General features: G+C 40.4%; 57 protein-coding genes, 3 pseudogenes and 1 riboswitch (1 of these 61 cut by a window edge). Of the genes and pseudogenes, 37 read left to right on the top strand and 23 right to left on the bottom strand.

Annotated features, from left to right (window positions below):
• Together NCCP133_RS14405 and NCCP133_RS14410 are read left to right on the top strand one after the other, a co-directional pair.
• Positions 1–41: the 3' portion of a DUF3231 family protein gene (locus NCCP133_RS14405; protein ID WP_264805736.1), read on the top strand. The gene continues 151 nt to the left of window position 1, outside the view; the window shows 41 of its 192 coding nt (coding positions 152–192); the start codon falls outside the window, past its left edge; the stop codon is at positions 39–41.
• A 179-nt stretch (positions 42–220) separates the two neighbouring features.
• On the top strand, positions 221–640 hold the full coding sequence (locus tag NCCP133_RS14410) for a hypothetical protein (protein ID WP_264805737.1): 420 nt from the start codon (positions 221–223) through the stop codon (positions 638–640).
• A gap of 397 nt (positions 641–1,037) precedes the next feature.
• Here NCCP133_RS14410 and NCCP133_RS14415 read toward each other — a convergent pair whose 3' ends face one another.
• On the bottom strand, positions 1,038–1,421 hold the full coding sequence (locus NCCP133_RS14415) for a globin domain-containing protein (RefSeq protein WP_264805738.1): 384 nt from the start codon (positions 1,419–1,421) through the stop codon (positions 1,038–1,040).
• Between the two features lie 134 nt (positions 1,422–1,555).
• Between NCCP133_RS14415 and NCCP133_RS14420 the strand changes: the two are divergent.
• A pseudogene (locus tag NCCP133_RS14420) lies at positions 1,556–1,762 on the top strand (zinc ribbon domain-containing protein).
• Positions 1,763–1,830: 68 nt separating this feature from the next.
• Positions 1,831–1,930: pseudogene (locus NCCP133_RS14425) on the top strand (aldo/keto reductase); the annotation flags it as partial.
• A gap of 61 nt (positions 1,931–1,991) precedes the next feature.
• Here NCCP133_RS14425 and NCCP133_RS14430 read toward each other — a convergent pair.
• The gene (locus NCCP133_RS14430; protein ID WP_264805739.1) at positions 1,992–2,192 is read right to left on the bottom strand and encodes a hypothetical protein; all 201 of its coding nucleotides are present in this window, start codon (positions 2,190–2,192) and stop codon (positions 1,992–1,994) included.
• 240 nt (positions 2,193–2,432) lie between these two features.
• On the opposite strand from NCCP133_RS14430, the gene NCCP133_RS14435 reads away from it, so the two are divergent.
• Positions 2,433–3,005 (top strand): hypothetical protein, encoded by a 573-nt coding sequence (locus NCCP133_RS14435; protein ID WP_264805741.1) that lies wholly within the window; start codon positions 2,433–2,435, stop codon positions 3,003–3,005.
• 30 nt (positions 3,006–3,035) lie between these two features.
• On the opposite strand, the gene NCCP133_RS14440 is transcribed toward NCCP133_RS14435, so the two are convergent.
• The gene (locus NCCP133_RS14440; protein WP_264805742.1) at positions 3,036–3,347 is read right to left on the bottom strand and encodes a hypothetical protein; all 312 of its coding nucleotides are present in this window, start codon (positions 3,345–3,347) and stop codon (positions 3,036–3,038) included.
• Positions 3,348–3,753: 406 nt separating this feature from the next.
• Here NCCP133_RS14440 and NCCP133_RS14445 point away from each other — a divergent pair, with 406 nt between their 5' ends.
• Both NCCP133_RS14445 and NCCP133_RS14450 read left to right on the top strand, forming a co-directional pair.
• The gene (locus tag NCCP133_RS14445; protein ID WP_264805743.1) at positions 3,754–3,891 is read left to right on the top strand and encodes a hypothetical protein; all 138 of its coding nucleotides are present in this window, start codon (positions 3,754–3,756) and stop codon (positions 3,889–3,891) included.
• A gap of 17 nt (positions 3,892–3,908) precedes the next feature.
• Entirely contained in the window at positions 3,909–4,244 is a 336-nt protein-coding gene (locus tag NCCP133_RS14450) for a YqzG/YhdC family protein (RefSeq protein ID WP_264805745.1), read from the top strand.
• Between the two features lie 449 nt (positions 4,245–4,693).
• Here the strand turns inward: NCCP133_RS14450 and metH are convergent, their stop codons facing one another.
• The 5 genes from metH to NCCP133_RS14475 all read right to left on the bottom strand — a co-directional run bounded on the left by metH (position 4,694) and on the right by NCCP133_RS14475 (position 12,782).
• Complete coding sequence (metH, locus tag NCCP133_RS14455; protein ID WP_264805746.1) at positions 4,694–8,140, bottom strand: methionine synthase; 3,447 nt, start codon at positions 8,138–8,140, stop codon at positions 4,694–4,696.
• Positions 8,133–9,983: a bifunctional homocysteine S-methyltransferase/methylenetetrahydrofolate reductase gene (locus tag NCCP133_RS14460; protein WP_264805747.1), complete on the bottom strand. Its 1,851-nt coding sequence runs from the start codon at positions 9,981–9,983 to the stop codon at positions 8,133–8,135. The genes metH and NCCP133_RS14460 overlap by 8 nt, the downstream gene beginning before the upstream one ends.
• 4 nt (positions 9,984–9,987) lie before the next feature.
• Positions 9,988–11,172 (bottom strand): cystathionine beta-lyase, encoded by a 1,185-nt coding sequence (metC, locus tag NCCP133_RS14465; RefSeq protein ID WP_264805748.1) that lies wholly within the window; start codon positions 11,170–11,172, stop codon positions 9,988–9,990.
• Positions 11,169–12,281: a methionine biosynthesis PLP-dependent protein gene (locus tag NCCP133_RS14470; RefSeq protein WP_264805749.1), complete on the bottom strand. Its 1,113-nt coding sequence runs from the start codon at positions 12,279–12,281 to the stop codon at positions 11,169–11,171. The genes metC and NCCP133_RS14470 overlap by 4 nt, the downstream gene beginning before the upstream one ends.
• 72 nt (positions 12,282–12,353) lie before the next feature.
• Positions 12,354–12,467, bottom strand: a riboswitch (SAM riboswitch).
• Positions 12,468–12,602: 135 nt separating this feature from the next.
• Positions 12,603–12,782 carry an H-type small acid-soluble spore protein gene (locus NCCP133_RS14475; RefSeq protein ID WP_264805750.1) on the bottom strand — a complete coding sequence of 60 codons (180 nt, stop codon included), beginning with the start codon at positions 12,780–12,782 and terminating at the stop codon, positions 12,603–12,605.
• A gap of 170 nt (positions 12,783–12,952) precedes the next feature.
• On the opposite strand from NCCP133_RS14475, the gene NCCP133_RS14480 reads away from it, so the two are divergent.
• From NCCP133_RS14480 to odhB, 3 genes are all read left to right on the top strand, one after another.
• Complete coding sequence (locus NCCP133_RS14480; RefSeq protein ID WP_264805751.1) at positions 12,953–13,192, top strand: hypothetical protein; 240 nt, start codon at positions 12,953–12,955, stop codon at positions 13,190–13,192.
• Positions 13,193–13,527: 335 nt separating this feature from the next.
• Positions 13,528–16,371 carry a 2-oxoglutarate dehydrogenase E1 component gene (locus tag NCCP133_RS14485; RefSeq protein ID WP_264805752.1) on the top strand — a complete coding sequence of 948 codons (2,844 nt, stop codon included), beginning with the start codon at positions 13,528–13,530 and terminating at the stop codon, positions 16,369–16,371.
• 1 nt (position 16,372) lies between these two features.
• The gene (gene odhB / locus NCCP133_RS14490) at positions 16,373–17,641 is read left to right on the top strand and encodes a 2-oxoglutarate dehydrogenase complex dihydrolipoyllysine-residue succinyltransferase (RefSeq protein ID WP_264805753.1); all 1,269 of its coding nucleotides are present in this window, start codon (positions 16,373–16,375) and stop codon (positions 17,639–17,641) included.
• 323 nt (positions 17,642–17,964) lie between these two features.
• Here odhB and sda read toward each other — a convergent pair whose 3' ends face one another.
• Positions 17,965–18,096: a sporulation histidine kinase inhibitor Sda gene (gene sda / locus NCCP133_RS14495; protein WP_264805754.1), complete on the bottom strand. Its 132-nt coding sequence runs from the start codon at positions 18,094–18,096 to the stop codon at positions 17,965–17,967.
• 221 nt (positions 18,097–18,317) lie between these two features.
• On the opposite strand from sda, the gene NCCP133_RS14500 reads away from it, so the two are divergent.
• The 5 genes from NCCP133_RS14500 to NCCP133_RS14520 all read left to right on the top strand — a co-directional run bounded on the left by NCCP133_RS14500 (position 18,318) and on the right by NCCP133_RS14520 (position 23,122).
• Positions 18,318–19,112 carry a VOC family protein gene (locus NCCP133_RS14500; RefSeq protein WP_264805755.1) on the top strand — a complete coding sequence of 265 codons (795 nt, stop codon included), beginning with the start codon at positions 18,318–18,320 and terminating at the stop codon, positions 19,110–19,112.
• A 196-nt stretch (positions 19,113–19,308) separates the two neighbouring features.
• On the top strand, positions 19,309–20,952 hold the full coding sequence (locus NCCP133_RS14505) for an AMP-binding protein (RefSeq protein WP_264805826.1): 1,644 nt from the start codon (positions 19,309–19,311) through the stop codon (positions 20,950–20,952).
• Between the two features lie 465 nt (positions 20,953–21,417).
• The gene (locus NCCP133_RS14510) at positions 21,418–22,290 is read left to right on the top strand and encodes a gamma-glutamylcyclotransferase (RefSeq protein WP_264805756.1); all 873 of its coding nucleotides are present in this window, start codon (positions 21,418–21,420) and stop codon (positions 22,288–22,290) included.
• 332 nt (positions 22,291–22,622) lie between these two features.
• The gene (locus NCCP133_RS14515) at positions 22,623–22,865 is read left to right on the top strand and encodes a hypothetical protein (RefSeq protein ID WP_264805757.1); all 243 of its coding nucleotides are present in this window, start codon (positions 22,623–22,625) and stop codon (positions 22,863–22,865) included.
• A gap of 53 nt (positions 22,866–22,918) precedes the next feature.
• Positions 22,919–23,122, top strand: coding sequence for a DUF6501 family protein (locus tag NCCP133_RS14520; RefSeq protein WP_264805759.1), 204 nt, complete (start codon positions 22,919–22,921; stop codon positions 23,120–23,122).
• 48 nt (positions 23,123–23,170) lie between these two features.
• On the opposite strand, the gene NCCP133_RS14525 is transcribed toward NCCP133_RS14520, so the two are convergent.
• Positions 23,171–23,725: a YhcN/YlaJ family sporulation lipoprotein gene (locus NCCP133_RS14525; protein ID WP_264805760.1), complete on the bottom strand. Its 555-nt coding sequence runs from the start codon at positions 23,723–23,725 to the stop codon at positions 23,171–23,173.
• A gap of 458 nt (positions 23,726–24,183) precedes the next feature.
• Between NCCP133_RS14525 and NCCP133_RS14530 the strand changes: the two genes are divergently transcribed.
• Positions 24,184–25,119, top strand: coding sequence for a lysylphosphatidylglycerol synthase domain-containing protein (locus tag NCCP133_RS14530; RefSeq protein WP_264805762.1), 936 nt, complete (start codon positions 24,184–24,186; stop codon positions 25,117–25,119).
• A gap of 111 nt (positions 25,120–25,230) precedes the next feature.
• On the opposite strand, the gene NCCP133_RS14535 is transcribed toward NCCP133_RS14530, so the two are convergent.
• Entirely contained in the window at positions 25,231–25,731 is a 501-nt protein-coding gene (locus tag NCCP133_RS14535) for a glycoside hydrolase domain-containing protein (RefSeq protein WP_264805763.1), read from the bottom strand.
• A gap of 41 nt (positions 25,732–25,772) precedes the next feature.
• Complete coding sequence (locus NCCP133_RS14540; protein WP_264805764.1) at positions 25,773–26,306, bottom strand: hypothetical protein; 534 nt, start codon at positions 26,304–26,306, stop codon at positions 25,773–25,775.
• Positions 26,307–26,718: 412 nt separating this feature from the next.
• Here NCCP133_RS14540 and NCCP133_RS14545 point away from each other — a divergent pair, with 412 nt between their 5' ends.
• From NCCP133_RS14545 to safA, 4 genes are all read left to right on the top strand, one after another.
• Positions 26,719–27,261, top strand: a complete 543-nt coding sequence (locus NCCP133_RS14545) for a cysteine hydrolase family protein (protein WP_264805765.1) — start codon at positions 26,719–26,721, stop codon at positions 27,259–27,261.
• A 30-nt stretch (positions 27,262–27,291) separates the two neighbouring features.
• A complete protein-coding gene (locus NCCP133_RS14550) occupies positions 27,292–28,758 on the top strand; it encodes a nicotinate phosphoribosyltransferase (protein WP_264805766.1) in 1,467 nt (488 codons plus the stop codon).
• 17 nt (positions 28,759–28,775) lie between these two features.
• Entirely contained in the window at positions 28,776–29,597 is an 822-nt protein-coding gene (gene nadE, locus NCCP133_RS14555; protein ID WP_264805767.1) for an ammonia-dependent NAD(+) synthetase, read from the top strand.
• Positions 29,598–29,919: 322 nt separating this feature from the next.
• The gene (safA, locus tag NCCP133_RS14560) at positions 29,920–30,546 is read left to right on the top strand and encodes a SafA/ExsA family spore coat assembly protein (protein ID WP_264805768.1); all 627 of its coding nucleotides are present in this window, start codon (positions 29,920–29,922) and stop codon (positions 30,544–30,546) included.
• Positions 30,547–30,586: 40 nt separating this feature from the next.
• Here safA and NCCP133_RS14565 read toward each other — a convergent pair whose 3' ends face one another.
• Positions 30,587–31,039: a hypothetical protein gene (locus NCCP133_RS14565; RefSeq protein WP_264805769.1), complete on the bottom strand. Its 453-nt coding sequence runs from the start codon at positions 31,037–31,039 to the stop codon at positions 30,587–30,589.
• A 145-nt stretch (positions 31,040–31,184) separates the two neighbouring features.
• On the opposite strand from NCCP133_RS14565, the gene NCCP133_RS14570 reads away from it, so the two are divergent.
• From NCCP133_RS14570 to NCCP133_RS14605, 8 genes are all read left to right on the top strand, one after another.
• The gene (locus NCCP133_RS14570; RefSeq protein WP_264805771.1) at positions 31,185–32,669 is read left to right on the top strand and encodes an AraC family transcriptional regulator; all 1,485 of its coding nucleotides are present in this window, start codon (positions 31,185–31,187) and stop codon (positions 32,667–32,669) included.
• 171 nt (positions 32,670–32,840) lie between these two features.
• Entirely contained in the window at positions 32,841–34,502 is a 1,662-nt protein-coding gene (gene hutU, locus NCCP133_RS14575; protein WP_264805772.1) for a urocanate hydratase, read from the top strand.
• Between the two features lie 242 nt (positions 34,503–34,744).
• A complete protein-coding gene (gene hutI, locus NCCP133_RS14580; RefSeq protein WP_264805773.1) occupies positions 34,745–36,031 on the top strand; it encodes an imidazolonepropionase in 1,287 nt (428 codons plus the stop codon).
• Entirely contained in the window at positions 36,016–36,993 is a 978-nt protein-coding gene (locus NCCP133_RS14585) for an agmatinase family protein (protein ID WP_264805774.1), read from the top strand. The genes hutI and NCCP133_RS14585 overlap by 16 nt, the downstream gene beginning before the upstream one ends.
• 49 nt (positions 36,994–37,042) lie before the next feature.
• Positions 37,043–38,389, top strand: coding sequence for a YjiH family protein (locus NCCP133_RS14590; protein ID WP_264805775.1), 1,347 nt, complete (start codon positions 37,043–37,045; stop codon positions 38,387–38,389).
• Between the two features lie 118 nt (positions 38,390–38,507).
• Entirely contained in the window at positions 38,508–39,698 is a 1,191-nt protein-coding gene (locus NCCP133_RS14595; RefSeq protein ID WP_264805776.1) for a DHH family phosphoesterase, read from the top strand.
• Between the two features lie 283 nt (positions 39,699–39,981).
• Entirely contained in the window at positions 39,982–40,932 is a 951-nt protein-coding gene (locus NCCP133_RS14600) for a hypothetical protein (RefSeq protein WP_264805778.1), read from the top strand.
• A gap of 218 nt (positions 40,933–41,150) precedes the next feature.
• A complete protein-coding gene (locus NCCP133_RS14605) occupies positions 41,151–42,320 on the top strand; it encodes a D-alanyl-D-alanine carboxypeptidase family protein (RefSeq protein ID WP_264805779.1) in 1,170 nt (389 codons plus the stop codon).
• Positions 42,321–42,598: 278 nt separating this feature from the next.
• On the opposite strand, the gene NCCP133_RS14610 is transcribed toward NCCP133_RS14605, so the two are convergent.
• Positions 42,599–42,844 (bottom strand): YkuS family protein, encoded by a 246-nt coding sequence (locus tag NCCP133_RS14610; RefSeq protein WP_264805780.1) that lies wholly within the window; start codon positions 42,842–42,844, stop codon positions 42,599–42,601.
• Positions 42,845–42,946: 102 nt separating this feature from the next.
• On the opposite strand from NCCP133_RS14610, the gene NCCP133_RS14615 reads away from it, so the two are divergent.
• On the top strand, positions 42,947–43,084 hold the full coding sequence (locus tag NCCP133_RS14615; protein ID WP_264805781.1) for a YuzL family protein: 138 nt from the start codon (positions 42,947–42,949) through the stop codon (positions 43,082–43,084).
• Between the two features lie 209 nt (positions 43,085–43,293).
• On the opposite strand, the gene NCCP133_RS14620 is transcribed toward NCCP133_RS14615, so the two are convergent.
• Complete coding sequence (locus tag NCCP133_RS14620) at positions 43,294–44,913, bottom strand: ABC-F family ATP-binding cassette domain-containing protein (protein WP_264805782.1); 1,620 nt, start codon at positions 44,911–44,913, stop codon at positions 43,294–43,296.
• A 201-nt stretch (positions 44,914–45,114) separates the two neighbouring features.
• Between NCCP133_RS14620 and NCCP133_RS14625 the strand changes: the two genes are divergently transcribed.
• The 3 genes from NCCP133_RS14625 to NCCP133_RS14635 all read left to right on the top strand — a co-directional run bounded on the left by NCCP133_RS14625 (position 45,115) and on the right by NCCP133_RS14635 (position 46,753).
• Positions 45,115–45,564 (top strand): MaoC family dehydratase N-terminal domain-containing protein, encoded by a 450-nt coding sequence (locus tag NCCP133_RS14625; RefSeq protein ID WP_264805783.1) that lies wholly within the window; start codon positions 45,115–45,117, stop codon positions 45,562–45,564.
• On the top strand, positions 45,561–45,944 hold the full coding sequence (locus tag NCCP133_RS14630; RefSeq protein ID WP_264805784.1) for a MaoC/PaaZ C-terminal domain-containing protein: 384 nt from the start codon (positions 45,561–45,563) through the stop codon (positions 45,942–45,944). The genes NCCP133_RS14625 and NCCP133_RS14630 overlap by 4 nt, the downstream gene beginning before the upstream one ends.
• A 674-nt stretch (positions 45,945–46,618) precedes the next feature.
• Entirely contained in the window at positions 46,619–46,753 is a 135-nt protein-coding gene (locus NCCP133_RS14635; RefSeq protein ID WP_258309113.1) for a hypothetical protein, read from the top strand.
• A 40-nt stretch (positions 46,754–46,793) separates the two neighbouring features.
• Here the strand turns inward: NCCP133_RS14635 and NCCP133_RS14640 are convergent, their stop codons facing one another.
• The 3 genes from NCCP133_RS14640 to NCCP133_RS14650 all read right to left on the bottom strand — a co-directional run bounded on the left by NCCP133_RS14640 (position 46,794) and on the right by NCCP133_RS14650 (position 50,714).
• On the bottom strand, positions 46,794–47,393 hold the full coding sequence (locus NCCP133_RS14640) for an SCO family protein (RefSeq protein WP_264805786.1): 600 nt from the start codon (positions 47,391–47,393) through the stop codon (positions 46,794–46,796).
• Positions 47,394–47,696: 303 nt separating this feature from the next.
• Positions 47,697–49,181 carry an aldehyde dehydrogenase family protein gene (locus NCCP133_RS14645; protein WP_264805787.1) on the bottom strand — a complete coding sequence of 495 codons (1,485 nt, stop codon included), beginning with the start codon at positions 49,179–49,181 and terminating at the stop codon, positions 47,697–47,699.
• A gap of 315 nt (positions 49,182–49,496) precedes the next feature.
• Positions 49,497–50,714 (bottom strand): NupC/NupG family nucleoside CNT transporter, encoded by a 1,218-nt coding sequence (locus NCCP133_RS14650; protein ID WP_264805788.1) that lies wholly within the window; start codon positions 50,712–50,714, stop codon positions 49,497–49,499.
• 587 nt (positions 50,715–51,301) lie between these two features.
• Here NCCP133_RS14650 and NCCP133_RS14655 point away from each other — a divergent pair.
• The 3 genes from NCCP133_RS14655 to NCCP133_RS14665 all read left to right on the top strand — a co-directional run bounded on the left by NCCP133_RS14655 (position 51,302) and on the right by NCCP133_RS14665 (position 52,737).
• Positions 51,302–51,511 carry a YozQ family protein gene (locus NCCP133_RS14655; protein WP_264805789.1) on the top strand — a complete coding sequence of 70 codons (210 nt, stop codon included), beginning with the start codon at positions 51,302–51,304 and terminating at the stop codon, positions 51,509–51,511.
• 23 nt (positions 51,512–51,534) lie between these two features.
• Entirely contained in the window at positions 51,535–51,696 is a 162-nt protein-coding gene (locus NCCP133_RS14660) for a hypothetical protein (protein WP_264805790.1), read from the top strand.
• 489 nt (positions 51,697–52,185) lie between these two features.
• A complete protein-coding gene (locus NCCP133_RS14665; RefSeq protein WP_309298073.1) occupies positions 52,186–52,737 on the top strand; it encodes a YqjF family protein in 552 nt (183 codons plus the stop codon).
• 221 nt (positions 52,738–52,958) lie between these two features.
• On the opposite strand, the gene NCCP133_RS14670 is transcribed toward NCCP133_RS14665, so the two are convergent.
• Complete coding sequence (locus NCCP133_RS14670) at positions 52,959–53,099, bottom strand: hypothetical protein (protein WP_264805791.1); 141 nt, start codon at positions 53,097–53,099, stop codon at positions 52,959–52,961.
• 105 nt (positions 53,100–53,204) lie between these two features.
• Between NCCP133_RS14670 and NCCP133_RS14675 the strand changes: the two genes are divergently transcribed.
• Entirely contained in the window at positions 53,205–53,387 is a 183-nt protein-coding gene (locus tag NCCP133_RS14675; RefSeq protein ID WP_264805827.1) for a cold-shock protein, read from the top strand.
• 105 nt (positions 53,388–53,492) lie between these two features.
• Here the strand turns inward: NCCP133_RS14675 and NCCP133_RS14680 are convergent, their stop codons facing one another.
• From NCCP133_RS14680 to yhfH, 4 genes and pseudogenes are all read right to left on the bottom strand, one after another.
• Entirely contained in the window at positions 53,493–53,735 is a 243-nt protein-coding gene (locus NCCP133_RS14680) for a transcriptional regulator SplA domain-containing protein (RefSeq protein WP_264805792.1), read from the bottom strand.
• A gap of 28 nt (positions 53,736–53,763) precedes the next feature.
• On the bottom strand, positions 53,764–53,952 hold the full coding sequence (locus NCCP133_RS14685; protein ID WP_264805793.1) for a hypothetical protein: 189 nt from the start codon (positions 53,950–53,952) through the stop codon (positions 53,764–53,766).
• 236 nt (positions 53,953–54,188) lie between these two features.
• Positions 54,189–54,717, bottom strand: a pseudogene (locus tag NCCP133_RS14690) (M3 family metallopeptidase); the annotation flags it as partial.
• Between the two features lie 96 nt (positions 54,718–54,813).
• The gene (gene yhfH / locus NCCP133_RS14695; RefSeq protein ID WP_264805794.1) at positions 54,814–54,948 is read right to left on the bottom strand and encodes a protein YhfH; all 135 of its coding nucleotides are present in this window, start codon (positions 54,946–54,948) and stop codon (positions 54,814–54,816) included.
• A gap of 288 nt (positions 54,949–55,236) precedes the next feature.
• Between yhfH and NCCP133_RS14700 the strand changes: the two genes are divergently transcribed.
• Positions 55,237–57,396: a PAS domain-containing protein gene (locus NCCP133_RS14700; protein ID WP_264805796.1), complete on the top strand. Its 2,160-nt coding sequence runs from the start codon at positions 55,237–55,239 to the stop codon at positions 57,394–57,396.
• The last annotated feature ends 15 nt before the right edge of the window (positions 57,397–57,411 follow it).

The raw sequence follows: 57,411 nt of genomic DNA on the forward strand, positions 1-57,411 counted from the left end.
CGCCTCAATCATTAGACAGAGAAGAACTAAGAAAGAAATAAGCGTAAGCACCGATTTTGCAGGGTGCTTACGCTTATTTCTTTCTTAATATGACGTTCATTGAAGCCCCTCATTAGCTAAACATCACATCACATTTATAAACAAAAAAATTTCATATGAATGCAGCAAAAAAAATGGGGTAATAGATTATTAGACAATTAAAAAAGGGAGATGAATATGAATGCGTAAACTTATTTATGCCTTATCAACTCTAATAGCCCTTACAGGCTGCGGAGCAGAGGAAGAAGCAAATAACCCTTCAAAAGAAGATGTAGAAGTAGAAGAAACAGGCATTGATGAAAACAACACAATGGAAGGACAAAAAGGGGCGGAAGAGCCTTTATCAGTTGCAGAATTAGATGATCGGATAAATGAGGGCATGAACTTGGATACTTACTCTTCAGAGATACAGGCATGGGCTGAAAAGGGACAAGTGGAGATGGAAGAGACTGTGAAAATAGAAAAAGAGGATACGATCTCGGCAGATATACTTCAGCTTGCTGATGGCTTTCTTGGTGTTGCCTATGATGCAAAAGAAGTGACAGAAGTAAAGATGTTCCAGTCAGTGGAGGAAGCAAAAGAGTATTTTGAATCCCTTTAATGCTGAAGGATGACCTTCCTATGGAAGGTCTTTTCTTATGATATCAGAATTTATATCCTTTGAACATAGAAAACTGTCTAGCTTAAGGCGGCTACCCCCTCGAGGTCATAAGCTTCTCTTGTTGAGACTCCTAGGGACTCGAGGTCATAAGCCGATCCTTCCAGAAGGTAAGAACATCTTCTTACATGGCTTCTCTTATGCCTGAGGCCCGCAGGACAAGGAAGGCTTCGTCAGCAAATCTTTTGGCACGAAGAAAAAGCGGCAGCTTTTTTTGAAGATAACCATCGCACGACCGAAACCGGCAGCTTTTGGGAGGATGCGGGTCATGCAGACGCTGCCACAGAACGTGGCGCTCTTAGTCTGCGTTCCTTCGTGGGCAAGTCGCCTTGCGCTTTTCTTATTCCTTGCTGTTAACCATAATAGCAGCCACCTGCATCAATCGATCATAGAATAGTGCTGAGGCCGGATTTTGTTCTAATCCCGTTTCTTTGAAGGCTTCCTTCATGCAGCCAAGCCAGCGTTCCGCTCTTTTCGGCGTAATTTCAAATGGCATGTGCCGCTGTTTCATTGCCGGGGGGCCGAATTCCTGGCTATAGAGGGGTTGGCCACCAAGAAATTGAGTAAGGAACATCCGTTGTTTTCTCTTGATTTCCTCCATGTCCCCTTCAAAGAGAGGACTCAAGATTGGATCGGCATAAACTCGGGGATAAAAAGCATCCACTAGTTTTTCAATTGTTTCAGAACCGCCTATTTCCTCAAAAAGCGTTTTAAACTCCTGCAAATTTTTTCACCCTGCTTCATGAACATTATTTTATTGTCATTATATAGCAACTATTTTAGCTTAAGCGTGATATATATCACAATTCAAACATTTTTGAAAGTATGGTAGGAAAGAGAATGGAAAGGGTGGGAAACATGGAGAAAAAAGACTGTCTCAAGTGAGGGAGCCGGGACGCAGAAAAAAAAGAAGCGGCCATGACAGGTACTGGAATTTCTAAAATTCTTGACCTTCAGCATAGCCGATTTCTCGTCGTTTACTGCAATAACTGCGGCTACTCAGAATTCTATAAAAAGAACTCATCTGCTGCAGGCAATGTCCTCAATTTTTTCTTTGGAGGATGAATTCCTCCATACAAAAGTACTATCTCTATTTGTTGAAGCATTGCAAGTCATATGGCCGTGCTTTTCCACTTTTTAACTTTGAATTTGACTGTTGAGGACATGAACAAAATCAACGGCTTAAATGAAAATCGCCGTGTAGGTCCAGATCCTGATAACTTTGATTTTTAAATTAAACGAACAAACCGGCTGGCAATAAACTCAGCCGGTTTTCTTTATGTTGATTTTATTTTTATTTCTCAAAATAATCCCGAAATTCTTCTGTATCCGATTCTGCTTTGTTTTGGTAATAAGGATTGTCATCAGTTGAATCCTCTGGATCTAAATTTGTCTTGATAACAAGTGTTGGTCCTGTGGTGTGCTTTGCAATCATTCGATCATCAAGCTCGTCAAAATCCGGCAGCTTTTTGCTTCCTGGTTTTAATGGATCCATGTTGCACCTCCCAATTCATAGGGTGTAATAAGAAACACGAGAATATGCACGATTTGGAATATACAGGCCAAAAAAGGTTTGCAAATAGACAAAAAAGGTAAATAGGAAAGAAAACAAACATTTGCAACCACCAAAAAGAACGAAAATGCGTTATCTGGTACAGGATGAAAAATATTTTTTTACACCCTTTTATATCAGAACTTAATGTGACGGTACCCAAGTGTTATGGAGGAAAAGACTATGAGTATTTTTGAAAACATATTGGATATTTTGGAGAAGAAAGGCCCCTTATCGATACCCTCTTTGCTCGATGAGATGAATCGGCTTAGCCGTTTTCAAAATACAAACCGTACACCCATTGAACTTTCACATGTTAAATCGGTAATAAGCAGGAAGAGAGAGCTTTTTACAATAAAAAATAATAGGGTTACCATTGATCCTGATAAAGATCCGGTTCAGTTAAGTCTAAACCTCGGAGGTTATCCAGGACCCTGGTATAAAATTGAAATTGATTTTATCAATGAGCGTTTTGTTTACTTCGAATGGCATTTAAGTTCTTTTTCTCCAAGGAATGAACTGCCTAAAGTATCAGGCAGCATCGAAGATTTCAAAAAGGAGCTATATCGTCTGAAAATCTGGAAATGGCAGTCTGAATACAACCATCCAGGCATCATTTTAGATAGTATAGCCTGGTCCGTTAAGCTGATTACGAAAGGAAACATTTATGAGTGCAATGGAGTACAATCCTTTCCAAATGGCTGGGAAAGGTTTTGCAAGGCACTTGCCAAGCTTACAGGCAAATATATATGTTAAAAGCTGCAGCTGAAAGATTGCTGCCGCTTTTTATTCATTAGAATAAATCATTTTTAAAACAAAACACTTATTTTCTTCGTCAATGAACAGGCAATATTCTTCTTCTTCTGTAATATTCAGAAGTAATTGCAGTTCCTTGGGAATATGAATGGAGCCATTTTCAGAAACTAGCCTTTTATTATGGGTGGACTCCAGATTAGCTTTTTTAATAATAATCTGGTCTTGGTCGAAGCGAAGGTCTGCCAGCCTGCCTGGAAAAAGTCCAAATTGGACGCGCCACTTGCCGGGCAGCAGAATTTTGCCAGTTTTATTAAAGGTTTTGCATTTATATATTGTTAACATGCTGTTCAGCTCCTTCTATGATTGTTAATCTATTACACATTTTAGAACCTTCAAAACACTTTTCCGCAAAAAATTCCCATTATCCTTAGTTAGGCCTATAGATAGAATGAATAATTCTCCCCATTAAAACAAAACCTTTAAAAAAAGGGGTACGATGAATATAAAGGGTATCTCGATCATGATCTTACTTCTATCCTGGCTGACTATTCCTTTCATAGGCAGAAGGATTTTAATCGCTTCTATCCCGCTGCAATCCTTATGGGAGTGTATATCCTCGGAGAAGGGGCTATCGCAGTAAAAGCAAATGGTGGATTATAAAGACAAAATTCCATCCTAAACTTAAGCTTTTCAATATATTTGGCCTAAAGAATATAACAAATTTTAATGATCAGGAGGAGAGAGCATAATGGAGAAAAGAAAAGACATTCCATGCACGGATGAAAAAGATATTTTGCACCATCTTATGGAAGAACAAATTGCTTATATTTGTGTCAATGAAGAAGAAGAGCGTATGAGAGAAGAGAGCCAAAACCAACAAGAATAAGTGAAAAGAGGATTCGAATGAAAAAATTAATGATCAGTCTAATCGCATTGGCTTTCTTGATAACATCATACAGCCTTCCTGCATTAAGCGGAGAAGCTTTTGCGGAAAGACCCGAGCCCGCTTATGCAAAATGGGGAATACTTGCCATGAAGACAGCAAAAGAAAAATACCCTTCCGCCAAAGTCCTTGATTACTTGCATATCAGCAGGGAAAAGAAACGGAATTCAGAAATTGAAAAATTCAAGCTCTGGGTCGAGGACGGCGGGAAAGAATTCGGCCTCTATATTGATATTGAGTTTGATCCACAAAATGATAGGGTGATTCGAATTCATACAAGAAAATCTGCAAATTAACTCGTGCATTGAAATGCATTTAGATTATTCTTCTCCAAAATAGCCTTTACATATGGGAACAACGGCTTTTCTGCATGCTCGAATATTCTTTCTGTCTTTCGAAAGTCAATTATTTTCTCTGCAGGGACATCGTAGACCTGGAATGCCTTTCCGCTTTTCAGCAAGGGAAGAACTTCATCAGGATGAATCTATTTTCCAGATATTTAAATAAACGATTAAACTAGAGTGGGCCATGAATCTAAAATCGTCCCATCGAAATTCCATAGAACATTCATCCAAACAACTCCTTCCATTTATATGTATTCATGTAAAGGCTTTAAAAGGGGAAAGGTAAATATCCATTACAGTGAAAAGCCCCGGCAAGCTGCCGGGGTTTTTATTTATAATATCAGAATTTATATCCTTTTGAACTTAGATAACTGTCTAGCTCCAGGCGCCCTGCGCTTTTCTTATCTTAACACATTAAAGTATCTAGCTTCCGGATGGGCAAATACCATAGCTGATACAGATGCCTCCGGTTCCATCATACATCCTTCTGTAAGCTCGACACCAATATCTTCAGGATGTATAAGGTTGAACAGCTTTTTCTGGTCTTCAAGATCCGGACAGGCAGGATAACCGTATGAAAAGCGCTGACCTTGGTATTTCGCTGCAAAACGGTCTTTCATCGACATTTCGACTGGATCAGGGAATCCCCAGCGGTCGCGGATCTGGCGGTGGATCAATTCAGCTAATCCTTCTGCCGTTTCCAGGGCAAGCGACTGCAATGCATGACTCTCCAGGAATCTGCCTTCCTCTTTTAAACGGTCGGCCACTTCTCGAATGTCCCTGCCGGCAGTGACGGTAAAAAAGGCTACATAGTCCATTTGGCCGCTTTCCTTGGATTTCAGGAAGTCTGCCAGGCATAGAAATGGTTCGGTTTCCTGGCGAGGAAACACAAACGTTTCAATCACAGTCTTTTCGTCCTCATTATAGATATACACTTTATCGCCATCAGATTGGGCAGGGAAAAATTGATAAACCGCCTTAGGTTCAATCCAGTTATTCTCTTTTGATTCAGCAATCAGCTCATCAACCACTGTGTTTATCTTAATAGCCCTATCATCTTTTTCCGCAAGAAGCTTTTGCAGGTTTCCTTTTAAGCCAAGATGATGGCCAATCAGCATTTGCTTATTAATATACGGTTCGATATGGGAGAGGGAATACATTTTAAGCAAATGGCGCTTCAAATCTTTTGGTACAAATACGGGCACTTGAGTGCTCACTGTTGGTTTAGGTTTTACCGCAACAGCAACCGATCCGCGGTCAAACGGTACTGCGTTAAGCGCTGCAGCCTGTTTTTCTGCCTGCTGGATTCGCAGTTTTTCTGCTTCGCCGGGTTCCTGAAGCTGATTGGCTAAAGAGAGTCCGTTCATGGCATCCTTGGCATAAAGCACAAGACCGTCATATTCCTTGGAGATTTTAGTGTCAGTAAATTTCCTCGAGAGGGCAGCACCGCCAACTAACATCGGGATCTCGATGCCAGCCTGCTTCATGTCATGCGCGGTAATGACCATTTGCTGTGCTGATTTAACAAGCAAACCAGATAGGCCGACCATGTCTGGCTTCTCCCGCTTAATATTTTCGATCAACTCAGCAGGGGAGACCTTAATCCCCAGATCAATCACTTCATATCCGTTATTGCTAAGGATGATATCAACAAGGTTTTTGCCGATATCGTGAACATCGCCTTTTACTGTAGCTAGGATAATTTTTCCTTTTGAGGAAGACTGGGCAGCATCCTTTTCCATATAAGGCTCAAGGTATGCAACAGATGCCTTCATGACCTCAGCGCTTTGCAGAACTTCCGCGACAATAAGCTGATTATCATTAAACAATCTGCCGACTTCTTTCATTCCTTCCATTAATGGGCCATTAATGATATCAAGTGGAGCAGAGTATTCTTCAAGTGCCAGAGCAAGGTCAGGAATTAACCCTTCTTTTGTGCCTTCCAGAATATAATAGGCTAGCCTTTCCTCAAGTGTCATATCAGGCAGGACACTCTTGCTTTCTTTCTTTTTATCGCGATAAAAATCAGTGAAAACAGCAAGAGATTCATCCGTTGTTTCGAAAAGCAGCTTTTCAGCCATTTCTACTTCTTCTTTTGAAATGGAAGCAAATCTCTCTAGCTTTTCTGTATTTACGATCGCATAATCTAATCCTGCTTGAGTACAGGAATACAGGAATACAGAGTTTAAAATTTCCCGGCCGACAGGAGGTAGGCCGAATGATACATTGCTGATTCCCAGTATCGTCTGAACTTCCGGCAATGCTTCTTTGATTAGCCTGATTCCATCTACCGTTGCTTTAGCAGATCCAATGTATTGTTCATCCCCTGTGCCGACAGGGAAGACGAGGGGGTCAAAAATAAGATCCTCAGGTGGAATTTGGTATTTATTTACGAGCAAATCATAAGATCGCTTTGCAATCTCAACCTTTCTCGCAGCTGTAACACCCATGCCTTCTTCATCTATCGTTCCGACCACAACAGCTGCACCGAATCGATGGACGAGAGGGGCAATTGTCTCAAAGCGCTCTTCGCCATCCTCCAGGTTAATGGAATTGATGATCGCTTTACCCTGTGAATATATGAGAGCTTTTTCAATCACCTTTTCATCTGTCGAATCTATAACCAGCGGAACTTTGATCTTTTTAACCAATTCCTTTATGAAATTCTCAACATCCTGCATTTCATCACGGTCAGGGTCAGCAAGGCAAATATCAATGACGTGGGCTCCGCCTTTTACCTGGGCACGGCCTATCTCAGCTGCTTCCTCGAATTTCCCTTCAGCAATCAGCCTTTTAAATTTGCGTGATCCGATTACATTTGTGCGCTCTCCGACCATAATCGGCCTTAAAGTAGGGTCATCATAAATCAAAGGTTCAATGCCAGATACTTTGTGCAGGGAATTTTTTTCAAATGTACGAGGGCTATAATCCTTTACGGATTCGGCTATCGCCTGGATATGTTCAGGAGTAGTCCCGCAGCATCCGCCCACAATATTCAGCCAGCCTTCCCTGGCAAAACCCTCAAGCTTGCTCGCCAGTGATTCAGGTGTTTCATGGTATTGTCCTTCTTCATCAGGCAAACCTGCATTCGGATAGCAGCTTACAGCAGTTGAGGCCAATCCGGATAATGAACGGATATGGTCCTGCATGAATTCCGGCCCTGTCGCACAGTTAAGACCTACAGCTAAAGGATTCATATGCTCAAGTGAAATATAAAAAGCCTCGATTGATTGGCCTGCAAGGGTAGTGCCCATCGGTTCAATGGTTCCTGAAACAATGAGAGGAAGTTTTTTTCCGGTTTTTATCGATGCATTTTCAATGCCGATAAATCCAGCTTTCACATTCAGCATATCCTGGCTTGTTTCCAAAAGGAGAAGGTCTGCTCCTCCGTCAATTAACCCGCGCGCTTGTTCTTCGTATGCTAAAGCCAAATCTTCAAAAGTGGATCCGCCTGTTACGCTCAGCGTCTTAGTGGTAGGTCCCATCGCACCTGCCACATACCTTGGCCATTCAGGTGTAGAGACACGCTCGGCTGCCTCACATGCAATTTCAACTGCTTTTTTATTGAGTTCATATGCTTTATCTTCAAGATCGTAATCTGCGAGAACGATGCTTGTGGCACCAAAAGTATTCGTTTCGATAATATCTGCGCCAGCTTTTAAATATTCCATATGGATATGCTCAATTACAGATGGAGCGGTTACGTTTAAGAATTCGTTGCAGCCTTCATACTCCTCGCCGCCAAAGTCTTCCGCTGTTAGGTTCGCTCTTTGGAGCATGGTGCCCATTGCACCATCCATGATTAAAATTTTCTTTTTTAGCTGTTCTGGCAATGATGGTTTATGCATGTAGTTTCCTCCTTGAAAGCCGTTCAGTCGTTTTTTTGGCATAATTGGATAGCTCGACAGTCATTTCGTAGCGCATGAAAGGAGTAATCAGGTAAATGCCGTTAAAAAGCTCAGCAGCAGCATCAATCAGTGATTTTGCGATGGTGATTCCTTCGCGGCTAGCTTGAGCAGGGTCATCCTTTAATGCAGCCATCCGGTCTCTGATGCTGTCGGCTATTTTAATACCAGGTACTTCATTATGAAGGAACTCTGCATTTCGGCTGCCGGTTAATGGCATCAGGCCTATATACACAGGTGCATTTAAACCTTTTACAGCTTCATGTACCTCCAGCAATTTCTCCTCTGAGAAAACAGGTTGAGTTATGAAATAGTCTGCACCATGCTCAATTTTCTTTTCGAGTCTTCCAACAGCTTTTTCCAATGAGCGGACATTGGGATTAAACGCGCCTGCAACTGAAAAGTCTGCTTTTTGGCCAAGATCTTTACCCGAAACCGATAATCCTTCATTTAACTGCTTGATCATGCTGATCAGTTCAAAGGAAGAAACATCATAAACAGAGGATGCACCAGGAAAATCACCGACTCGCGCCGGGTCTCCGGTTACGGCTAACACATCATTTAATCCGAGAGCATGGAGCCCCATTAAATGGGATTGAAGCCCGATGATGTTCCTGTCCCTGCATGTTACATGCACTAGGGGACGCAAACCGGTTTGCTGCTTTACCAAATAACCAAGGGCAGAGTTGCAGACCCTCGGGGACGCAAGGGAATTATCTGCAAGAGTAATAGAATCAATCCCAGCGTCCTTTAATGCATGTGCGCCTTCAAAAAAGCGAGCAGTGTCTAGCTTCCTCGGGGGATCCAGTTCCACAATCACAGAAGGCCTTTCCTTCACAATATCGTGCAAAGGAGGGAGTTCCCTGGCTGGTGCCGGCTTTTCCGACACGATGATTTTCTCTCTAGTTTTTACTTCTTTTTCCTGAATCGGCGGCAGCCCCTTAAGCTCATCGGCAAATGCCTTGATATGTGCAGGGGTAGTCCCGCAGCAGCCACCTAAAAGGCGAACCCCCTGATTGCGAAAGTCAATCGCCGACTGGCGGAAATATTCAGCATCTCCTTCATAATGGAATTTGCCGTCCGTATAAGCAGGGATGCTTGCATTAGGATAAGCGGAAAGGAATGCTTGTTTGGGCAGCTGCACGCTCTCTAGCGTTTTCAGCATATGATGAGGACCAAGCCTGCAATTGAGACCCACCACATCAGCACCGGCGCTTTCAAGCCTTGAAAATGCCTCACCAATAGGGGTCTGGTCCTGAAGGACACCTGCTTCCTGGAGCGAAACCTGTGCGATAACCGGCAAATCGGTTTCTTTTCTGGCTATGGCCAGCACCGTTTCAAGTTCTTCAAAATCATAATAGGTCTCTAGCAGAATACCATCTACCCCCTCAAGCAGAAGACAATATAACTGCTCACGAAAACTCCTTTTGATTTCATCAAGCGATGTCATATTAGGCTTAATCCCTCTAACGCCGCCTATTGTACCAGCTACATAGACCCTGCCGCTGGATGCTTTTTTAGCAATCCGGGCTGCTGCGCTATTAATGTCTTTCACAGAGTCCTCGAGACCGTATCTCTGGAGTTTCAAATAATTAGCAGCATAAGTGTTGGTTTGAATCAGCCCGGCACCGGCCGCAATATACGCTTCATGAATGTGCTGAATCTGTTCAGACTGTGATAGATTCAATTCTTCAAAACAGCTGTCTGTACCGTAGGAGTATAGGAGAGTTCCCATCGCCCCATCAGCTATGATTATCTCATTCTTTAATTTATCAATAAAACTCAAGTGATCACCCCCGCTGTAAAATCGATTGTTTTGATTGCTCTGCAGCAGCCAAAGCTGCCTTGAAATCTTCTATAATATCTTCAGCATTCTCTAAGCCGACAGAGAGGCGAAGAAGACTGTTTGTAATTCCGCGCTGCTCTCTTTCACCCGCAGGCATCGCGGCATGGGACATTTTTGCAGGATAGGAGAGGATGGACTCAACAGCCCCAAGACTTACTGCAAAAACAGGAATTTGTGCATTTTCTACAAACGTTCTCATTGTTTGCTCATCTTCAAGCTCAAAAGAGAGGACAGCCCCTCCGTTAACTGCCTGTTTCTTTTGCAGTTTATAGCCCGGATGGTCCGCAAGCCCAGGGTAATGCACTTTTTTTATAGATGGATGAGCTGCGAGGAACGCAGCAATTTTCTCTGCTGATTTGACTGATTGAACCAGGCGGACATGAAGGGTTTTAATCCCTCTAAGGACAAGCCACGCATCCTGAACACCTAACACAGCCCCAAAGGAATTCTGCAGAAACGCCAATCTTGATGCCAAATCAGGATTCTTCACAACAGCAAGGCCGGCCACGACATCGCTGTGACCAGATAAAAACTTTGTGGCACTATGAAGGACAATATCTGCACCTAAAGCGAGCGGTTTTTGAAGAGCAGGGGTAAGGAATGTATTATCAACAAAGGTTAAGGCTCCGTGTTGTTTAGCAAGGGAGGTGATTGCCTGGATATCGGTTACCTTCAATAATGGATTTGATGGAGTCTCTACATAGAACACCTTTGTGTTTGGGCGGATGGCCGACTTAACTTCTTCCAGATTCGTCATATCAACGAATGTATGCTCGATGCCAAAGCGAGTCAGAACTTCTGTTACCATCCGGAAGGTGCCGCCATACACATCTTCGGTGATGACAACATGGTCATCCTTTGACAAGAGAAGGAAAGCGGTCGAAATGGCAGCCATTCCTGATGAGAAAGCAAAACCTCTTGTTCCTTCTTCAAGTTCGGCGATTACTTCTTCCAATGCTTCTCTTGTTGGATTTAAGCTGCGGCTATAATCGTATTTTCCGAATGTATCAAGATCACTTTGATGAAAAGTGGAAGCATGCTGAATCGGAACACTGACAGCGCCTGTTTCTGGATCGTATTTATGATTATTGTGCAGTAACTTTGTTTGGAATGAAAATTTGTTGCTCATCGTACAGCCTCCTTTAATACACTTGCAAAAGCATGCTCCAGATCCGCCTTTAGATCTTCAGCATTTTCAATTCCAACTGAGAAACGCAATAGTCTGTTGCAAACTCCAGTCTCAATACGAACTTCTTCAGGAATGTCAGCATGTGTTTGTGTTGCTGGGTAGGTAATGAAACTCTCAACGCCGCCAAGGCTTTCGGCAAACGAAATGAGCGAGAGGCTCTGCAGAAAAGGATTTACCCATGATTCATGTTTGATCCGGAAAGATATCATACCGCCGTTTCCGGGATACAATACATCCGTAACCGCATCATGTTCTCTTAAAGTTGCCACTAATTCTTTTGCATTCTTTTCATGGCGTTCCATACGAAGGGAAAGAGTCTTCATGCCTCGAATCAATAACCATGAATCAAAAGGGCTTAATACGGCACCTGCTGCGTTGTGGTTCATAGCCAGCGATTCACATAATTCCTTTCCTTTAGCCACAATCAGGCCAGCAAGAACATCATTATGACCTCCAAGATATTTTGTTGCGCTATGGATCACAATGTCAGCTCCCAGCTTTAGCGGCTGCTGAAGGATAGGAGTGTAAAACGTGTTATCAACGATTAACAGGACATTATGCCGCTTTGCAATTTCAGCTGTTTTTTCTATATCTGTTTGTTCCATTAGCGGATTAGTCGGTGTCTCAAGGAAAATAGCTTTGGTATGTTCTGTAATTAAGTTTTCAATATCTTCCGGCTTGCTTGTATTCACATATTTGCTGTGAAGACCCCACTTTTTGAACCCCTGTTCCAGCAAACGATATGTACCCCCATATAAATCCTTCGATACAATCCACTCATCCCCGGATTTAAAAAGAGATAGAATCGTTAGGATGGCCGCCATTCCAGAGCTACAGGCATATCCCTGATCTCCTTCCTCAAGATCGGCAATTGCTTTTTCAAGAAGCAGTCGGGTAGGATTTCCAGTACGGCTATAATCAAAACCCGTAGACTGGCCGATGCCCTCATGGCGATAGGCTGTCGAAAAATAGACAGGGGGATTTACAGCTCCTGTTGCGGTTTCACTTTTGTTGCCAATTTGGGCTAGTTTGGTATCAAGTTTATACATATGCGTTAACACTCCCTAAAAAAAATAAAAAAGCCTTCTGTAAGAAGAAGACTTTTAATTGGTTAGCCATTCTTCTTATCTTTCAAGTTTGAAAAACTTGCAGGAATTAGCACCTTTTCAATCATCGTACGATTGAAGGTTGCTGAGGCGTCGTCGGGCCTTACCCTCGACCTCTCTGGATAAGAAATCTATTATTGAATTTTCTCTAAACTTTACTACAGTAAACCGTTAATAGTCAACACTTTTATAACAAAATTCTTAATTGATTTAATTTTTACAAAAAGAAAAGGCTTTCATCCAAAAGGAGGAAAAGCATAATGGTTATTCTTCAATTAAACTATTCACGGGCACATCCATTTCTTTTTCCGGATCTGCTTTCGTATAAATGCGTGCAGTTTTACTATGCTCATCCACGTGCTGAATGATTACTGGGCTTCCATTATAAGTAACTCCAACCATTTCCGCAGACTCTGAGAGTTCTCGGGCTCTTCCAATATTCATGTTAAATACCTCCTGAATTAAATACTTGTAATTTACCTTAAATGAAAAAATTTATTCTCTATAAGGAGGTTATCTGGCATAAAATGTTAAGACAGAACAGCTTTTAATTTCAGAAAATTTAATCTATAATAAGAGAAAGCAATCTATTTATTCTGTGGAGGGAAGCGATCATGCAAGAACATAGTCACTGCCATCATCGTTTTTCAGAACTTGGAGGGCCTGCGGTTTTTAGGACCGAGGATGGAATTGAAGTGAATGTTTCATGTACAGGATTTCAGCAATGCACGTCATGCGGCCATATAGATTTTCCGGTGGACACAAGAGAAGCTATTGAATCTTTCCTAAAAGAAAGCAGAAAAAACCCTAATGCAGCCAAACAGATATATATTAACTTAGTGGAGACTTTTTAAAGCCGATTAAAAATCGGCTTTTTATTTTTGCCATTTCAGACGGAAAATTGCTCCTAGTTTATTCATATTAATATTGTTTACTGTTTAACAAATCATTTTCGTAATATAAGTTATTCGCCTGAAAATTATTTTGACATATTTCCACTATATTCATGTTTTAATCTTTGTATAACAAGATTTTCCGTGTTAGAATAGCTGTGGAAACGTTTTAACCTCTGAAAAAATTATTATTCGTAAAATAAAACGTTAATTCATTCTTCATTAAGGGTAATGAGTTCAGAGGGCGAAATGTATTGAATTATTTTATTTAAAAACAGTTATGGAGGTAATTTTCCATGAAAAAGCCATTGAATGGTGAGGGACCTTTTGAACAAGGATTTCATGGCCCTAACCTTGGCTATGTAATTGAACTATATGAGAGATACCTAGAGGATCCAAAATCAGTAGATCCTGACATGAAAGAGTTCTTTGAAAAAAATGGTTCTCCCATCCTTGGGTCTGAGGCTTCAAAATCTGCAGGCCAGGCGGTTTCGTCTATGCGTGCAGGCCAGCTTGAAAAAACTCTTGCAGCAATTCGTCTTGCTGATACTATCCGCACTTATGGCCATTTGGCTGCAGATATTTATCCGCTAGGGGATCATAAAACTGAAACTGATTTATTTGATCTAAGCAAATATGGATTAACTGAAAACGATTTAATGGAAATCCCGGCTGGAGTAATTACGAAGGATGCTACGTATCCTCTGCGAAACGGCTGGGAGGCTATTGAGTTTCTTAAAGAAGTATATATGGGACCTATTGCTTTTGAATTCCAGCATATTTACGAAGAAAACGAAAAAAATTGGCTTCGCCGCAAAATAGGGGCGAACAGCCATAAACTTTCTATGCAAAAAGAAGAGAGAATCAAAGTATTAAAAAGACTGACTGAAGTAGAGGAGTTTGAAAAGTTCCTTCATAAAACTTTTGTTGGCCAAAAAAGATTCTCTATTGAAGGCCTTGATACAATGGTGCCTCTTTTGGACGAAATTGTTTCCGAATCCGTATCAGACGGTGCAAAAACAATTAATATTGGAATGGCTCACCGCGGAAGGCTAAATGTTCTTGCTCATGTGCTAGGCAAACCGTATGAAATGATTTTTGCCGAGTTCCAGCATGCACCAAATAAAGAGCTTGTTCCTTCTGAAGGATCTATAGGAATTAACTACGGCTGGACAGGAGACGTAAAATACCACTTGGGATTAGACAAGCAAATCAAAGATGAAAATACTACAGTTGCAAGGCTTACTTTAGCAAATAATCCAAGTCATCTTGAATTTGTTGGCTCCGTTGTAGAAGGATTTACAAGAGCATCCCAGGATATCAGGACTCAGCCAGGTTATCCGAAAGTTGATCCTAAAGCCGCATTGGCCATTATCATTCATGGAGATGCAGCATTTCCGGGACAAGGAATCGTGGCAGAAACATTAAACCTTGGTCAGCTGACTGGATACAATACTGGCGGATCCATACATATTATCGCGAATAATACGATTGGATTTACAACTGAGTCACGTGATTCACGTTCGACAAGGTATGCAAGTGATCTTGCAAAAGGGTATGAAATGCCGATCCTTCATGTAAATGCGGACGAGCCTGAAGCTGTCGTCGCAGCAGCAAGGCTGGCATGTGAATATCGCGCTAAGTTCCAGAAAGATATCCTAATTGACCTGATTGGTTACCGCAGATTTGGACATAACGAAATGGATGAGCCAATGACAACCAACCCGCTCATGTATAACATCGTACGCAAGCGTCCAACTGTGAAGGCACTATACGCAGAAAAGCTTTTAAATGAAAGTATCATTTCAAAAGAAGAAGCGGAACAAATTCAGAACGAAGTATTGGAAAAAATGAAAACAGCTTACGAAAAGGTGCCAAAAGAGAAAAAGGAAGCAGAACCAACTAACCCGCCTGAAACCGTGGAAAAAGGCCTTCCTAAAGTTAAAACAGCTGTAATGATTGAGACACTTAAAAAGATTAATGAAGAACTATTAAAATGGCCTGAAGACTTCAAAGTGTTTGATAAACTCGGCAAAATCTTAAAGCGAAGAATAGAAGCGCTTGAGCCTGATGGAAAAATCGATTGGGGACTTGCTGAAACACTTGCTTTTGCCTCCATCCTATCTGATGGAACGCCGGTAAGATTAACAGGGCAGGACTCTGAACGAGGTACTTTTGCACAGAGAAATGTCGTGCTTCATGATCACATAACTGGAAAAGCCTATTCTCCTTTGCATAAGCTTTCAACTGCCAAAGCTTCTTTTGCAATTCATAATAGCCCTTTGTCAGAAGCAGCTGTTGTAGGCTTCGAATATGGCTATAACGTTTTTGCACCAGAAACGCTTGTATTATGGGAAGCTCAATATGGTGATTTTGCCAACGCAGCCCAAGTAATGTACGATCAATTTATCGCGGCAGGCCGGGCAAAATGGGGGCAAAAATCAGGTCTTGTTATGCTACTTCCTCACGGTTACGAAGGCCAGGGACCGGAGCACTCCAGTGCACGACTTGAGAGATTCCTGATTCTTGCAGCCGAAAATAACTGGACAGTCGCTAACCTGACTTCATCCGCACAATATTTCCATATATTAAGAAGGCAGGCTGCCATTCTTGGAAAGGAGGAAGTAAGGCCGCTGGTGATTATGTCTCCTAAGAGTCTGCTGCGTAATCCTTTAGTTGCTTCAACAGGACTTGAATTAAGCGAAGGCGAGTTTAAATCCGTTGTGGAACAGCCACGATTAGGTGAAAATCCTGAAAAAGTAAAGCGCATCGTACTCGGAACCGGAAAGATTGCCATTGATTTGGCAGAAAACCTTAAAAAATATGAAGATCAGGATTGGTTCCATATCTTACGTGTCGAAGAAATCTATCCATTCCCTATGGAAACCATTAGGGATATCCTAAGCCGTTATCCAAATACGGAAGAAATCATTTGGATTCAGGAAGAGCCTAAGAATATGGGTGCATGGAATTTTGTTGAGCCAAGGCTTAAGGAAATCGCCGGCAAAGAAATTGAAGTCCGGTATGTTGGCAGAAGACGCAGATCCAGCCCGGCAGAGGGTGATCCAACGGTTCATAAAAAAGAACAAGCACGCATTATCGATGAGGCATTAACACGCAAGCAAGAAGGAGGAAATTAAGGTGGCAGAAATAAAAGTTCCAGAATTGGCGGAATCCATTACAGAAGGTACAGTGGCACAGTGGCTGAAACAGCCTGGCGATACTGTCAATGCAGGTGATTATGTTGTAGAACTTGAAACAGATAAAGTAAATGTTGAAATCATCTCCGATTATAGCGGTGTTTTAAAGGACATCAAAGCACAAGAAGGAGATACAGTGAACGTGGGAGAAACGATTGCAATCGTTGATGAAAGCTCGGAAGCGGCTTCTGCACCTGAAAAATCGGAAGAAAAGCCTGCTGAAAAAGCTGAAGCTCCCAAAGCTGAACAGCCAAAGGCAGAGGAGAAGCCAGCCAAGCCTGCTGCAGAAGAAAAAACAGGCGGCCAGCGGCCAATTGCCTCACCAGCAGCACGAAAACTGGCAAGGGAAAAAGGAATTGACCTAAGCCAGGTTTCAACAGCTGACCCGCTTGGGAGAGTAAGGGCACAGGATGTAGAATCCTACAATCCAAACCAGGCAAAACAGCAGGATGCAAAGCCAGCCAAGCAAGCACCAGCATCCAAGCCTGCAGCTCAGGAAACTAGCGGCAAAGAAGTGGAGCGAATCAAAATGTCCCGCCGCCGCCAGACCATCGCAAACCGTCTTGTCGAAGTACAGCAATCAGCTGCCATGCTGACAACTTTTAATGAAGTCGATATGACAAACATCATGAATCTTCGTAAAAAGCGCAAAGACAAATTCTTTGAAGAAAATGATGTTAAGCTTGGCTTTATGTCATTCTTTACAAAAGCGGTTGTAGCTGCTCTTAAGAAAAATCCATTCTTGAATGCGGAAATTCAAGGGGATGAAATTGTCCTAAAAAAATTCTATGACATTGGAATCGCAGTGTCAGCGAAGGAAGGTCTTGTTGTACCTGTAGTACGTGATTCAGACCGCAAAAACTTTGCTGAAATTGAAAAAGATATCATGGATCTTGCCACTAAAGCCAGAGAAAATAAACTTGCTTTATCAGATCTTCAGGGTGGAACATTCACCATCACAAATGGCGGTATATTCGGATCCATGATGTCAACGCCGATTTTGAATGGCCCTCAGGTTGGTATCCTTGGAATGCACTCTATTCAGCTGCGTCCAGTTGCAATTGACGAAGAAAGAATGGAAAACCGTCCAATGATGTATATCGCACTATCCTATGACCACCGTATCGTAGACGGCAAAGAGGCGGTTACATTTCTTAAGCGGGTTAAAGAGCTTATCGAAGATCCGGAAAGCCTTCTATTTGAAGCGTAATAATGTAACAGAGCGGACGACTTTCCGCTCTGTTTTTTTAGTTTTTTTATTAGTAAAATAATTTTGCCTTAAGGAAACATTGTACTTGTTCTGAATACTATATTACTAAAAAGCAGGTGAATGAACATGCGGAGAAGGCAAATGAAGATATGGCAATATAGTATGATGTTAAAAAAACTTGGCGTCCTATCTAAGAAGGAATATGAAAATATCAAACAGGCAAATAAATTGAATGATCCATTAAGAAGGCATTAAAAAAAGCGGGAGCAGCTCCCGCTCTAACTTTCAATTAAGTATTGAACCATGGTTATGATGAACAAACCCTACTCTTTGAACGGCTTTAACCCGCGCTTTTGAATTTCACTTTTTAATATCCTAATCCATTCCTTTTCAGACCCTGACTTCAATGCATCACGATACGAGACGACCAACTGTTCATTACTCATAATTTTCATTCTGCATACCTCCTGGTAAATGGATTGAATATTCTATTTTTTAATTTATTGTAAGGGTTTTCTTAAGATTTGTGAACCCATTATTTAAAAAAATTATTTCATCTTGATGACAAGAGTTACATTTGATATCCAATATTGTTTACCCTAGTAAAGTATTTCTTATTGGACTTGTTAGAGCCTCACTTGTATCATTTTTATAGAAACAAAGAAGGAGGACAATGATGGAATTGAAACTGGATCATATCATTCATTTTATTAAAGGCCATCCTGCAGAAGCTGTGACTGAATGGAAGAAGCATGGTCGTGATGCTCTGATGGGCGGGAGCCATGAAAACTGGGGAACGTATAATAGTCTTCTGTACATTGGACAATCCTACTTAGAGTTTCTCTCAATTGAGGATCATAAAGTGGCGAGACAATCAGATAATCCCCTCATCAGGCAACTGATTCAGGACTTGCAAAATGGAGAGGGAATCGGACAAATTTGCTTCAGAACCAATCACATCACTCAGCTGAAAGAAGAACTTGAATGCAGGGGCTGTGATACTTATCCGCTTTTTCATGGAAGCCGAAAGCGTGAAGATGGAAGTATGATAAAGTGGAAAATGCTTTTTATAAAAATGAATCCTTATTATAAGTATCCGTTCTTTATCGACTGGGGAGTGCAGGATGAAATTAGATTCGCAGAATTAAAGCAGCTGGGCATGCTGGATAAAAAGCTTGAAAATGCTGCAGTTCATTCTATTTACATTGCTTCAGAAGACAGTGTAAGAGCTGCAAAAGAATGGACAAAGCTATTTCCTTTTATAATGAAGGATACATATACCACAGCAGACCATAATGAAAAAAGGAGTGCTATACTAGCTGGCACTGCCGAGATTATTTTTTGCCAGCCTCTTAATGGAAAAAGCCAGTCAGCTGCTGTGTTACAAACTCGCGGAGAAAGACCCTTCAAAGTTCACCTTGCGCCATCATTAATAAAAGATATAGACATTTTTGGATCAAGGTATTCTTAAAGGCTGTTTTCATAAGTAAAAACTATATCACTCTAAACAATAGTTTCCAGTTTCATAGCGTTATTAATATACGAAAATATTGAATATTCAGCAATATGTGTTAACATATTATGTAAGCGTTTTATTATTAACATCTTAGAGAAATCTCTGCATAATGATTTAATCATAGTTCAAGGAGGATTTCTGGATGACAGAATTGTTAAATCTTACAGTAGGGAAGCTCCTCGAGGAGAAAAGCAAGCTTCACCCTGATCATGAAGCTGTAGTTTATGCAGATAGAGGGCTGCGCATGACCTATAGGGAATTCGATGATTATTGCCGGCTTGCGGCTAAGGGTTTTATGAAACTCGGCCTCAAAAAGGGGGAGCATATAGCTGCATGGTCTACAAATACACCGGAATGGCTGACATGCCAGTTTTCTACAGGCAAGATGGGGGCTGTGCTCGTAACCGTTAACACAAATTATCAGGCAGCTGAGCTGGAATATCTATTAAAACAATCCGATTCAACTACAATCGTTTTAATGGAAAAATACAGAGATATCTCTTACATAGAAATGCTGTACAGCATCGTGCCCGAACTAAAGACTTCAGAGCCGGGACAGCTGCAGAGCAATCGGCTTCCTTACTTAAAGAATGTCATTGTAATGGGCGAGAAACGCTTCCCTGGCACGTACGGCTGGAATGATATTATTAAGTTGGGGGAATCGGTCACCGATGAAGAACTAAATCAACGGATGGAGAGCCTTGATCCACACGATGCGATTAACATGCAATACACTTCAGGGACTACAGGATTCCCGAAAGGTGTTATGCTTACGCATAATAACATTGTTAATAACGGCTATAACATCGCTAATTGTATGCGTTTGACAAGAGATGACCGTTTATGCATACCGGTCCCATTTTTCCATTGCTTTGGATGCGTTCTCGGCACAATGGCTTGTATATCAGTTGGAGCTACTATTATACCTGTGCAGGAATTCAGCCCTAAAGCTGTACTGCAGACTGTCCAGAATGAAAAGTGCACTGGTCTCCATGGTGTACCTACCATGTTTATTGCAGAGCTCAACGATCCTGAATTCAGCAAGTATGACTTATCAAACCTTCGAACAGGCATCATGGCCGGCTCCAATTGTCCAATTGAGGTGATGAAAGGAGTGATCGAGAAAATGGGCGCAAGCGAGATTACCATCGCTTATGGCCAGACAGAATCGTCTCCGGTCATTACCCAGACGCGGACAGACGATCCAATTGAACTGAGAGTGGAATCGGTTGGTCGAGCACTTCCAAATGTTGAAGTGAAAATTATCGAACCAGGTACAAATAAGGAAGTTCCGCGCGGTGTCCAGGGGGAGCTATGCACTAGAGGCTACCATGTCATGAAGGGGTATTATAAAAATCCTGAAGCTACGAAGGAAGCCATAGATCCAGACGGCTGGCTGCACACCGGTGATCTGGCCGTAATGGATGAGAAAGGATATTGCAAGATAACGGGCAGACTAAAGGATATGATCATCCGGGGAGGAGAAAACATTTATCCCCGTGAAATTGAGGAATTTCTTTACACCCATCCATCCATACTTGATGTTCAGGTTGTAGGTGTCCCTGATGCTGTTTACGGGGAGGACGTAGTTGCCTGGATTATATTAAAAGAAGGCGAAGAAATAACAGATAGAGAACTCCGAGAATTTTGCAAAGGAAAAATCTCACGGCATAAGATCCCGCGCTATATTGAATTTACAAAGTCCTATCCAATGACTGCTTCTGGTAAGATTCAAAAGTTCCGTCTGCGTGAACAAGCAAAGGAAGTCATTGAGAAATCCAATACATTAAAGTAATTGTTTCATCATTCCCTGTTGGCTCTTCAGCCAGCAGGTTTTTTACCCTTCTCCATCTTTTTTCAATCAAAAGTCTCATAGAATATCATTCACTTTACCAATGTTTCACAGGATAACATTGAATAAAATGAGAGTAATGATAGGAAGAAGGGAGAGCTAAAGAATGTATGATGAAATCTATGTAATGGAAACGGTAAATATACTGAAGGAAAAGGAACTTGAAAAATTGTATCATTATAGATCTATGCAAAACAATCAAAAAAAGGAGCTTCTATGTAAGCTGCCTGTTATCAAAAACTTGCAAGTATGCCAGTGTTAATAAGCATGGGCGGAGAAATCTCTCCGCCCTTTTTTAATGGAATAATCAGCAAACATCCCTCTACTTTTATATTGGCTAGAATCTTCAGAAAATGATACTATAGTACACAAAATAGAATGTTGAGAGTTGAGGGGGATTTGCGGCCAATGACAACACAGAAGCTATTTGTTTACGGGACGTTAAGAAAGAATGAATCAAACCATTTTGTATTAAAAGGAAGTCCCTGCATTGCCGAGCAGGCATGGGTATATGGGGAATTATATGATACAGGGCTTGGATACCCATCAATGAAGGCATCACTCGACCACAAGGTATATGGCGAACTCTATGAAGTTCATCTCGGAAATTACGCTGATCTCGATGAGCTGGAAGATTTTATACCCGGCAGAAAAGACAATTTATATGACAGAGTGGAACAGACTGTTCATACTGATACAGGAGAAGTGAATGCATTTGTTTATGTATCCAAAAGGGATGATTTATTGGCAGAGCCGATTTTGCATGGAGACTGGAAGCTGTACCGACTAATGAAAGATAAACCGGAAAGGACATTATACTTTGCCTACGGATCTTGCATGGATGATGAACGCTTCCGATTATCGAATGTTGACCAGCATTTTAGGTCCGTTGTTGGGGCGGGAGTCCTAAAAGGATACTCCATGCAATATTTGTTTTCAAGGGATGATGGGGGAAGAGCCGATATTATAGAAAATGGGGGAGTGACGGAGGGAATCCTTTATGAGCTCCCATATGCAGCGGTTGAATACTTGTTTCATCGGGAAGGCTTTTATGGGCAATGGTACCGGCCAGCATTTGTAAATGTGCAAGTTGGTGAAGATTTTTATCCTAATGTATTAACTTTCCATGTATATAATAAAAAAGGCGAATTGCCTCCGCCCGACCATTATGCAACAGAAATTCTTCGAGGTGCAAAGGGCAGAGTCAGTGACGATTATTATAAAAAACTAGAGGGACAGCTTGAAAAACTGGGAGTTAAAATCAATTTGGATGCAACCTGAACTAAAGACTAAAGGTATTGCTTTTTCTGTTTCTGATCAAGAACTAAAAGGCATCATCCCGTTTTTAAAAGATAAAGGAATTGAAGCGAGGGAAAGTTTGGTCTCCAGCAATGGATGTCCGCAGCCTCGGTCTATCTTTACGACCCGGATGACCACTCATTGGAATATATTGCTGTTTTACAGGGGGAATCAAGACGTGAATTTAAACCGATGGATTTGTGAGTGGGAAAAAGTTTAATGTGATTTTCGGCAAAAATATTCATTTGATGTTTGAGACAGGCTAAGCAGGTGGTAAATAACCAATGCCATCATCTTAGAAAGTAGGTTTTCATATGAATATTATTGCAGATAATGGCTTTTATGAATTGGAATACGAAAATGAGCATTACGAACATTTGGAATTTGTCCGAATTGATCATATCTGTGAAGTAAGCTATGTAACATTAAAGAATATATTTACTGGAGAAGTATATACGTTCGAAATGGACCGAGTTAAAAAAATCCGAAAGATAATGGAGGTTATGCCATCAACAAAGGAGAATCATGTTGCAGACAACAGCTCGTATTCTTTATAATAATTAATAACATAGCTAAAGCTGATTAGGCATAAGAAGAAGGAGTGGCAAATTTGATTCATTTAACATGGCAGGAACGCGAAACAGTGAAAAAAGTAAAATGTGCGCATACAAATGCAGCGAAATACGTTGTAGACCGTGCGCTGACAGCAGGTAAAGTTTATGATGTTAAAAACGAAACTGAAGAATTCTACTTTATTGTAGACAATTCCGGAAAAGTAAGCGGATTTTATAAAGACTATTTCCAGGATGCATAAGAAAATGGCCCAATTATATTGGGCCATTTTCTATTCAGGTGCCTTAGGTTATCTTTGAGTTGGGAATATCCTGCGAACAGTTTCATTAAATTCATCAAAGAAGCCTTCTATCGGCTGTCCTCCGCGGATATCTTCTGTGTAGCCAGTCATTCGATCAAAGAAGTCAGGGTTTACAGAAACATACACGTTATCAATATCCTGATCAACGGATCTAACCTGGTCAGCAATTTTTCTTTCAATATCCCTTGTTAATTTCCCATTCCCATTATCCATTCGAGCTGCTACATATGCATTATTTTCAGTTACGATCACATTAGCTGTATCAACCTCTGGAATAGCTGTAATTTTCTCCGCAGCTTTGTCCGCAATCCTCATTTTTGGCGTTTCGTTTCTAGCAGTATCTCCAGTACGAGTGCGTGTTAGATCAATTCCAGGTTCGGTTGTACGGCCGTTTTCACCAAAATTGCTGTTGTTTACTTTGGTTGGCTGGCTCAAATCCCTGTTTCTAAAAGCAGTGTCATTCATATCTGCGTTATTTGTCCCGCACCCAGCTAGCACTACAGCTGTCAGAGCTCCGGTAAGAATTGCTTTACGAATAAACAAGTTATCACTCCTTTTCTAATTCTTCACTTTTAGGATTCCAAGAAGCTTTTTTGTTATTCACCAAAGCTAAAAAACAGAGTTAGTGGAGAGATCGAAAAAAGTATTTCAATTCCGACAGATAACCAGCACATCGTTGTACGGGTGCAAAAAAAAAGGAGCGAGGCGTCATTACGCCTCGCTCCGTTTAGGATTCAGTATTAACATGTATGTTTGCAAGTTTATCTTTTGTATATAATTTTCTTCCAAGCCATGTTTGAAAAATTAAAAATAAGCCCCCAGCTGTCCATTAGATAGGAGAAAGACCTTCGGGATAAGTTTATGGTGGTCCATTCTAATTATAGCGAACCTCGAATATATTTTTAAGGAATAGATGTGAAAACAGCACTATAATATGATACACTCGATCAGGAAGCTAAAAGAACTATTTTATTACTTGTTTTAATGAATGGTGGGGTAATTTGTCTTATCTAAATCATAAAGCTTTATTATCGCTAGCCAAATTCCTGGTACCCATTTTCATATTCCTTTTGATTTGTTTTGAAGCAAAAGGCATGTTCGACGATTTTAACTGGGCTTTGCTTGAGCTTTATTTGGCTCGGCTGTCTCCGAGGAGAATTGGGATTATCATCATTCTAGGCCTGATCGCCCTTTTTCCCATGTATTTTTATGATGAGATTCTGCAGAGGCTTTTTCGAATAAAAGTTCCTAAGAAGAAATTGCTGTTTTATTCTTTGTCGGCTAACGCATTCTCTAACTTTATTGGATTTGGCGGAGTGGCGGGAGCTACCCTTCGATCTTACTTTTATAAAAATTACTTATCTGGCAGTATTCCGTATATTAAAATTATTGCCAAGCTCTCATTGTTTTACCTTTCAGGATTATCATTGCTGTCTTGGATCATCATTTTTTCAGATTTGCATTTATATGATGATGTTAAACTGTTAAAAATTGCCCTTTGGGGGATTGCAGCCTATACACCATTATTGATGATTTTTTATTTTACCAAAGAATCGTTCTGGAATTTAAAGAATTTCCAAAAGGGGTATGCAGGAGAATTATTGTTTATCTCTTTATTGGAGTGGCTATTCATTGTTATCTGTATTTGGGGAATTGCAAAAGCCCTGGAAGTCTCCATCCCATTCTTTGTCATTTTCCCAATTGTGATTATTTCAGCTTGTGCGGGCATCGCCAGCATGATACCTGGGGGAATAGGATCATTTGATTTTGTTTTTTTAATTGGCTTGGAATCGCAGGGGGTCCCCGCCGAATTAGGCCTGCTGATCCTCATGTTCTACCGATTAAGTTATTATATTGTTCCTGTATTGCTTGGCACTCCATTTGTGATGAATCAAATTTGGAATAATGGAAACGCAAGAAATGCCTTTAAAATATAAAAGAGCCTTTTTGGCTTTTTTTTTTATAATATCAGAATTTATATTCTTTTGAACTTAGATAACTGTCTAGCTCCAGGAGCCTTGCGCTTTTCTTATTGGGAAGACTGTCCTTTACCACAAAACATTTACTATCTCTCCGTTAAATAAGTTTGTATCAATATTGCACGACTTAGCATCTATCCCATATTGCCAACCGGCAATCAAAGCATATTCAGGTGCTTGAGGTTTATATTCAGGTGCCCGTTCCTCAGTCGTAATGCCGACGCTCGGCGCTGCAGTCCATACATATGTGCTTTCAAGCAGTGCAGAATTGCCATTGGATGCCTGTTCAAAAGCTCGGGCCAGGGCACGTTCAGGATCAAAAATCCCATAAATGCCTGGGCGATATGGCGATTCCAGCATTGCCTGATACCAGCCCTCAATAAAGGCAGAATCCACCGGATAGCTAGGCTCAATATCCGCAAAAATGGCTACACCTTTAGGTATTCCCAGTTCCTGAGCAAACTGGATGGCTGCATTGGCTTCATTTTGTCCATTTTCAAGGCCGGTTGCATCGTTAAATTGGTTCCAAATAACAAGGATTTTAATATCATTGGATTGAAGCAGTTCCACTTCCTCAGGTGTTATACCGGCAGAAACTCCTTCTTTTTCCCCTAAATAACGTCCCCATATTTCAGGGGTCCCAAAATTGTCGCGTACACAGGAAAGCATGTCGCTTGTGGTGAGGCTCGCAGAGTCAACACCCCAAACGACTTCATCTTCATCTGTCTGGCCATCCTGATCACCCTGGCTGCCATTGTTATTCCCGTTATCGCCGCTGTTATCATTGTTCCCAGTATTTTTTTCCCTGAGCTTGAGTCTTGGCTGTCAGCTTTATTCTTTATTTTATTTGTCACGTTCACATCTACATTTACTTCTATGTCATTTGAAACATTATTTTCAATTTGGCTATTATCTCCGTTATTTAGGTCATTATCGATCGAATTATTTACGTTCGCTTTATTGCCTTTAATATTGTTTTTAACATTATTTGTGATATCACTATTGCTTTTGGACTTACCGTCCTGGTCCTTCTGCTGGTGGTTTGGTTCGTGATATATTGAATCGATGAGGGAAAAAGCAAATATTGAAATCATAACAGCAAAAAATGCAGTTGCGATAAAAGGCAATAGTCCCCGTCTGTCCATATTTCACAGCCCTCCTTGTCAGTTCATGACATCCTATGCTGAAGGGAGGGGGGTGGTGAAAGAACGGTTTAATATTGGGACAGCAAATTTAAGGTTGATAGTTGGGAGCGGTAAAGCGTCTTATGAAGCAGGATACTGACTGATGCATGTTTGAGCCATGATCTAGGATTGGAGGTTTTTATTTATTTTTTTCTACCATTTTCACTTTGCCGTCCGAGTTTCCTCGATAAATACTTCGTTATCTACCATTTTACTCGGCTGCCAAAGTATTCACTAATTCAAAAGGGAAAGTTTCATATAAATGTCCGCAGTATGTAAAATTTGATTATTTGCCTACTATTCACTAGTATTTAAATAATAGGCAAAATTTCCATCTTAATGAGATGATATTGAAAGAAATGGGGGATATTAGATGACAAAAGCACTGATTAATATTGATTATACGAATGACTTTGTTACAGGGGCATTGCCATGTGGACAGCCTGCAATTGATATTGAAAAAGAAATTACTTCACTAACGAATAAATTTATTGCAGATGGTGAATTTGCTGTATTTGCCATCGATATTCATTTTCCAGATGATTCATATCACCCTGAAACAGAACTGTACCCGCCCCATAATATTAAAGACACCGAGGGAAGAGAATTATACGGGAAGTTAGGAAAGCTGTATCAAGAAAATGCCCATAAAGAAAATGTTATCTGGATGGATAAAACCAGATACAGCGCTTTTGCAGGAACCGGACTTGAGCTTAAGTTAAGGGAGCGCGGCATATCAGAAGTCCACCTTGTAGGTGTCTGCACCGATATTTGTGTCCTTCATACAGCTGTAGATGCCTATAACAAGGGGTTTAAGCTTGCCGTTTATGAAAAAGCAACAGCAAGTTTCAATGAAGCTGGCCACCAATGGGCCTTGCAGCATTTTAAAAACTCTATGAATGCAAAGATTCTTTAAGAGTCGATTTATACAGAGGAGGTTTTGATTATGCATAAAGAATTTGCAGATGACAGTTTAGCATTGCATACCGATTTATATCAAATCAATATGGCCCAAACCTATTGGGAAGATAACATACATAATAGAAAAGCTGTTTTTGAGGTGTTTTTCAGAAAACTGCCGTTTGGCAATGGATATGGAATCTTCGCCGGCCTTGAAAGGGTGATCGAATATATTCAAAATTTCCGTTTTACCGGGAGTGATCTTGCATACTTAAAAAATGAACTTCATTACAGTGATGACTTTCTTGATTATTTGAAAAAGTTGAAGTTTTCAGGAACCATTAAATCAATGGAAGAGGGCGAGTTAGTTTTTGGCAATGAACCGATCATGAGAGTGGAAGCTCCGCTAGCTGAAGCCCAAATTATTGAAACAGCGCTCTTGAACATCATCAACTACCAAACGCTGATTGCCACGAAAGCGACACGCATTAAAGAAGTCATTGGCAATGGAACGGCAATGGAGTTTGGTTCAAGGAGGGCTCACGAAATGGATGCAGCTATCTGGGGGACGAGAGCAGCCTTTATTGGCGGCATTGACGCAACTTCAAACGTACGGGCCGGCAAAAAGTTCGGCATTTCTGTTGCAGGAACGCATGCCCATTCATTTGTTCAGGCTTATCGGGATGAATACAAAGCGTTTATGAAATACGCACAAACACATAAAGATTGCGTGTTCCTTGTAGACACATATGATACTTTAAAATCGGGTGTTCCCAACGCAATCAAGGTAGCCAAAGAAATGGGGGAAAAGATTAACTTTAAAGGTATAAGGCTAGACAGCGGAGACCTTGCCTATTTATCAAAAGAAGCGCGAAGGATGCTTGATGAAGCCGGATTCCCTGATGCAAAAATTATCGCATCAAATGACCTGGATGAATATACGATTATCAACCTGAAAGCCCAGGGCGCTAAAATCGATATTTGGGGAGTAGGCACGAAATTAATTACGGCCTATGAGCAGGCTGCACTTGGAGCTGTATATAAACTGGTTTCCATTGAAGACGAAACGGGTAAAATGGCAGATACGATAAAAATTAGCGGAAACCCTGAAAAAGTCACAACACCTGGCCTGAAAAGAGTTTATCGCATTATCAATCGGGATAATCAAAAATCTGAAGGGGACTATATTGCCCTGGAGCACGAAGACCCGCAGCAGGAAGAAAAGCTAAAGATGTTCCATCCAGTCCATACGTTTGTAAGTAAATTTGTAACAAACTTCGAGGCAAGGGAACTTCATAAGGAGATTTTTCATGAAGGCAAGCTTGTCTACCAAGTTCCATTTTTAAAAGAAATGCAAATCTTCGCAAAAGATAATCTCAATGTCTTATGGGATGAGTATAGACGTTCACTTAACCCTGAAGAATACCCTGTCGACCTGAGCCAGGAGTGTTGGGATAATAAAATGCAAATGATAAAAGAAGTGAAAGAAAAAGTAAAAGGGAGACCGTATTAAAAGAGGAGGAACCTGAAATGAAGCTGCAAAAAGAAATTATGCAGGCATTAAACATCAATCCTGAAGTCGATCCGAAGGAAGAGATTAAGAAACGAGTTGAATTCTTAAAAAATTATCTGATTAAAACCAACTCTAAAGGATATGTTCTTGGAATCAGCGGTGGCCAGGATTCCACTCTCGCAGGACGCCTTGCCCAGCTGGCAGTTGAAGAACTTAGAAAAGATGGCAGGGAAGCAACATTCTTTGCAATCCGTTTGCCATATGGAGTACAAAGGGATGAGGATGATGCCCAGCTGGCACTTTCCTTTATCCAGGCTGACCGGGAACTTGTATTTAATATTAAAAACGCCGTTGATGAGGTGCAGTACGAATATGATCGCATTATGCCGGAAGATCAGCTTAAGGATTACCATAAAGGGAATGTTAAAGCACGCATGAGAATGATTGCACAGTATGCTATCGGCAGTCAAAATGGCTTGCTTGTCATTGGCACTGATCACGCTGCAGAAGCCGTAACCGGGTTTTTCACGAAATATGGTGACGGGGGTGCCGATGTTCTTCCGCTCGCTGGACTGACAAAAAGACAAGGGAAAGCGCTTCTTAAAGAACTGGGTGCCAAAGAGAGGCTATACCTAAAAGTGCCAACTGCCGATCTGCTTGATCAAAAACCAGGACAAGCCGATGAAACGGAATTAGGCATCACTTATGATGAATTGGATGATTATCTGGAGGGAAAAGAAGTTAGTGCAGAAGCTGCCGAAAAAATTGAAAAACGGTATCTATTTTCTGAACATAAGCGCCAAATGCCAGCTTCCATGCATGATGAGTGGTGGAAATAAAAAAGAAAGGAAAATCCTCCAGAAGGATTTTCCTTTCTTTTTTAATTAGCGTTAATATTATTTAACACTTCCTCGTAAAATCTTTGCGGATCGTCAACATTCATTTTTTTCAAAGCCGCTTATTTACCAAAGATGTTGCTATTATTGGAACTCTGTCATTAGAGTGCAAACCCAGAAAAATAATGTAGTAAATGTGAACGGATGTCTACTCAGTCTTCAATACAAAAAGGGAAGGACCAGAAGATGGATTTTTGAAATTCCTTCATTCAGCGGCAACATTTACCGGTTTAATAGATTTATAGATTCTGATTTAATATTAAATATGAAAACACTAACAAAACTATCACTCATCTTAATGTTGTCTGTCTCACTAGTCTTTGGATTTAGTTACGATGCAAAATCATCAACCGTACATACCGTACAATCAGGGGATACGATGTGGAAGATTGCCTTGAAATATCAGGTGGGAGTTCCTGAAATCATCAATGCCAATCAGCAGATCTCCAATCCTAACTTCATTTATCCTGGACAAAAGGTGAATATTCCGACTTTATCAAAAGCTACTGTAAGTGAAGAAGATCAGGTTGTTCAGCTAGTTAACCAAGAGAGAGCCAAATACGGATTAAAGCCTTTAAAATCAAATTGGGAGCTTGCAAGAGTGGCAAGATACAAATCTCAGGATATGATTCATAAAAGATATTTCGATCATAACTCCCCTACATACGGAAGCCCATTTGATATGATGAAGAACTTTGGAATTACTTACAGAACTGCTGGAGAAAACATTGCTGCAGGACAAAAAACCCCTCAGGAAGTTGTTACAGCGTGGATGAACAGCGAAGGCCACCGCAAGAATATCCTATCAGCTAATTTTACAGAAATCGGAGTAGGATATGCGCAAGGCGGCTATTATGGCCACTATTGGACACAGATGTTTATAGGGAGGTAAGAAAAAAGCACCGGATAATCCGGTGCTTTTGCTTTACTGCTTAGTCTACAACAATATATGCAACCATTGGTCCACTATTATCCTTATCGGGATGAGAAAGACACACTAGCCTGTATACGCCATCTTTATCAAATTGAAGAGGCACAACCGTTTCCTCGGCTTTTTTGACAACTCCTTTAATATCAGTTCCCTCTATGATGTATGGGTGTTCCATTCCATTGACTCCCCAAATCTTCAAATTTACCTTTTCTCCTTTTTCCAGAAAGATTGTTCCCGGATCCCATCTATAAGCTTCAATTTCCTTGCCATCAGGAAGCTTTGCTTTAAATTCCCCTGTAACCATATGAATCTCACGGACTTCTTTGTCATCCGCCTGATTAAAGACCGCCAAGCTTCCTGATTGTGTGTAGAACCAGACGGATGCTGATGCAATGACCATAAAAGTAATAAAGAAAGTAATGAGGTGCCGCATTTTCAATACAAGAAATTGCATAGCTTTGCTCCTTCCAAATTGTTGTCCATATATAGATATGCATCTAGGTCCTAAGAACTTGTCTAATTTCTTATGATTTTTCTGATTATTTCTTTACTTTCTATAAAATATTATTCCATAATAGAGTTAAAAAGGATGTGGCAGCATGTACAAAGTACTTGTGGCCAATCGGGACCAGTATGATACAAACGGCATTGAGTGGCTTTTAAAATCATCCATGCCTGCCTGGCAGGTGGAATCGGCAGGGGATGGTTCAATAATGATTGGTAAGCTTGAATCTTTCCAGCCAGATCTCCTGATTTTTGAATTGGAATTGATCAATGAAAATAGTTATGCTTCCTTTCTTAAGACTTTACAGATTATTCGTCCTGACCTGATTGCCCTTACAATGGAAGCGACCTTTTCACAGGCAAAGAGAGCCATTGATATTGGCGCTGCAGATTTAATTTTAAAGCCAATATCTGCAGATGCTTTACTTAAATCAGCGAGAAAGATTCAAAGGCTGGCACATCAGAAAGGCCAAAATGACGAACAGGCTCCTGGACCAAAGAAGGATGAGGATTTTCAATACCAAGATCTATTCTTAGAAAACCCTTCTTCGCCAAAGCCGTTTATTACAATCGGCATTAAGACAGAAAATCCGAACGAACTGCCAGATCTGTATTCCTTTCAAAAAAACTATCCTTTTCAAAAAGTGGTCCGCTCTTTTATTTTGAGTGACATGGTTTTCCTTATAGCAGAACCAACCGGTCTTGCATGGAGGGAAGAAAGCATCCGATTTATGAGAGATTGGCAGGAGACTTCAACAACTCCTATCGCCATCAGCATATTTGAAGGAGATGGGGAAAACCGAACAATTAGAAACCATTATCTTGCAAATCGAAAACTGATGGAGTTAACTTTTTACACAGGCTATAACCAGGTGATTGAGGGGGATTCGATATTAAAATGGCATACTATTGATCCATTTTTAACTCCAGAGGAACAGAGCACCTGGATCGATTTCCTGAATCAATCCCATTTGGAAGAAATAAAGTCATGGTTTAATCAAGAATTCCTTGTTTTGACGGAACCTTACCCCGACCCTGGTCTTATAAGAATCAGGCTGACAAGCATCCTAGCGCAGATCCGCAGACATATGAAGACTTTTCGGCTGTCAGGCGAGGAAACCGAAAAAGAATACCTTCGCTTATTTCAAACAATCCTGTATTCACCTCTGATCTATCGCATTATTAAAGAAATGATCCTGTTTATTTCTTTTATATTTGATGCCATTCGCTCTGACAATAAACTAAAGCTGGATCTCGCTGACCGAATAGTTTTTTTTATTGAAACGAATTACTGGGATCCGACTATCAGCCTTGAAAGGGCCGCAGAATATACCGACCGCAATGCGAACTATATTAGCTCTATTTTGGCAAAAAAGTGCGGCAAATCATTTCGGGAACTTCTCAATGACACGAGAATCCGGCAATCTGCCAAGCTTCTAGCTGAGTCAGAAATGAGCATAAAGGAAATCGCGTCTATATGCGGCTTCAGCAATCAGCAATACTTCAATAAAGTGTTTAGCAAAATAAAAGGGATACCGCCGAATCAATTTCGAAAAAACATGCAAAAAGCCTCCGTATAGTTGGGGCTTTTTTTATTGAATAAAATAATAAAAACACTAATATTTTTATAAAAATTAAATGAAAAATTAGCAGAAACCTTATAAAAAGATAAAGAATCAATGTTTATTATTATACTTTTCTGACACTTTATCCTCTAAAATTAAATTATAGATAGCAATGGAGGGATCAGGATGAAAGCGGATACTAAAAGAGAGATTAAGAATTACCATGGCAGTGAATTGCATGCAAAAGGATGGATTCAGGAAGCGGCTCTCCGCATGCTGATGAATAATCTGGATAAAGAAGTGGCGGAAATCCCCGAGGATTTAGTTGTATATGGCGGCATTGGAAAGGCAGCCCGCAACTGGGAATGCTATGATGCAATTGTAAAAACTTTGCATGAACTGGAAGATGATGAAACATTGCTAGTTCAATCAGGTAAGCCGGTTGCTGTATTCAAGTCACATAAGGATGCACCTAAGGTCCTTATCGCTAACTCGAATCTTGTGCCTGCCTGGGCAAACTGGGATACTTTCCATGAGTTAGATAAAAAAGGTCTCATGATGTATGGCCAAATGACGGCTGGAAGCTGGATTTACATCGGAAGCCAGGGAATTGTCCAGGGAACGTATGAAACTTTCGCTGAGTTAGGGAGACAGCACTTCAACGCTTCATTAAAACATACGATTACTTTAACAGCAGGACTAGGCGGAATGGGCGGTGCGCAGCCGCTTGCTGTAACGATGAATGATGGTGTATGCATCGCAATGGATGTGGATGAGCACCGGATTGACCGCAGACTTGAAACGAAGTATTTAGATACAAAGGTTCATACAATCGAAGAAGCTATTAAACTTGCAACACAAGCAAAGCAGGAAGGCCGTCCGCTTTCAATCGGACTATTAGGCAATGCGGCTGAGATTCTTCCAAAAATGCTGGAATTGAACTTCATTCCAGATGTTCTGACTGACCAGACATCTGCTCATGACCCTTTAAATGGCTATGTACCAGAAGGCTATTCTTTAGAAGAAGCAGCTGTTCTAAGAAAGGAAAATGCAGCTGAATATGTGAAAAAATCAAAGGCAAGCATGGCTGTTCATGTCCAGGCGATGCTGGATATGCAGAAGAAAGGCGCCATCACTTTTGATTATGGCAACAACATTCGCCAGGTAGCAAAGGATGAAGGAGTGGGAAATGCTTTTGATTTCCCTGGATTCGTACCTGCCTATATCCGCCCATTATTCTGCGAAGGCAAAGGGCCATTCCGCTGGGTAGCATTATCAGGAGACCCTGAAGATATTTATAAAACAGATGAAGTTATCCTGCGCGAATTTGCCGATAATGACCATCTTTGCAAATGGATTAAAATGGCACAGGAAAAGATCCAATTCCAAGGTCTGCCTTCAAGAATTTGCTGGCTTGGCTATGGCGAGCGTGCCAAATTCGGAAAAATCATCAATGATATGGTGGCAAGCGGCGAATTGAAAGCGCCGATCGTCATCGGACGTGACCATTTGGATTCAGGTTCTGTTGCATCTCCAAACCGCGAAACAGAAGGCATGAAAGATGGCAGTGATGCAGTAGCAGATTGGCCAATCCTGAATGCCCTAATCAATGCGGTAGGCGGAGCAAGCTGGGTATCCGTTCATCATGGCGGCGGAGTAGGCATGGGCTATTCTCTTCACGCAGGCATGGTCATTGTGGCAGACGGTACGAAAGAAGCGGAACAGCGCCTGGAACGTGTACTCACATCAGATCCTGGTATGGGTATTGTCCGCCATGTTGATGCCGGCTATGACGTGGCAATCAAAACCGCAAAGGAAAAAGGCGTAAACATTCCGATGATGAAATAAACTTTTTCATCCAATATTTAACAGATTTGTGAACTTAGCGAATAAAATTGGAAAACTAGCGAAGAAATACAAAAATTAGCAAACAAATACAGAAAATTAGCGAATAAATCATATAAATCAGCGAATAAACGGCTGAAACTAGCGAATAAGATCCTTGCTGAACACTTACCCAAAAAAGGAAGCACTCCAATTCGTGCATATTCACTGATTGGAGCTTCCATTTTTCAAGGAGGAGCAAAAAAATGCACTCAAAGTCTATTTTTATTACGCATGCGAATCAAATGATCACATTCAAAGGCAGTTCACATAAGCCATTGACTAAAGAAAAAATGAGCGAACTTCATATTGTTGAAGACGGAGCTGTATGGATAGAGGATGGCTTAATTAAAGCCGCGGGAAAAACATCAGATCTTGAAGGCCAATTCCAAGGTCAGCTGAACGAAGCAGAAATCATTGATGCTACCGGTAAAATTCTCCTCCCTGGACTTGTTGATCCTCATACACATCTTGTTTATGCAGGAAGCCGGGAAGAGGAGTTCAATATGCGCCTCAATGGTGCTACATATATGGAAATTATGAATAATGGCGGCGGAATTCATGCTACTACATCAAAAACAAGGAAAGCATCTGAAGAGGAATTGGTTCAAGAGAGCCTGATTCGGCTTGATCGCTTTCTTAAGCATGGGGTCACGACTGTTGAAGCTAAAAGCGGCTATGGCCTTGATTGGGAAACTGAGCGGAAACAGCTGGAAGCTGCCAAAAAAGCGGATGAACTTCATCCGGTGGATGTTGTCAGAACCTTTATGGGAGCTCATGCCGTACCAGCAGAGTACAAGAAGAACCCAGACGCATTTATCGACTTGGTAATCGAAGAAATGCTGCCAAAAGTAGCAGAAGAAAAGCTAGCTGAGTTCAACGATATTTTCTGCGAGAGGGGAGTTTTCACTCCAGAACAGTCCAGAAAACTGTTAGAGGCAGGAAAAAAACTTGGTTTAAAACCAAAGATCCATGCGGATGAAATTGAACCATATGAGGGAGCAGAACTTGCGGCTGAAGTTGGTGCTATATCTGCTGACCATCTATTAAGAGCCTCTGATAAAGGGATGGAAATGATGGCTAAGAAAGGAGTAATCGGTGTACTGCTTCCAGGGACTGCATTCTTCTTAATGGCAGAAGCTGCAAGAGGCAGAGTAATGATTGATAAAGGGGTGCCTGTAGCCCTTTCAACCGATTGCAACCCGGGGTCTTCACCAACATGCTCCATGCCTTTTATGATGAACCTTGCTTGCTTGCATATGGGCTTAACGCCTGCAGAGGCTATTTCTGCTGCTACGATCAACGCCGCACATGCCATTAATCGAGCAAAAGAAATAGGCAGCATAGAAGAAGGAAAGAAGGCAGACCTTCTGCTGCTAAACGTCCCGAACTATATGCAAATGCAATATCATTACGGCATGAATCATACAGATACAGTCATCAAAAATGGAGAAGTTGTCATCAAAGGAGGAAGCTTATGCTATCAACGCTAATACCATCGGGATTTTTCTGGCCGCGAACAAAATTAGGATTGGATGTTAAGATGCATGAGTTAATTCACCAGGTTCAAAACGAAGATGAAATGAAGAAAGAAAATTGGGATGCCGTTCTTTTCGGTGTCCCATTATCCCGATCATCCATCAGTGTATCAGGGGCTTCTGAGTTTCCTGAAGCATTCCGGCGTTCCTGGAAAGGTTTTTCTACTTATAATCTCGATTATGAACGTGACCTTAAAGACCTGAAGATTGCAGACCTGGGCGATGTAAAAATGCATTTCACCGATATTCTGCAAAGCCATGCAAATATCAAACAAACCATTAAGGATGTAAAAAGGCATTTCCCGAATTCCTTTCCAATTGCCATTGGAGGTGACCATTCCATCACAGCTATGCTGGTGAGCGGCCTTAAAGAACTAGAACTTGAAAAAGAAATTGGGATTCTACAGTTTGATACCCATTTAGATCTGCGCAGCCTGGACGACCATGGACCAACAAATGGGACACCCATCCGTAATTTAATCCAAAATGGCATGGTCAAGGGGGAGAATGTTTACAATATTGGCCTTCATGGATTTTTTAATGGCCAGTCACTTATTCAATATGCCCGCGAACATAATGTAAATTACATTACATTAAAGGAAGCCAGAAAACAGGGAATCACTGAGACAGTTCAAGAAGCTCTTACTCATCTTGAGAAAAAGGTAGACACCATTTATGTAACCGTTGACATGGATGTCCTTGATATTGGATTTGCCCCTGGCGTTCCAGCTTCGACACCAGGAGGAATGAGGACAGATGAATTATTTGATGCTGTCTATTCTGCAGGGTTATCAGCCAAAACCGTTGCCATGGATATTGTCTGTCTGGATCCAACTAGGGACCATCAGGCACAGCCTACAGTAAAGGCAGGCACATATACATTTTTAACCTTTTTAACGGCATTGATGAATAGATAATAGTAAGGGGCATTTTGTCCCTTACTAAAAAATCAAAGGGGGAAAGAGAATGGAAAAAGAAACAATGATCAACCCGTCATCAACACAGCCGAACCTGAGTAATCCAAATGCCACCACACAAAATATGGTCAAGTTCTTTATTTTTAGCGCAATTGGCATCTTTATGTTTTTTATCCCCATCACCGTGAACGGGAAGTCCTCCATCATGCTCGACCATATGGTTACAGCTATTCAAACAGCGATTCCTGCAATTGTACCTTATTACGCATTGTTCGTTATATTTCTGGGAGCCGTTTATCCATTCTATACAAAAACTTGGAACAAAGATAAAGTGAATACCGTTTTTTCTATTTTTAAATTATTTGGGCTGGCAGCAGGTATCATGATCGTGTTTGGTTTTGGACCAGCATGGCTATTTGACCCAAGCATGGGTCCATTTCTATTTGAAAAACTGGTTATTTCAGTTGGTTTACTGGTTCCAATAGGATCCGTTTTCCTTGCATTGCTTGTTGGGTATGGCTTGCTTGAGTTTATTGGAGTGCTTATGCAGCCTGTCATGAAGCCAATCTGGAAGACACCGGGCAGATCTGCCATCGACGCTGTAGCTTCCTTTGTCGGCAGCTACTCCATCGGACTTTTAATCACGAACCGTGTATTTAAAGAAGGAAAATACAGTATTAAGGAAGCGGCGATTATTGCAACAGGTTTTTCAACCGTTTCTGCAACTTTTATGATTGTTGTTGCCAAAACTCTCGGCTTAATGGAAATGTGGAATACTTATTTTTGGACAACATTAGCCGTTACTTTTATTGTGACCGCCATTACCGTAAGGATCTGGCCGTTGAAGTCCTTGAGTGAGAATTATTATGATGGACAGGAGCCTCCTAGAGAAGATTTTACAGGAAGCCGTTTCCAAGCCGCTTGGAAAGAAGCCATGGACACATCTGCCCAGTCTCCATCATTGTGGAAAAACATCGCTATGAACTTTAGGGATGGCTTTGTCATGACTATGTCTATTTTGCCATCCATTATGTCCGTTGGTCTATTAGGTTTGATATTGGCAGAATTCACGCCGGTTTTTGATTGGATCGGATATATTTTCTATCCTTTCACAGCCCTCCTGCAGCTTCCAGAGCCATTATTGGCAGCAAAAGCAAGTGCAGTAGGGATCGCGGAAATGTTCTTGCCAGCATTGCTTGTTACAGAAGCAGCATTAGTTACAAAATTCGTCATCGGCGTCCTTTCTGTTTCAGCAATTATCTTCTTTTCGGCTTTGGTACCTTGCATTTTATCGACAGACATCCCAATATCGATCCCGCAGCTGCTTGTCATTTGGGTGGAAAGAACCGTATTAACCATAATCATCGCCGCTCCGCTGGCGTATTTATTACTTTGATTCCCTAATCCCCGCTTAACCCAGTGGGGATTTTTCGCATAGATTTCCTCTGTAAAAACAAACTAGTAAAGTATAAATCATATACATAAATGAGTCTAAGGATAGAAGGTGATGTATTTTGTACAGACTGTATACACATAATGACCTGGATGGGGTAGGTTGTGGAATTGTTGCGAAAATTGCTTTTGGGAAAGATGTTGAGGTTCGATACAATTCGGTTATGGGGTTAGACCATCAAATCGAAAGACTTTTTGATCAGGAGAAGAAACTTAAGGATGATTTTCTTATTATTACAGATTTATCAGTGAACGAAGAAAATACAATCAGGCTTGATGATCTGGAAAATAGCGGCGGGAAAGTTAGATTAATCGATCATCATAAAACGGCTTTGCACTTTAATGAATACTGCTGGGGGAGAGTGAAGGTCAATTATGATGATGGAAGGCTCACAGCAGCTACTTCATTGCTGTATGAATATCTGCTGGAACATGAGCTAATTAAACCATCGCAGGCGCTTGATGAATTTGTCGAACTGGTCCGCCAATATGATACCTGGGAATGGGATCAAAATGACAATACAAAAGCCAAGAATCTTAATGACTTATTTTTTATGGTATCCATTGATGAATTTGAAGAAAAAATGACAGAGCGCCTATTAAACGCCCAGCATTTTGAGTTTGATGATTTTGAGCAGAAACTCCTCGAGATGGAAGAGGAGAAGATTGAACGCTATGTCAGAAGAAAAAAAAAGGAAATTGTCCAAACCTTCATTGGGAATTATTGTGCAGGAATTGTCCATGCGGAATCCTATCACTCAGAGTTGGGAAATGAATTAGGGAAGGACAATCCGCATTTGGACTATATAGCCATTTTAAATCTCGGCGGCAAAAAAATCAGTTTCAGAACCATTCATGACCATGTGGATGTTTCTGCGATAGCTGGGCAATTCGGAGGTGGCGGGCATGCCAAAGCATCAGGATGCTCAATGGGAAAGGATGCTTTCAAGCTGTTCGTGAATGATATTTTCCCTTTGAATCCTATGAGACAGGATGCTTTCAAAAATAGATATAACTATAAAAATTCACCTCAGGGATCATTGTACGAAAATAAAAAGGGAGATAAATTCTTCATTTTTGCCAAGAACGAAAATAAATGGATGATTGAGGTGAATGGGAAATCTATACAGGAGCCTTTTGGCGATTATCAGGCTGCTGAAACTTTCATTAAAAGAAAGTATATGGCCTGGCTTGTGAGGGATGATGTGTATGTGGATTACTTAAAGGATTTTCATATGAAGACAAAGCATTAGACAAAACCGCCTTTTGGCGGTTTTTTTTTCCAGAAATGCCCCCTCCAATTATTTTATCCATAGAAGTCTATATCTTTATCCTAAACCGGAAAAGAAAAGAAATTAATTCATCTTGACGATTAGGTTCGCAAAATGAATAATCCTCATTTACTTTAAAGAAATATTTTTCACTATACAAAAGAAAAGTATGACCGGAAAAACAAATGCAAACTGAATTAATAATAAGTAAAATATATGTAAAAATCATATATAATGGAGAAAGCACAAATGAAGGAGAGGTCTTATGGAATTGTTTTTGGTTTTTTTCGGCATCATATTTTTTTCTATCTTTATCAAGATCCTTTTTACGGGGACCAAAAGGGCATCGTTCATTAAAGATGAACCAATACCTGATCAGCTTGATATTCAATCAGAAAGCTTGCTGCCGATCATTCAGGGTCTTGAAAAATCATTGCCGCAAGGATATCGGGAGAATATTAAGAATCGGGTATTAAAGGAACACCCTCAATGGAAGGATCACGAATATGAGTGGGCTTTTTTCGAGCTTAAGAGATATTTCCTTCTGAATAGCCTCTTGAAATCTATTCCAATGTTCAGTGACAAAGTGGATGAAATATGGCATGAGATGCTAATGTTTACCCGTGAATATGGACAATTTTCACAAGACTTTTTCGGAGAGTACTTGCATCATGCCCCGAATTTAGAAAGTACGCCAATTCCGGGAGAAAGAGCATTCTTTGATTGGATGTACTTAACTCTTTTTAAACCTGGCTATAACAGCAGAAGAATCTGGGGGGGATTTTTAAAGAATCCCATTAAGAAAGATATTCTGGAAGACTTTAATAACAAGAGCGAAGAAGACTTGTTAGATACGTATTTTCGGAGCGGCAGCCAATGGATGGATATAAAGAAAGAATTAATTGGCAAATTAAAAAATGAAATATCTGAAGCAGAACAGATCACACTCGGAAATAAATTCGTAAAACCTTCTTCTGTCAGCCAATATTCTTATTTACTTTTGCCAGCAGTATATTATTCCATTTATGATTCAGAAAGTTACGATGATCATATGGATGAACTCCTGCCTGCTGAATGGGCTAAAAGCGGGGCAGCGGGTGGTGTTTCCTGCTCGGGATATGCATGCAGCAGTCCAACTGACCATGATTCCGGCGGCGGAAATGACTCTGGCGGAGGATCAAGCTGTTCAAGCTGCGGGGGAGGCTGCAGCAGTTAAAAACAAGCAATCATTTTGGATTGCTTGTTTTTTTATTCTTAGAAGCTCTTGTGTTTGGATATAAATAAAAATAAGGTTTCCTATCATTTTCAGTACTTTCAAATGCAGGCATTAAATTTTCAATTGTGTAACAATTTATATTTATAATATCAAAGTTCTCAGATTCTCTGTTACAATCGGTATTGGACGATTATCGGAATCGAATTGGATGTGTATTTATGAAAAAGTTTATCCTTTCTGTGCTGCTCCTTTCCTCCTTTTCGTATGCCACTGCGAACGCCAAAGAAGTGACCGAACCTGAAATTCTCAGTGAAGCAGCAATTCTCTCTGATTCGGAATCAGGAGCCATTTTATATGAAAAAAACGCAGATAAAAAGATGTTTCCGGCTAGCTTAACAAAAATTGCGACCGCAATTTATGCGATCGAGAACGGAGATTTAAATGATATAACTACTGTGAGCAAAGAGGCAGCGGAGGTAGATGGGACTAGAGTTTATCTGGAGGAAGGAGAAGAGGTTACACTCAAGAAGCTGGTGCAGGGAATGCTGATCAATTCAGGAAATGATGCAGCATGGGCAATTGCCGAGCATCTTGATGGCAGTATGGATCGTTATTCGGAGAACTTGAATGCCTATCTAAAAGAGAAAGTGCACGTTGAACACACTCATTTTGTAAATCCACATGGACTTCATGACGAGAATCATTATACCACCGCAGCAGATCTTGCAAAACTGACAAACTACGCTCTTCAAAATGAAACCTTTAAGGAGATATTTGGGACAAAAGAATTGAAGTGGTGGGGTAAGTCATGGGAAACAACACTTATTACCCATCACAAGATGCTTAAAGGAGAAGTTCCATTTGAAGGTGTGACAGGCGGGAAGACAGGTTTTGTAGATGAAGCAAAACAAACGCTTGCCACTTCTGCTGAGAACGAATCAATCAAGCTCACAGCCATTATACTGAAGGCAGATTTTAAGAGGGACATCTATAAGGACACAATAAACCTTTTAAGCTTCGGGTTCAGCCATTATGATTCATCACATCTTGACAAAACTGAGGTTTTTCCGGCTGAAGGCAAAACGTTTACGACAGGCGGCAAAACTGTTGCAATCACCTTGCCAAAAGGTTCCTATAATGAAAGTGTTACATCAAAGGGAAGGCTGATGATTGAGGATCACAACGGCAAGGTCGTTCAAACCGTGCAGCTTGTTGAAGAAAAAAGAGATGAAGTCGCTTCAAGACAGCTTAAATCTGAGGAAAAACCTGAGAAAAAAACAATAGGTTCCTATGGAAAAATAGGCTTAATGATATTCTTATTTGGAGTATTCGTCCTTTTATTAAGGAAAAACCTTAAAGCAAAAGCAAGTCGAAGAAGACGGATGTAATGCCCGTTTTTATGAAGTCAAAAAGTTTCCAGGAATTGCATGCAATTGTGCTAGTCCGTACGGTAATACATAAAAGTATTCATGCTATTATAGTCTGCAAAAACTGATTTGGCACTTTTGAAATATATTTAATATTTAACCTCGAAACTGTATTTAAATGCCCAACATGTCCAAATGTAACTATTCTGAAGCAGCTGATTACATCACTGAACTTGACAATGGCATTTGCAGAGGAACGAAAAAAGACTAAAGATAGCTCTTTAGTCTTTGGCCATAATTCATTGCATTCTTTGTTCAACCTGGCGGCAAACTTCATCTGCAGACAAGCCGCTCGCTTCGATAACAGGCGCTTTCGTAGATGCATCCTGCATGCCCATTACATTTGAATCCACACCGCTTACCACACAGCATGAACAGTTTTCTGCATCATGGGCCGATTTCATATCAACCACTTCATATCCTTTTTGGCGAAGTGCTTCAGATACATTAGTTAAGGACTGTTCAACTGCAACTCTCTTCGTCATTCTTAACACCTCCTCCGTTGATAGATTGGCTTTTTTGCTCCATTTTTATTCCATGGATAAAAACACGCCAATCACGAAAAAGTAAGGAAGGAGGTGTTGAAAATGGGTAAACGCAAACATGATCCTTCCAAGGCGGGATTGAGCTCACCGAACGTAGAAGGGCAAGGGACGACCAACGTGGAAACTGGAAGCAGAACCGCTTCTTCTGCACGACATAAAAATAAGAAACAAGATTTTTAAGTTAAAGCTCAGCGTTGATATTGGCATCCTGTTTTGGAACATAAGGCCAGTAACTTCAGTGGGAGAAAGTGAGTCAAATGGATACCTACTAGCGCTAAGGAGCTTCGGACCTCCCGCGTTTTGCTGAGCGCATGAGCGGAAATCAACAGGAAAAATTAGCAGAACCTAAGAAAAAAAGCAGGAAGGCTGCACCTCCTGCTTTTTTCCATTTAGTTATACATTTCCGCTACTTGCTTTTGGATTGCAGCATCTTCAAGATACTCATCATATGTCATTTGCTTATCCACAATACCAGCCGGTGTAAGTTCAATGATGCGGTTGGCGATCGTTTGAATAAACTGATGATCGTGTGAAGCAAAGATTAGAGAACCCTTAAAGTTAATTAATCCATTATTCAGTGCTGTGATGGATTCCAAATCAAGATGGTTTGTCGGTTCATCAAGCAGCAGAACATTGGCCCCGCTAAGCATCATTTTTGATAGCATGCAGCGAACTTTTTCTCCACCTGAAAGCACACTTGCTTTCTTTAAAACCTCTTCTCCGGAGAAAAGCATTCTTCCCAGGAAGCCCCTTAAGAAGCTTTCGCTGTCATCAGCAGGCGAGAACTGGCGGAGCCAGTCAACAAGATTCAGTTCAGAGTTTTCAAAGAACTCGGCGTTATCTTTCGGGAAATATGACTGAGATGTAGTAACACCCCATTTATAAGTTCCTTCATCCGCTTCCATTTCACCAGTCAAGATTTTAAATAAAATCGTTTTAGCAAGCTCGCTTGCGCCAACTAGCGCAATTTTATCATCCTTATTCATGATAAAGCTGACATTATTTAGAACCTTTACACCATCAATGGTTTTGCTGATTCCATCAACACGCAGCAAATCATTGCCGATTTCACGATCAGGTGTAAAGCCGACATATGGATATTTTCTGGACGAAGGCTTGATATCATCTAAAGAAATCTTATCAAGCAGCTTTTTACGTGAAGTCGCTTGTTTGGATTTGGATGCATTTGCACTGAATCGTGCAATAAAGCTTTGCAGTTCTTTGATTTTTTCTTCCTTCTTCTTATTGGCATCCTGCGCCATCTTTGATGCAAGCTGGCTGGATTCATACCAGAAGTCATAGTTACCGACATAAATTTGGATTTTTCCAAAGTCAAGATCGGCAATATGGGTACAAACCTTATTTAAGAAATGGCGGTCATGGGATACGACAATAACTGTATTTTCAAAGTTAATCAGGAACTCCTCAAGCCATTGGATCGCTTTAATATCCAAGTGGTTTGTCGGCTCATCCAGCAAAAGAACATCCGGCTTGCCGAAAAGGGCTTGCGCAAGCAGTACTTTAACTTTTTCAGAACCGCTAAGATCTGCCATCTTCTTTGCATGAAGCTCTTCTTCAATTCCTAAACCTTTTAGTAAAATAGCTGCTTCAGACTCTGCTTCCCAGCCGTTCAATTCTGCAAATTCACCTTCAAGTTCAGCAGCCTTCATGCCGTCTTCATCAGTAAAATCCGCTTTCATATAAATAGCATCTTTTTCCTGCATTACTTCATAAAGCCGTGCATGGCCCATAATAACAACTTTTAGGACCTCAAATTCTTCATACTCAAAATGGTTCTGCTTTAAGACAGCAAGACGCTCGTCTGGACCGAGGTGAACACTCCCGGATTGTGCTTCAATTTCGCCGGAGAGAATTTTTAAGAAAGTAGATTTACCGGCACCGTTTGCACCGATCAAGCCGTAGCAATTGCCGGGTGTGAATTTAATATTAACATCTTCAAATAGTTTGCGATCACCATATCGAAGACCTACGTTACTGACTGTTATCATATTATTTTTATTCCTCCAAATACATAATCCTTAAAATTATAACACTTTAAGCGTTTAATCGCGAACTCTTCTTCCTTCTATTATTACCTCTAACCCTATAAAGCAAAACTTTTCGATAAATAAAAGGAAGTAGTCTTAAAAAATTGAATATATAAGAGAGTGAAATTTTGCCAAATCATCAGGAAGGAAGTGTAATATTTCATGAAACCTCTTTTAATAGAAGAAATAAAGATTAAACCCTTCAGTTTTAAAATTGAACGGGGTAAAATCAAGGAATTTGTTATGGCGATAGGAGATCCCAACCCTATATATTATGATGTAAAAAACGCAAGAAAGAAGGGGTACCGGGATATCCCCGTTCCGCCCACATTTCCAACTGCGATTGAAATGTGGGGTGGATTGGATTTTGAAACCCTTATCGCCCTTCTTGGCCTGGACCCTCTTAAGGTGCTTCACGGAGGCCAGGAATACCGCTATTTAGGCGAGTTATATGCCGGGGATACAGTAACTGCCTTTCCTAAATTAATGTCAGCATTTGAGAAAAGAAATTTACGTTTCTTTACTATAGGCATAACTTATAAAAACAGCAACGGAGAACGGGTTCTCTATTCAGAATCAACCATTATTGAAAGAGGAGGGTCCATTAAATGACTGAATTAAAACCTCTTAAAAAACCGGAAATTACGCATTCACAGCTAGTCAGATATGCAGGAGCATCAGGTGATTTTAATCCGATTCATACCGTCGTGCCAATAGGAGAAGCAGCAGGCTTGGGGGGAGTGATCGCCCATGGGATGCTCGTAATGGGAATGGCAGGAGAAGCATTGGCTGACTGGTTTCCTAGAAAAAACCTTAGAAAGTTCAAAGTGCGATTTAATAAAATGACCCGTCCAGGAGAAAAACTGACTATCGAAGGAAAAGCAATTGGCGAGACAATGGAGGGAAATGAGAAAAGGCTAATTGGAGAAGTGTCAGTTAAAAATGACGCAGGAGAGCTGAAATTGAAAGGTGAATTCCAAGTAAAATTTTAAGATAAGGAAGGTTTTCAACTTATTCCCCTTCTATCCGGAACAAGCCCCATACATAATAGGCAAAAATACTTGGATTTGAAAAAAACTTTGCATCTGTTATAACGCCACCAGAATTTAATGGCAGCAACAACGTGGTTGTCGCCGGAAGCAGGCCAGCATCCGGAAACCCCTTCTTGCAGATCATCTGCATTTATCACTCAGTACATTGTCCATCTGGTATCAGATGGACATGGGATCGCCAGAAATGAACGTTAGGGGGGATCATTGCAGGCATTCTTGGGATCATCCTGGGACACCATTAGCATATAGCCTGGGGTGTAACCAATACCTGCCTAGATGTTCAGGACTTATACATTGAAAAAAGAAATCCTGATATTAAAAAAAGTTTCTGTTTAATGAAAAATGGGAAAAGCAGAAGTAATGGAAGAACCAATAAAAGTTAAAGAGCGAAATACCATTGATTCGAACGACAATAACTCGCCGCGGAACTTTCATTTCAGAATTTGCTGCGTTCTACAACAGTCATTTACAAAACAGCAAATATCAGCTCCCACTGAAACCCTAAGATTTAAAATCCGAGAAATTATTTAAAAATGTTTCTTTTTGTTCATAGTTTTTTCATAAATATCATGTACAATATTAACCATACAGGCAGGAAAAAGGAGTTTTTTTAAATGGCTAAGAAGCAGCTCGTTGACTTAGTAAACCGATTAAAGCAATCCGGTATTAAAGTAAGCTTTTCCAAGCCGAGATCAAAAACTTTAATACTCATCAACCAAAACAAAAATCTATCTTCTTCTACGAATTAATTTAAAAAAATGGCGGATACTGTATCCGCCATTTTTTAATTTAAATTTCTTTCATGATCTTCTTAAACACATCATTTTTATTAAAATCTTCTCCCATCGGATACTTTTTAATAAATTTATTATTCTCATCCAATAGATACACAAAAGTACTATGAACATAAAAGCCATCGCCAGGATCACGATATTGGAATTGGAATGTGTTAGCCAGCTCCCCGATTTCATATTGATCCTGCTTTAAATTATTTGGATCGGCAGTCAGCAAAATCCAATTGCCATCATTTTCAATATCAAATGTATTCATATATTTTCTAAGTACATCAGTTGTATCCCTGTAAGGATCTATCGTGACGGTTAAGAACTGAATCTTCTCTCCATAAACGCCTTCTTGTTCAAGGTCACTTTTTAGCATGTTCATTCTTTGTGTAGTAGTAGGGCAGATATCAGGGCAATGTGTATAAATAAATTCGACTAGCTTTAGTTTCTTTTCAGATGAAGCAAAATCATATACCTCTTCGTTTGAAGTAACAAGTGTAATATTTTCAGGAATTTTTGCCGTTACATCACGTATGATAAAAAAAGAAATGCCGGCAGAAATGCCAATAATTACAATAAGCGTACTTATAATATAAATCCTTTTCATAATTTTCCCTCCCGATATAAAGATAAAGAATATCCACTGAAATTCCTATGGATAATATGTGAACATATTTAAATAGGGGGAAATCTTATAAAAATGTTTCATTCTGTTGACTTGGGGTATCGCTGCAGGCACTCAGCGAACAGCGGACTATAACGGAGCCTCCCGCTGGAGTGTTGCGCTTATGCCGCAATCACCCCGGTGCGAACAAGGTAATTTGTAATATCATCACAGAAAAGAGAATAGAAGGGAAGGAAAGCAAAAAGGAACCCCTAAAGGTTCCTCTTCTGTCAAACATAGTCAGATTTACTTCATTGAAATCCAAACACTCTTAACCTCTGTATAGTTATCTAGAGCATAAGATCCCATTTCACGTCCGATACCGGACTGTTTATATCCGCCGAATGGAGAAGCTGCATCAAACGCATTGTAGCAGTTAACCCAAACTGTGCCTGCTCGAAGCTTGTTGGCAACATAGTGTGCATTGGCCACATCGCGAGTCCAAACACCAGCAGCCAATCCATATTCACTGTTGTTGGCACGATTAATTAATTCATCCAGATCATCATATGGCATTGCTGAAATAACCGGTCCAAAGATTTCTTCCTTGGCAATTGTCATTTCGTCGCGAACATCAGCAAAGATTGTAGGGGAGACGAAGTAGCCTTGCTCCTGAGGCTTGTCACCACCTGCAACAAGCTGTGCGCCTTCACTTAAGCCCTTTTCAATATATCCTAAGACGCGATTTTGCTGCTCAGCAGAGACAAGCGGGCCAATTTCTGTATCAGCGTGGATACCCGCACCTTGTTTAATTTTCTTAGCATGTGAAGCCATGTCAGCTACAACATTATCAAACTGCTTTTTCTGGATAAATACCCGGGAACCTGCACAGCAAACCTGGCCCTGGTTGAACATAACACCATTAAGTGCTCCTGGAATTGCTTTGGATAGATCAGCATCAGGCAGGATGATGTTCGGTGATTTTCCGCCAAGCTCAAGCGTCACGCGCTTAAGAGTCTTGGAAACATTGGACATAATCAGTTTTCCTACTTCTGTTGAACCAGTAAATGCAATCTTGTCTACTAATGGATGTTCAACAAGAGGCTGGCCGGCTGTTTCGCCAAAACCAGGAACAATGTTAACGACGCCAGGAGGAAATCCTGCTTCTTCCATTAATTCTGCAAGGTATAATGCCGACAATGGTGTCTGCTCTGCTGGCTTCAGTACAACTGTACATCCAGTTGCAAGGGCAGCCCCAAGCTTCCACATTGCCATAAGAAGAGGGAAATTCCAAGGAATAATCTGACCCACAACGCCAACTGCCTCGTGGCGAGTATAGTTGAAGAATGGTCCATTAACCGGAATTGTTTGCCCCACAATCTTAGTAGACCAGCCTGCATAATAGCGCATATGCTCAATGGCAAGAGGAATATCTGCATTTGTCGTTTCCCGGATAGGCTTACCATTATCCAAAGTTTCAAGCTGTGCCAATTCTTCACTGTTTTCTTCCATTAAATCAGCAAGCTTGTACATAAGGCGGCTGCGCTTTGAGGCACTCATTTTAGACCATTTGCCTTCATCAAATGCTTTGCGTGCTGCTCTCACTGCCAAATCTATATCTTCAGCGCCTGCTTCATAAACAGTTGCCAAAACTTCACCTGTTGCAGGATTATACGTATCGAATGTTTTCAGGGATTTGCACTCAACAAATTCGCCATTGATATATAGCTTCTTCTTTCCGCTTAAGAACTTTTCTACCTTTTCCTTTAAACTAACTGTTAGTTGACTCATATAATTCCTCCTTAAAATAGTAATCTATGTATTTCTCGCTGCTAAAACTTACAGAAGAACACTTATGGTAACGCTTACATTAGTATGTTAACACTAATAAAACTGCAAAATCAACTCTGAATTAAAATAATTTTCTGATAATATTCGACATTTTTCCTTTAACTTCAGGATCTTCTAATGGAGGAATCTGAAATGCTGCTTGCAGTTTAAACAGAAAACATGTTGAAGGACTTATCGCTAGAAAGAGTAGAGTGAAAAAGTTTCTTGCTGCATTCAAAAAAGCATACCAAATCCGGTATGCTATAAATCTATCTATTAAATTAACATTCCTGCAATCGCTGCACTTAATAGAGATGCCAAGGCACCTGCAATTACAGCCCGAATGCCCAGCTTAGCAATATCACTTCTGCGATCTGGCGCCAAGTTTCCAAGACCGCCAAGTAGAATAGCCATTGAAGAAATGTTTGCAAAACCGCAAAGGGCAAAACTTACTACGGCAACTGTCTTTGGAGACAGGCTGCTAATTTCCGGAGCAAAAGATGAATAAGCGACAAACTCATTCAGTACGAGCTTTTGACCGATAAACCCTCCAGCCTGTACTGCTTCTGCCCAAGGAACCCCAACAGCAAATGCGATAGGAGCAAAGATGAACCCAAGCATCGTTTCAAGCGTAAGGGTTTCAAATCCAAATAGACCACCTGCAAATCCGATAATTCCATTGATAAGGGCAACTAATGCAATAAATGCCAGCAGCATAGCCCCGATATTTAACGCTAGCTGCAAACCAACACTTGCACCGCGTGCAGCAGCGTCTACAACATTAACAGATTCAGTATCTTTTTCGATAGTAATATCATCAGTTGTTTCAGAAACTTCTGTTTCAGGAATCATAATTTTAGCCAGAATCAGTCCAGCCGGTGCAGCCATGAAGCTCGCAGCAAGCAAGTACTCAAGCGGTACGCCAAGCAGCGAATATCCGATAAGAACGGAACCTGCAACTGAAGCAAGGCCCCCAGTCATAACAGCAAATAGTTCAGACCTGGTCATTTTATTTAAGAAAGGGCGCACAATTAATGGCGCTTCTGTTTGTCCGACAAAAATATTGGCAGCAGCAGACATTGATTCGGCTTTGCTCGTGCCAAGAAGCTTGGAAAGGCCTCCGCCAATTATCTTAATAATAACTTGCATGATTCCAGTGTAATACAGCACAGAAATTAGGGAAGAGAAGAAGATTACAGTGGTCAATACCTGGAAGGCAAAAACAAAGCCCACACCTGAACCTTCCTGAAATAATCCCCCGAATAAAAAGTTAATCCCCTCATTTGCATAACTGATAATATTATTAACTGCTAAAGTCAGCTTTTCTAAGGCTTTTTTCCCCAAATCCCACTTTAAAACGGCAAATGCGAAACCAAACTGGATGGCCAGCCCGCCAAGAATTGTTCTTAAATTAATTGCCTTTCGATTAGAAGAGAGAATAAGGGCAATACCCAGTACAGTGACTATCCCTAATAAACCCCAGATAAAATTCATATTGGACACCTCTTTTGTTGTATTCAGACTAATGAAAGCGTTTTTATGATACGTCAAAATTTAAGCCTCTTACTAGAGAGGTATGTGAGTAGACGTCAGACATCTAACGTTATTACATGTTTATTTTAACATGAATCCGTTTTCAGTAAAGAGTTTTTTTGTATCCAAATTAAATTTGTTTTTTTCAAACTTCAATTTTTCAACACAAACAGCTAATTTCAGACAGATTTTTTATTGTTTTGGAAATTATAAAATTTGCTGCGTGTTGATAACTTGTTAAATAGTTTATCTACGTGTTGTGCAAGCAGACTGCACCTTTCGAGGTCACAAGCTTGTCTAGTGCTTGAGCCCCATAACAAGAAAAGCTTGGTAAACATAATCATCGCACAACCGAAAGCGGCAGCTTTTGGGAGGATAGGGATCATTGGGATCATGCAGACGTTGCCACCGGATGTGTGGCGCTATTAGTCTTTCGTTCCTTCGCGGTCAAGGAATTTGCGCTTTTATTATTCAAAATATATCAGTATGGTAATCGGCATTCTGTCCCAAAATAAGGATAGTTCTAATTTTAAAAGGAGGTTTCTATTATGGATAAGAAAGATAAGAAGGATAGCACAAATCTGGCAGGCAGATATTATGAGACAGAGGATTATAAACAGAACGATCAACTGTCATCGGGGCTGGCCACTACACATGAGCAAGTGAGCGACACATACATGGAAGGACAAGCGGAAGCGGTGATCGAAGATGTTGTTGGAGTCGATATTTCCATTCCCCGAAAGGGTTATGATGAATAACTGATAAGAAAAGAGGAGCATGAATGGCACCTAAGGAAGCCCAGGATGAAATGAACCAATATAAAATGCCAAAAGCGCTTCGGGAGGAAAAAAACGTTTCCTACCGGGTGGGGTACCAGGCTGCAACAGGGAACCAGACTCCGGGAGAACAGGAAGCAGGCAAAAGATCTAATGAACAAAATTAAACTTACCAGAAAGGGAAGCCAGATGCGGCTTCCCTTTCTTAATTAACAGCAGCAATGAGTTCATTGTGAACCTTAATATATCCATGCTGCTTACTATTCAGTCCGTTTTCAAACATATATTAATCCCATTTGTCTACGGTTATTAATTCCCTATAATTATGATTTATCACATCTCATAATTTCATAATAGATCTGTGAATTAAACTGGGTGCGAGGGATTTTCATAATGATATATCCAGATGATATATCCAGATGGCTTTAGAAAATTTGCCATGCCATTAACTGTTTTCTCAAAATCCCATCCCCTCTAATCATAAATATAGAGGGGATTTTTGAGATAGAACTGGATTAAGTTCTGCCTTATTCATTATGCCTCGGGTTACTTCCATTATTATGGTTTGTAAATACCTGCTAATCCATTGACTGTGTTTATAAAAGCCACTTTGAGGAATAAATGATAGTAACACATATTGAAAGGCGGCAGCGGAAATGAAGGGAGAGCTTCGAATAACCGGGCATAGACCCTATCCATTACCGGATTCACCATGGATAATGGAACAATTATGGAATGATGTCCTATTTTTACATTGGCCAGTGCCTGTAGAGAAGATGGCAAAACACATTCCAGCCCAATTAAAATTGGACACATTTAATGGTACAGCCTGGATTGGTATTATGCCTTTTGGAATCAGAAAAATGCGGATTCGCGGTTTTCCTCCATTTCCTTTTATGAAAACAATGAATGAGCTGAATGTAAGAACATATGTGGCATACGAGGAAAGGAAAGGAGTTTACTTTTTTAGCTTGGATGCAAATAATGCTTTGGCTGTGATGGGAGCAAGAAAGTTGTATTTTCTTCCATATAAGAATGCAGATATAATTATTGAGCATAAACAAAAGCAGGTTATATACAAAACCAGGCGAAAAAGCGGAAACTCCGAAAGGGAAGAATTCTATGGAGTTTACCAACCCATATCCAACCCCTGTAATTCGAAGCCCGGTTCACTTGATGAATGGCTGACTGAACGATATTGCCTTTAGGTGACAAAAGGGGATCAAGTGTTTCGAGGCGATATCCACCATACAAAGTGGCAGCTGCATGAGGCATCTTGCAAAATAAAGCAAAACTCTATGGTATCTTTTTTGCCGCGAAAATACTTTAATGAGGAACCAATATTACATTACTCTCCTCAAAAACACGCCTATTTCTGGCCATTACAACGAGTTACTTAATCCTAAAATAGGGAAGTAACCCATTTTTTTTATTGTTTTCTGATGAAGTTGTATCCCAGGAGTTTCTTAACTTCATGATAAGAAAAGCCCGATTGGCTATTAAGCCTTTTCACTTCCTCAATATCAGTCCCTGCAATAGTAAGGTTTTTCTTTTGTTCTAAACGACTCATATACTTTCCTCCATTCAAGATATTTTATTTTACTCCTTTATTGAAAATTCATTCGATAAATATTGACTTTATTGTCCATACTAAGAAAAAAAGGGGGCGTTTCCTATTTTTTTCAATAAAAAAGGACAAGACGACAAGCCTGAAGTTGTACTAATGGACACAGAGGTATTTGCCTGTAATAGCTGCAATGGCTGGATGAGAAAAGATTTTGCCTCTGAGGATTTAAAATGCCCATTATGCGGTGATGAAACAACTGCAGAGATGAGGGAATTGCCGCAAATTCAATAGTTTTTTATCAAAGAAGACTGTTGTCAAAAAGATAACAGTCTTTCATATTGGTAAATTTTTTGCTGTACACACCGGACAGTACTAGTTTTGAATTCACACAGCTTATTAATAATCCCCATATAATTCCTGGAAGGCTTGCTCGGCATCCTTCTCAGAAGAAAACAAAGCATCGTCCTCTTCGATCAAATGAAATGATTCGTTAAGAAATAGAGCTACAGCGTTCGGATCTTTTGGATGAGGAACAATTACAGCAGGACGTACATTTGCTACACTTGGGGTATGGGGGTTATGGTAAATAACAAAAACCTCATCTCCGGCTGTCACATTTTTGGGATCGATTGTTTCCATTCTTTTTCACTCCTCCTATCTCACTGCTTTAAAGATTTTCGTTTTGCTGTCCAATTTCCTTCGCCCCTAAAATTGCATTTGCTGTTTCCAGCTGTTCATGTCCGTTGACTGAATCCCCGACAGCATTTTTTAAATTTGGAAATCTGCCGTCTGTATCAACTGTGACCATTTCGTCTTTGGGTGCATGTGTTAAATATTTTTCAGCTTTTTCACTCATCAAAATTACTCCTTTAGACTCATTAATTCAGTGGCTTGTCCTATAAGTTTTCTCTAGCCCAGCATGCAATATGCAACCATATTAATCCTTGAGGAAATGAAAAATTAATCTTTGTAATCTGAATTTTAAAAAAGAGATGTTACAAAGGACAAAAAATAAAGAATGCTAAAAACGATGATTAGATCTCCTAAGATGTTAACAGAAAAACTCCTCCGGTTTGTGGAGGGATTTTTCTGTTATTCAAAGCTGTTATCCAATTCATCAACCAGTGTTCCTACATAGCACACTGCTTTACGGACCGCTTCTGGCTTGGACATGTCGATTCCAGCACTTTATAAACGTTCAAGCGGCTTTTTTGTTCCAACTGCTTTCAGAACATCCAGCCAGCGGCCAACAGCAGCCTGTACTTCGTCTTTTATGTACTGTGCCATTGCGGTAGAGGCAGTTAATCCTGCAGAATAGGTATATGGATACAATCCCCTATAATAATGCGGCTGTCTCATACATATCAACGCTGCTTTTCCATCCAAATTAACTGAATCTTCCCAGAAAGGTGCTAAGAGTTTCATTTTTTGGTCTGATAGCGTTTTTGCAGTTAGTGGCACACCTTGTTCAGCAAGGCTATACACTCTGCGCTGAACATTCAAGAAGGTGAGTAACAAAATTGTGATAATACTTCCAAGAAGCTGGAGGATTCACCCAGCACTTCATTCTTCTATCTTCAGATCTTTTCATTAAATACTGTCCTAAAAGCAACTCATTGAGAATACGGGCGTCATAAAAGGTTTATTGCCAGATAGCTGCCTAATCAATTTGCAAAAAAATAAAACGGAAGGAACGCTACCCTTCCGTTAATCACAACTATTCCATTTTCTTTGAAAGACAGCGATCACATTCCATTAAATAAGACTCTGCCTGCTCCTTTACTGTTTGGCCACACTCCGGACATACCTTTTTAGGAATGGTTCTAAAGAATTCAACTGGACTTTTAATCATGGTTTTTTCCTCCTTTTTATAATACAGTTAATTTTATTATCTCCTGTTATAGAACAGTATATCCTATCTAATTTCAAATGTGAAGTCCCTTAACGAAATTTTTTAAAAATTTTATCTATTATAAAAGGGGAAAATGCTTATAGTTTCCTCTTTATAAGCAAATAGGTATATAAGTTTATAACAAAACATGAGTTAAACTACTTTTTTTCTTTAACCTCTTCCATGGCGGTTAGGTTTCCATTACAATCATATTTGAAACTGTTCGCTTAAGGAGGGTGAGAGCCCGTAATGACAGAAATAATTGTGTCTTTTAACCCTATATTAATATTTGTGGCCGTGATCTTGACCTTTATGGCTTCTTATACAGCATTAGATTTATTTATTTTAATAAAGTCCTCAGATAGAAATCAGAGATTCTTATTCCTGGGAGGCACTTTTTCTCTGGGAATTGGCATTTGGATCATGAACTTCATTGGAATGGTCGCAATTAATATCAGCGCCTCAGGAAACTATAATATCCCTCTTACGGTTTTATCCATGGTTTTTGGCATTTCCTTTACAGGTATGGCCTTTAATACTGTGATTGAACGGCAGCCGAAAACAAATAATCTTGTTACTGGAAGCTTTTTTTTAACAATGGCTGTTCTATCTATTCACGTTACAGGGATGTATGCCATGGGCATGAATGTCCAATTCAATCCGATTGTCTTCATCATTTCAACACTGCTTATTTTCGTATCATTTTTATTTTCACTTTGGATGCTGTTCTATTCGAGAAATCTAGCTTATTCCAAGCATATCTGGATTAAACCTTTAAGTGCACTTATTGTTACAGGAGCAATTGTCGAAGGTTATTTTCTCCTTATACACTCATCTTCCTTTTATTCAAATGGCGAGATCGAACAAGTTGGGGCTTCTCCAGAATCATTCCTTATCTATATGGTATTCTTCGCCACCATTCTCATTCTGAGCGGTCTTATTGCATCCAGTACATTAATCAGCAAGCGCTTGGAAACAAGCGACACCCATTTAAAGGATATACAAGCAGCACTTGATGAATCTTCCATTGTTGCAATTACAGATCCAAAAGGAATTATTACTTATGTAAATGATAAATTTGTTGAAATTTCTAAGTATGGGGAAGAAGAGCTGCTTGGAAAGAATCACAATATCTTGAATTCTGGCTATCACTCCCCTGAATTTTTCCGTGATCTTTGGAAAATAATTGAATCGGGTAAAATATGGCGCGGCGAAATCCGTAATAGAGCAAAAGATGGAAGCTACTACTGGGTGGAGACCACGATTGTCCCATTTCTTAATAATAAGAACAAACCATTTCAATATGTTTCTATCAGAACAGACATAACTGCTTTAAAATCAGCTGAAGCAAACCTTAAGGATTCATTAAAAGAAATTAAGGAGATTAAATTTGCGCTTGATCAATCCTCTATTATCGCATTTACAGATGAAAAGGGGATCATAACCAGTGTCAATGACATGTTCTGTGAAATTTCCAAATATAGCAGGGAAGAATTAATTGGTCGAAGCCATTCTATTTTAAATTCCGGTCTTCACTCAAAGGAGTTTTTCAATAATTTATGGAAAACAATTGGCCAGGGGGATGTATGGAAAGGCGAAATCCGGAATAAAGCAAAAGATGGCACTTATTATTGGGTACACACCACAATTGTTCCGTTTTTAAACGAGAAGGGCAAACCTTATCAATACTTAGCGATCAGGAATGATATTACGGAACGCAAGAAAACGGAAGAAGTACTGCACCGCCAGGATAAGCTTGCTGCTGTTGGTCAGCTTGCTGCTGGAGTAGCGCACGAAATCCGCAATCCTTTAACTTCCATGAAGGGATACACCGAATTCCTTCAGCTAGATGAAACGAATGAAGAACGGCAGGAATTCCTTCACATTATTCTTGATGAAATTGAGCGGGTAAATAATATTGTAGAAGACTTTCTGGTTCTGGCCAAACCAAAAGCAGTTGAACTGGAAGAAAAGAATATCATTCCTGTCATTAAGAATGTTCTCTCATTAGTGGAGTTTGAAGCCCGTAAACGCAACGTGAAAATTCATTTTGAATACGAACAAGATATTATCCAAATCGAATGTGATGAAAACCGTCTGAAACAAGTGTTTTTGAATTTTGTTAATAATGGAATTGAAGCCATGCCAGATGGAGGAGACATTACTTTCCGTGCAAATATTATTAATAACCAAGTCCAAATATCCATACAAGACACAGGAGTAGGGATACCAGAAGACAAGCTAAAAAAGATTGGGGAACCATTCTATACAACAAAGAAAAATGGAAATGGACTCGGGCTCATGGTTAGCTTTAAAATCATTGAGAGCCATAGTGGCAAAGTCTATATTGAAAGCGAATTGAATAAAGGAACTACATTCAATATTCTATTGCCGGCAAAGACGGCCTAGCCAATCCATAAAGGG

The organism is Cytobacillus sp. NCCP-133 (genome assembly GCF_026011715.1).
Taxonomy (GTDB): domain Bacteria; phylum Bacillota; class Bacilli; order Bacillales; family Cytobacillaceae; genus Cytobacillus.

What these genes read in the sequence shown, in the direction of transcription:
- NCCP133_RS14515 (WP_264805757.1), top strand. Translation starts at nt 22,623, where the DNA reads ATGAATATTATTGCAGATAATGGCTTTTATGAATTGGAATACGAAAAT.
- NCCP133_RS14480 (WP_264805751.1), top strand. Translation starts at nt 12,953, where the DNA reads ATGCAAGAACATAGTCACTGCCATCATCGTTTTTCAGAACTTGGAGGG.
- NCCP133_RS14605 (WP_264805779.1), top strand. Translation starts at nt 41,151, where the DNA reads ATGAAAAAGTTTATCCTTTCTGTGCTGCTCCTTTCCTCCTTTTCGTAT.
- NCCP133_RS14540 (WP_264805764.1), bottom strand. Translation starts at nt 26,306, where the DNA reads ATGGACAGACGGGGACTATTGCCTTTTATCGCAACTGCATTTTTTGCT.
- NCCP133_RS14470 (WP_264805749.1), bottom strand. Translation starts at nt 12,281, where the DNA reads ATGTATAAACTTGATACCAAACTAGCCCAAATTGGCAACAAAAGTGAA.
- metH (WP_264805746.1), bottom strand. Translation starts at nt 8,140, where the DNA reads ATGCATAAACCATCATTGCCAGAACAGCTAAAAAAGAAAATTTTAATC.
- hutU (WP_264805772.1), top strand. Translation starts at nt 32,841, where the DNA reads ATGAAAGCGGATACTAAAAGAGAGATTAAGAATTACCATGGCAGTGAA.
- NCCP133_RS14475 (WP_264805750.1), bottom strand. Translation starts at nt 12,782, where the DNA reads ATGAATATTGGAAGAGCCCGAGAACTCTCAGAGTCTGCGGAAATGGTT.
- NCCP133_RS14410 (WP_264805737.1), top strand. Translation starts at nt 221, where the DNA reads ATGCGTAAACTTATTTATGCCTTATCAACTCTAATAGCCCTTACAGGC.
- NCCP133_RS14485 (WP_264805752.1), top strand. Translation starts at nt 13,528, where the DNA reads ATGAAAAAGCCATTGAATGGTGAGGGACCTTTTGAACAAGGATTTCAT.
- NCCP133_RS14445 (WP_264805743.1), top strand. Translation starts at nt 3,754, where the DNA reads ATGGAGAAAAGAAAAGACATTCCATGCACGGATGAAAAAGATATTTTG.
- sda (WP_264805754.1), bottom strand. Translation starts at nt 18,096, where the DNA reads ATGAAAATTATGAGTAATGAACAGTTGGTCGTCTCGTATCGTGATGCA.
- yhfH (WP_264805794.1), bottom strand. Translation starts at nt 54,948, where the DNA reads ATGATTAAAAGTCCAGTTGAATTCTTTAGAACCATTCCTAAAAAGGTA.
- NCCP133_RS14550 (WP_264805766.1), top strand. Translation starts at nt 27,292, where the DNA reads ATGCATAAAGAATTTGCAGATGACAGTTTAGCATTGCATACCGATTTA.
- NCCP133_RS14700 (WP_264805796.1), top strand. Translation starts at nt 55,237, where the DNA reads ATGACAGAAATAATTGTGTCTTTTAACCCTATATTAATATTTGTGGCC.
- NCCP133_RS14615 (WP_264805781.1), top strand. Translation starts at nt 42,947, where the DNA reads ATGGGTAAACGCAAACATGATCCTTCCAAGGCGGGATTGAGCTCACCG.
- safA (WP_264805768.1), top strand. Translation starts at nt 29,920, where the DNA reads ATGAAAACACTAACAAAACTATCACTCATCTTAATGTTGTCTGTCTCA.
- NCCP133_RS14600 (WP_264805778.1), top strand. Translation starts at nt 39,982, where the DNA reads ATGGAATTGTTTTTGGTTTTTTTCGGCATCATATTTTTTTCTATCTTT.
- NCCP133_RS14500 (WP_264805755.1), top strand. Translation starts at nt 18,318, where the DNA reads ATGGAATTGAAACTGGATCATATCATTCATTTTATTAAAGGCCATCCT.
- NCCP133_RS14630 (WP_264805784.1), top strand. Translation starts at nt 45,561, where the DNA reads ATGACTGAATTAAAACCTCTTAAAAAACCGGAAATTACGCATTCACAG.
- NCCP133_RS14680 (WP_264805792.1), bottom strand. Translation starts at nt 53,735, where the DNA reads ATGGAAACAATCGATCCCAAAAATGTGACAGCCGGAGATGAGGTTTTT.
- NCCP133_RS14625 (WP_264805783.1), top strand. Translation starts at nt 45,115, where the DNA reads ATGAAACCTCTTTTAATAGAAGAAATAAAGATTAAACCCTTCAGTTTT.
- hutI (WP_264805773.1), top strand. Translation starts at nt 34,745, where the DNA reads ATGCACTCAAAGTCTATTTTTATTACGCATGCGAATCAAATGATCACA.
- NCCP133_RS14435 (WP_264805741.1), top strand. Translation starts at nt 2,433, where the DNA reads ATGAGTATTTTTGAAAACATATTGGATATTTTGGAGAAGAAAGGCCCC.
- NCCP133_RS14670 (WP_264805791.1), bottom strand. Translation starts at nt 53,099, where the DNA reads ATGAGTCGTTTAGAACAAAAGAAAAACCTTACTATTGCAGGGACTGAT.
- NCCP133_RS14440 (WP_264805742.1), bottom strand. Translation starts at nt 3,347, where the DNA reads ATGTTAACAATATATAAATGCAAAACCTTTAATAAAACTGGCAAAATT.
- NCCP133_RS14565 (WP_264805769.1), bottom strand. Translation starts at nt 31,039, where the DNA reads ATGCAATTTCTTGTATTGAAAATGCGGCACCTCATTACTTTCTTTATT.
- NCCP133_RS14620 (WP_264805782.1), bottom strand. Translation starts at nt 44,913, where the DNA reads ATGATAACAGTCAGTAACGTAGGTCTTCGATATGGTGATCGCAAACTA.
- NCCP133_RS14585 (WP_264805774.1), top strand. Translation starts at nt 36,016, where the DNA reads ATGCTATCAACGCTAATACCATCGGGATTTTTCTGGCCGCGAACAAAA.
- nadE (WP_264805767.1), top strand. Translation starts at nt 28,776, where the DNA reads ATGAAGCTGCAAAAAGAAATTATGCAGGCATTAAACATCAATCCTGAA.
- NCCP133_RS14660 (WP_264805790.1), top strand. Translation starts at nt 51,535, where the DNA reads ATGGCACCTAAGGAAGCCCAGGATGAAATGAACCAATATAAAATGCCA.
- NCCP133_RS14610 (WP_264805780.1), bottom strand. Translation starts at nt 42,844, where the DNA reads ATGACGAAGAGAGTTGCAGTTGAACAGTCCTTAACTAATGTATCTGAA.
- NCCP133_RS14450 (WP_264805745.1), top strand. Translation starts at nt 3,909, where the DNA reads ATGAAAAAATTAATGATCAGTCTAATCGCATTGGCTTTCTTGATAACA.
- NCCP133_RS14545 (WP_264805765.1), top strand. Translation starts at nt 26,719, where the DNA reads ATGACAAAAGCACTGATTAATATTGATTATACGAATGACTTTGTTACA.
- NCCP133_RS14645 (WP_264805787.1), bottom strand. Translation starts at nt 49,181, where the DNA reads ATGAGTCAACTAACAGTTAGTTTAAAGGAAAAGGTAGAAAAGTTCTTA.
- NCCP133_RS14430 (WP_264805739.1), bottom strand. Translation starts at nt 2,192, where the DNA reads ATGGATCCATTAAAACCAGGAAGCAAAAAGCTGCCGGATTTTGACGAG.
- NCCP133_RS14640 (WP_264805786.1), bottom strand. Translation starts at nt 47,393, where the DNA reads ATGAAAAGGATTTATATTATAAGTACGCTTATTGTAATTATTGGCATT.
- NCCP133_RS14590 (WP_264805775.1), top strand. Translation starts at nt 37,043, where the DNA reads ATGGAAAAAGAAACAATGATCAACCCGTCATCAACACAGCCGAACCTG.
- NCCP133_RS14655 (WP_264805789.1), top strand. Translation starts at nt 51,302, where the DNA reads ATGGATAAGAAAGATAAGAAGGATAGCACAAATCTGGCAGGCAGATAT.
- NCCP133_RS14685 (WP_264805793.1), bottom strand. Translation starts at nt 53,952, where the DNA reads ATGAGTGAAAAAGCTGAAAAATATTTAACACATGCACCCAAAGACGAA.
- NCCP133_RS14650 (WP_264805788.1), bottom strand. Translation starts at nt 50,714, where the DNA reads ATGAATTTTATCTGGGGTTTATTAGGGATAGTCACTGTACTGGGTATT.
- metC (WP_264805748.1), bottom strand. Translation starts at nt 11,172, where the DNA reads ATGAGCAACAAATTTTCATTCCAAACAAAGTTACTGCACAATAATCAT.
- NCCP133_RS14665 (WP_309298073.1), top strand. Translation starts at nt 52,186, where the DNA reads ATGAAGGGAGAGCTTCGAATAACCGGGCATAGACCCTATCCATTACCG.
- NCCP133_RS14635 (WP_258309113.1), top strand. Translation starts at nt 46,619, where the DNA reads ATGGCTAAGAAGCAGCTCGTTGACTTAGTAAACCGATTAAAGCAATCC.
- NCCP133_RS14570 (WP_264805771.1), top strand. Translation starts at nt 31,185, where the DNA reads ATGTACAAAGTACTTGTGGCCAATCGGGACCAGTATGATACAAACGGC.
- NCCP133_RS14510 (WP_264805756.1), top strand. Translation starts at nt 21,418, where the DNA reads ATGACAACACAGAAGCTATTTGTTTACGGGACGTTAAGAAAGAATGAA.